We start from the raw sequence: 55,569 nt of genomic DNA, 5'->3' as shown, positions 1-55,569 counted from the left end.
TTTGCGCAGGCCTTGCTGGCCCATCAGGGTGATGTACATCCAGCTGATCGGCAGGATCGATGCGCTGCCAAACGTGGCGGCGCTGACCATCGCGCCGTTGCCGGTGCCCTGCGTGCGGATGCCGTCGTTGCCGAGCGCGCCCGGCAGGAACGGCGCCAGGTGCGAACGCACCGCGCACGGACCCACGCCGGGGCCACCACCGCCATGCGGAATGCAGAAGGTCTTGTGCAGGTTGAGGTGGCTGACGTCCGAGCCCCACTTGCCGGGCTTGGCCACGCCGACCAGCGCGTTCATGTTGGCGCCGTCGGTGTACACCTGACCGCCGTGCTGGTGGACGATGTCGCAGATCGCCACCACGTCTTCCTCGAACACGCCGTGGGTGGACGGGTAGGTGAGCATGATCGCGGCAAGGTTCGCCGAATGCTTTTCGGCCTGCACGCGGATGTCTTCCAGATCCACGTTGCCGTTGGCGTCGCACTTGGTGACGACCACCTTCATGCCGCACAGATTCGCGGAAGCCGGGTTGGTGCCGTGGGCGGATTCGGGGATCAGGCAGATGTCGCGATGGCCTTCGCCGCGCGACTGGTGCCAGGCGCGGATCGCCAGCAGGCCGGCGTATTCGCCTTGCGCGCCGGAATTCGGCTGCAGGCTGACCGCGTCGTAACCGGTGATTTCCACCAGCTGCGCTTCCAGCCCGGCGATGAGTTCCTGGTAGCCCTGCGTCTGCGCGGCCGGCGCGAACGGATGGATGTTGCCGAACTCGGGCCAGGTCACCGGTATCATCTCGGCGGTGGCGTTGAGTTTCATGGTGCACGAACCCAGCGGGATCATCGTGCGATCCATCGCCAGGTCCTTGTCGGCCAGCGCGCGCAGGTAGCGCAGCAGCTCGTGCTCGCTGTGGTGGGTGTTGAACACCGGATGGGTGAGGAACGACGAGGTGCGCTGCAGTTCCGGCGGGATCAGCGACGGCGCGCTGGCGTCCAGCGCGTCGATGCTTGGCAGGGTGGCATCATCACCGCCGAAGATGCGCCACAGCAGCTCGATGTCGGCGCGGGTGGTGGTCTCGTCCAGCGAGATGCACAGGTATTCGCCCCACGCCTTGCGCAGGTTGGCGCCCAGCGCCACCGCGCGGGCGGCGATGGCGTCGGTGCGATCGCCGGTCTTCAGGCTGATCGTGTCGAATGCGGTTTCATGGTGGCTGGCGGTGAAGCCGAGCTGCTGCAGGCCAGCCTTGAGGATGGCAGTGAGTCGCGCCACGCGCGAGGCGATGCGCGTCAGGCCCTGCGGGCCGTGGTAGACGGCGTACATCGAGGCCATCACGGCCAGCAGCACTTGGGCGGTGCAGATGTTGCTGGTGGCTTTCTCGCGGCGGATGTGCTGCTCGCGCGTCTGCAGGGTGAGGCGGTAGGCCTTGTTGCCCTCGGCGTCGATGGAGACGCCGATCAGGCGGCCCGGCATCGAGCGCTTGTAGGCATCGCGGCAGGCCATGAAGGCGGCATGCGGGCCGCCGAAGCCGAACGGCACGCCGAAACGCTGCGTATTGCCGATCACGATGTCCGCACCCATCTCGCCTGGCGACTTGAGCAGGGTCAGCGCCAGCAGGTCGCTGGCGAAGATGGCCAGCGCGTTCCTGGCGTGGATCTTGGCGACTTCGTCGCTCCAGTCCATCAGCCAGCCGCTGCTGGCCGGGTACTGGATCAATGCCGCGAAATAGTCGTCCGCGGCGATCGCGGCGTCCCATTCCTCGGCCGAGTTGGCCAGCTTGACCGTCAGGCCCAGCGGCTCGGCGCGCGTGCGCATGACCTCGATGGTTTGCGGATGCGCATCGCCGGACACCACGACCACGTTGCCCCTGGCCTTGGCCGAACGCTTGGCCAGGGTCATCGCCTCGGCCGCCGCGGTGGCTTCGTCCAGCAGCGAGGCGCTGGCGATCTCCATGCCGGTGAGGTCGGCGCACATGGTCTGGAAGTTGATCAGCGCTTCCATGCGGCCCTGCGAGATTTCCGCCTGGTACGGCGTGTAGGCCGTGTACCACGCCGGGTTTTCCAGGATGTTGCGCAAGATGACGTTCGGCGTATGGGTGCCGTAGTAGCCTTGGCCGATGAAGCTCTTGAACACCTGGTTCTTGTCCGCGATGGCGCGGATCTTGGCCAGTGCGTCCACTTCGGTCATGGCCGGCGCCAAGGCCAGCGGTGCCGGCGACTTGATCTTGCCGGGCACGATGGCGTCGGTCAGCGTTTCCAGCGAATCATGGCCGACGATGTGCAGCATCCGGGCGATCTCGGCATCGTCGGGGCCGATGTGGCGATCGATGAACGCGCCGTGGTTTTCCAGGTCGCGCAGCGAGGGGGGAGAGGTCTTCTGGCTCATGGCAAAGGGCATCCGAAAGCACGTGCATGCCGCACGCTAGGCGCCCCTCTGTCCTTTTGCCTGAGAGTTTGGAGGCGTGGATCGGTGTGACTGACCCATGCCTCGTGCACCTTCGGCGCCGGATTCAACCGGTCTCTCCAGAGTGTTTACGCGTGGTGGTGTGGGGCCTGAGCGATTACGGGCGTTACGTCTTCGGCAGCGTACGCGCCCCTCCGGGCTCGCGCGCTTCTCCCACCATGCATCTACCGGATTGATTATACAGGGGCACAGGCCGTGTTGCCGCCTGTCTGGACGTGGGCCGAAATGAGGGGCATAAGGCGCCTGGGCGGCCGTTGCGCCGCGCTATCCCTGGTGGCAGCCGTGATGAAGCCAGGCCAGGTTGAAGCGGGCGAAGCTGAGGTTGCCGGCACCGTCCTCATAGAAGATGCCGAAGCTGCCATCGGGCAACCGCGTCATGACCGAATACATGGCGTCACCGGCATCGAGTACGCGCCCGGCATCCCAGGTCCGGCCGTCGTTGCAGGACAGGCGCAGCGTGAGTCGGCGCCGCTCGTGCGGGTCGGCCGTATTGCTGAACAGCAGCCAGTGGGCCTTGGCCTGGCCGGGCGCGGCCAGCGGCGCAACGCGAATGATGTCGCCGTTGTTGTGCGGGTCGGGAAGCTGGGGCTCGGGGACGACCGGGCCGAAGTGGATGCCGCCGTCGTGCGAGCGGGCCCGCATGCGCGTGTGCACGCGGGGATCGGACGAGCGCATGTTTTCCATCACCGTGCCGTCGGCCAGTTCTACCGCCTTGCTCTCATCGAGGTTGTCGCCGATCGGCGCTCCGGTTTTCCAGCTGGTGCCATGGTCATCGCTGTAGATGTTGACAACGTGGTTGAGGTTGTCCGGGCCACGGAAGACATAGGGCTGGATCAGTCGTCCCCTGGCGCCCTGGTCGTTGAACAACTGGAGGCCGTGGCCGGAGGTGGCAAACATGCCTTTCCACGTGGGCGACTTGATGGTTGCGGTCAGGTCGCGCGGACCCTGCCAACTGGCGCCGTTGTCGTCCGACCACACGTAGCGGGGATGCAGCGTGATGCTGCTGTCAGTGGCATTGCCCGACTGCGACGTGGCAAAGCCGATGCCGCGCGGAGCGTAGGCATAGAAGAGGAAGATGCGGCCGGTGTCACGATCGACCAGCAGGCTGCTGTCGCCCGCGCCGATCCCGTCGCCGTAGTGGACCACGCGTTGCGGTGCGCTCCAGCTGCGGCCCATGTCGCGGCTGCGGCGCAGCATGACGTCGATGTTGCCGGGCAGGTCGTGTGCCGCGTCGATACGCGCGTCGTAGCTGGCCAGCAGGGTGCCGTCTTTCGCCACGGCCAGTGCGGGAATGCGATACGTGTGCACGCCAAGATCGCCGGGCCTGGCCAGGGTGATTCGCTGGAACAGCGGGGCGTGGGCTTGGCCCGGGGCCGCCTGCGAGGGTGCGGCAACAGCGATCATTCCGGCAATGGCCACGGTGGCGAGGCGAGGGTACAGCGGTGCGGATGGCATGGGCGTGGCAGGATGCGGTGGCAGGCGACAGATTCTAGCGGCAGGGTTCGGGCATCATTCGCTGGCACGTTATGCTCGTGCGGATGGATTCCCGGACACGAGGCATCACGAAATGATCCGCATCGGTGAAATCGACCACGTGGTCCTGCGCGCCATCGATATCGAGGCCATGCAGCGTTTCTATTGCGATGTGCTCGGTTGTCATGAAGAGCGACGGCAGGACGAGATCGGCCTGGTGCAATTGCGTGCCGGCGCCTCGCTGATCGACCTGGTCAGCATCGACGGCAAGCTGGGCCGCGCCGGCGGTAAGGCGCCGGGCCGGGAAGGGCACAACATGGATCACCTGTGCCTGCGCGTGGAGGATTACGACGAGGCGGCGATCCTTGCCCACCTGAAGGCGCACGCGGTGCGCATCGGCGAGCTGGGCATGCGTTATGGTGCGCGCGGCGAAGGTCCGTCGATCTACCTGTACGACCCGCAGGGCAACATAGTGGAACTGAAGGGGCCGGCGGTCGCCTGAGGTGGCTGTTTTGCCCCGGAATGGGGGCAAGTGATCGACGTGCCGCACGGTCGCAACTGAGTGCAGGCCAACTGTCGGAAAAAACGAAGGCCGCCTTGCGGCGGCCTTCGTTTACAATTGGTGCCCAGAAGAGGACTCGAACCTCCACGGAGTTGCCCCCGCTAGCACCTGAAGCTAGTGCGTCTACCAATTCCGCCACCTGGGCAAGTGGTTCACGCCGCCCGTTTCCGGTCTGCGTGAGCCGCGTAGAGTAGGCACCTCCCCGGGGGTTGTCAACCATAATCTTCAAACAATTTTCCCGGACATCGCGTCACACTGCATGCGGTGCCCCCTACAAGGTAATCAAGTGACCAGAAAAACCAGGCAAGGCAGCAACGGAGACGGCGCGCCGCAGGCGCCCGCGGACAAGACACCCGTGGCCAAGGCCAAGACATCCCGGGCCGCGTCCCCGAAGGCGCCGTCGCCCAAGCCGGCGCCGCGTGCGCGCAAAGGTGGCAAGGGCCATGGCGGCAACGCCGGCTCGCGCGACCCGCACGCCGATCGCGAGGCGCAGCGTTACGAGCGGCCGATTCCCAGTCGCGAGGCGATCCTCGCCTTGCTTGAGGAACGCGGCGAATTGCTGTCCGAGGCGCGCATTGCCGAAGCGCTGGACTTGCACGACGCCTACGACGTGGGCGCGTTGCACAAGCGCCTGGCGGCGATGGTGCGCGATGGCCAGTTGTTGCTGGGCCGGCGTGGCGGCTATGCCCCGGCGCAGAAGCTCGACCTGATTCCCGGCGTGGTGCTGGCGAATGCCGAGGGCTACGGTTTCCTGCGCCCCGACGAGGGCGGCGAGGACCTCTACCTGTCACCGCAGCAGATGCGCACGGTGCTGCATGGCGATCGCGTGCTGGCCAGCGTGGTCGGCGTGGACCGGCGCGGTCGCCGGCAAGGCGCCATCGTCGAAGTGCTGCAGCGGCGCTCGCCGCGGCTGGTCGGCCGCGTGGTGATCGAGAACGGCGTGACCCTGGTGACGCCGGACGATCGCCGCCTGCACCAGGACGTGATGATTCCGCCCGACCAGACCCAGGGCGCACGTTCGGGCCAGATCGTGGTGGTGGAGATCACCGATCCGCCGTCGCCGCATCGTGGTCCGCTCGGTGCGATTCGCGCGGTGCTGGGTGAACGGTTGCAGCCGTCGCTGCTGGTGGAAATGGCGATTGCCAGCCATGACCTGCCGCACGAGTGGCCGGCGGAAGTGCTGCGCGACGCGGCACAGGTGGAATCGCAGGTCACCGCCGCCGAGCGCGAGGGCCGCACGGATCTGCGCAAGCTGCCGCTGGTGACCATCGACGGCGCCGATGCGCGCGACTTCGACGACGCGGTGTATGCCGAGCCGAAGCGTGGCGGTGGCTGGCGGCTGATCGTGGCGATCGCCGACGTATCGCATTACGTGCCGGTCGGCAGCGCGCTGGACAAGGAAGCGTTCGAACGCAGCACCTCCACCTATTTCCCCGGTTTCGTGGTGCCGATGCTGCCCGAGACACTGTCCAACGGCATCTGTTCGCTCAACCCGAAGGTGGAGCGGCTGTGCATGGTTTGCGACATGCAGGTCGATGCCGAAGGCGCCGTGGTCAAGTCGAAGTTCTACGACGCCGTGATGCGTTCGCACGCACGCCTGACCTACGACAAGGTGTGGCAGGTGGTCGGCCTGAACGATGCCGATGCGCGCCACGAAGTGGCCGACGTGCTGCCGCAGTTGGAAAATCTGCATGCGCTGTACAAGGCGATGGCGGCGCAGCGCAAGCGCCGCGGCGCGATCGATTTCGAGACGCCGGAAGTGAAGTTCCGCCTTGATCAACGCGGCGAAGTCGAGGCGATGGGCGCCACCCAGCGCAACGACGCGCACAAGCTGATCGAGGAATGCATGATCGCTGCCAACGTGCAGGCGGCGCTGTTCCTGGAAAAGAAGAAGATCCCCGCGCTGTTCCGCGCGCATGAGCCGCCGCCTGCGGAAAAGTACGAAGACCTGCAGCAGTTCCTGCGCGAGTTCAAGTTGCGCATGCCGCCGGTGGACGAAGTCACGCCGGCCGATTTCTCCGACGTGCTGCGCATGGTGCAGGACCGTCCCGAGCGCGAGCTGATCCAGAGCGTGCTGTTGCGTGCGCAAAGCATGGCCGCCTACCAGCCAGACAACCGCGGCCACTTCGGTTTGGCGCTGTCGGCGTACGCGCATTTCACTTCGCCGATCCGCCGCTATCCAGACCTGTTGGTGCATCGCGCGCTGCGCTATGCGATCACCGGCGGCAAGCCGTCCGGTTACCAGTACACGCCGGCCGAAATGGCCGCGATGGCGGTGCATTGCTCGCAGCGCGAGCGCCGCGCCGAGGAAGCCGAGCGCGACGTGGACGAACGCTTCAAGTGCGCCTGGATGGCCAAGCACGTGGGCGAGGAGTTCGACGGCGTGGTCACCGGCGTCACCTCGTTCGGCCTGTTCGTGGAGCTGGAAGAATCGCGGGTGTCCGGCCTGGTGCACATCAGCCAGTTGAGCAACGACTACTACCACTTCGATCCGCAGCGACACTTGCTGAAGGGCGAGCGTACCGGCACCCAGTTCCGCCTGGGCGACCACGTGCGCGTGCAGGTGCTGCGCGCCAGCCTGGAGGATCGCAAGATCGATTTCCGGCTGGTGGCGCCGCGCTCGCATGCCAAGCCGCCGGCGAGCGGCGGCAAGGCCTACGATTACGCGGCGGCCGGCGAGCGTTACTCGTTGCCGAAGAAGCCCGCAGCGGCTGGAAAGGGGGCGGGCATGTTCGGCCGCGCCGCCAAGGCGATCGGTCGTGCCTTCGGTCGCAAGGATGACGCCGAGACCAGCGTGACCGTGCCGGCCCCACGCAAGGCTGCATCGGGTGATAATCCGCCGCGCGCATCCTCGCGTGGCAGCGAACGGCCGGCACGAGGCGCGGACGCGAAAGGCAACGCCGGCCGCACCGCACCGCGCAAGAGCGGTTCCGCCAAGCGTGCGCCCGCGTCAACCGCCGCACCCGCTGCGAAGAAACGCAGTGGGCGCAAACCGAACAAACCCAAAGGCAAGTCATGAGTGAAAGCTGGATCGTCGGGATCAACCCGGTCGAAGGTGCGCTGAGCAACGACGCGACGCGTGTGCGCGAAGTGCTGGTCGAGAACGGCCAGCGCAATCCGCGCGTGCACGAGCTGGCCGAACAGGCCAAGGCGCTGAACATCCCGGTGCATCATCGTCCGCGCGAGCAACTGGAAAAGCTGGCCGGTGCCGCACGGCACCAGGGTGTGGCGGCGTTGTACGAGGCGCCGCCGATGGGGCACGAGAATGATCTTGCGGCGCTGCTCGAACGCGATGGCAGCGCTACCCTGATTCTGGTGCTCGATGGCGTCACCGATCCACACAACCTGGGCGCCTGCCTGCGCAGTGCCGCGGCGGCCAAGGTCACCGCGGTGATCGTGCCGAAGGACCGCGCGGTGGGACTGACCCCGGTGGTGCGTCGGGCCTCGGCTGGTGGCGCGGATCGCGTGCCGTTGGTCGCGGTGACCAACCTCGCACGAACGTTGCGCGAGCTGAAGGAGGCCGGTGTGTGGATCACCGGTCTGGCCGGCGACACCGAGCAGTCGCTCTATGGTGTCGACCTGAAGGGACCGGTGGCGCTGGTGCTGGGCAGCGAAGGCGAGGGCATGCGCCGGTTGACCCGCGAGACCTGCGATTTCGTGGCAAAGATTCCCATGCCGGGTGCGATGGAAAGCCTCAATGTTTCCGTCGCGACGGGTGTCGTGTTGTTCGAGGCCTTGCGTCAGCGGAGTGCGGTGCGATGACTTTCTTCTGGTACGACTGGGCCGGTTACATCGGCGTGCTGCTGGTGTTGCTGGCATTCCTTCTGATGCAAGCCCACAAGTTGCATGGCAACGGACTGACGTACCAGCTGATGAACATCTTCGGCGCGGTGGGGGTGATGCTGTCGCTGCTGTTCGGCGGCTTCAACTGGTCGGCCTTTCTGATGCAGGTGGCGTGGCTGCTTATCGGCATCTTCGGCGTCGCGCGCAGTGTGCAGGTGCGTCGCATGGAGCGCGAGCGGCTGCCGTAGTCACATGCGGCAGGCTCATGCGTGCCATGTGCTTCGAGTGGCGGGACGACCCGCCACTTTTCCCGTTTCGTGGGGACGGCCCTGCGCGCGATGCGAAGGAGCTTCGTCATGGCATGGCTTTACCTGGTGCTCGCCGGCCTGTTCGAAATCGGTTGGGCCATCGGCCTGAAATACAGCGAGGGCTTTTCCCGGCTTTGGCCCGGCGTGGCGACGGTGGCGGCGATGGCCGTCAGCGTGGTGTTGCTGGCGTTGGCTGCAAAGACGCTGCCGATCGGCACGGCGTATGCGGTTTGGACCGGCATCGGTGCCATCGGCGCGGTGATCCTGGGGATCGTGCTGTTTGGCGACCCCGCTACGCCGTTGCGGCTGGCCTGCGTGGGACTGATCCTGCTGGGCGTGGTCGGGTTGAAACTGGTGGGCGGGGCGTCTTGAAAAGCACCGCTCCCCGGCCCTCTCTTGCGCAGCAAAGAGGGGAGCAAAACGTGCATCGATACCGGTTTTGCACCTCACCCTGCATGCAGGGTGAGGCTGGGAGAAGGTGACTTCTTACGTGCGCGGTTTGCCCGGTATCGGGGGCTGCGGCTCGGAGGTGAGGTCACGCTTGTTGCGTTGCTTGTCCAACTGTTCGCCGGTGACCTGGAACCACACGTTTTCGGCGATGTTGGTGGCGTGGTCGCCGATGCGCTCGATGTTCTTGGCCATGAACAGCAGATGCGTGCACGGCGTGATGTTGCGCGGATCTTCCATCATGTAGGTGAGCAGTTGGCGGAAGTAGCCGGTCCAGGCTTCGTCCAGCCGCGCATCGCTCTCCCACACCTGGCGGGCGTGCTCGGCATCGCGGTTGCGGTAGGCGCGCAACACTTCGCGGACTTCGTCCACGGCCAGTGCGGCAAGGGTGGCCAGGCCATTGGCGGGCGCCACCGGGGCCAGCATCGACAACGGGATCGCGCGCTTGGCCACGTTGGCTGCGTAGTCGCCGATGCGCTCGATGTCGGCGGCGATGCGCAGCGCGGCGAACACGTTGCGCAGGTCGCCAGCCATGGGTGCACGCAAGGCCAGCAAACGCACCACGTCGTGACTGATTTCCTGCTCAAGCTGGTCGATGGCGTCGTCGTTGTCCACCACACGGCGGGCGGCGCGTTCGTCGCGGCGTTCGACCACGTCGATGGCAGCCTCGAGCTGACGCACGGACAGTTCGCCCATGCGCACCAGTTCGCCTGTAAGGCGTTCCAGTTCGTCGTCGTAGCTCTTGATGATGTGGTCTTTGCTGGTGCTCATGGTGTGCCTCGTGGTTTTTCCTCACCTTCGGAGGAAGAGGGGAGGGCGGAACGATGCGTCGAGGGCGCCCGCCCCCTCACCCCAACCCTCTCCCCAGAGGGGAGAGGGAGCCGTTTTGTTCAGCCGAAGCGACCGGTGATGTAGTCCTCGGTCTGCTTTTTCGCCGGCTTGGTGAAGATTTTTTCGGTGGCGTCGAATTCGATCAGTTCGCCCATGTACATGAAGGCGGTGCGGTCGGAGACGCGTGCGGCCTGCTGCATGTTGTGGGTGACGATGACGATGGTGTAGTCGTGCTTGAGCTCTTCCACCAGCTGTTCGATGCGGCCGGTGGCGATCGGGTCCAGCGCGGAAGTGGGTTCGTCGAGCAGCAGCACCTCGGGGCGAAGCGCGATGCCGCGCGCGATGCACAGGCGCTGCTGCTGACCGCCGGAGAGGCCGAGCGCATCGCGCTTCAGCTTGTCCTTCACCTCGTCCCACAGCGCGGCGCTGCGCAGCGCCTGCTCCACGCGAACCTCCATGTCGGCCTTGCCCAGCTTCTCGTGGTGGCGGATGCCGTAGGCGACGTTCTCGAAGATGGTCATCGGGAACGGCACCGGCTTCTGGAACACCATGCCGACCTTGCTGCGCAGGCGATTCATCGAGTACGCGGGATCAAGGATGTTCTCGCCATCCAGCATCACTTCGCCGGTGGCATTCAGCTTCGGGTAAATCGCGTAGATGCGGTTGAACACGCGCAGCAAGGTGGATTTGCCGCAACCGGACGGACCGATGATGGCAGTGACCTGCTTCTCGGGGATGTCCATGCTGACGCCGTGCAGGGCGCGCGAGCCGTTGTAGAAAAAATCCAGTCCGCGCACCTCGATCTTGGTACGGGCGGGAGCAGCGGCCGTGGCGGTCATGCCGATGGCATCGTTGGCTGCGTGTTCGTTCATGGGGAACCTTTCTTGCGTGCAAACAGCAGGCGGGTCAACAGGCTCAATGCGAGCACGAACAGTGTGATCAGTAATGCGCCGGCCCAGGCAATGGCGTGCAGTGACGGGCTGGGATCGTTGGTGTACTGGTAGATGGCTACCGGCAGACTTTCCATCTTGTCCAGCGGGTTCACCGCCATGAAGTTGTTGCCGAAGGCGGTGAACAACAGTGGCGCGGTTTCGCCGGCCAGTCGTGCCAGTGCCAGCAGTACGCCGGTGGCGATGCCGGACGTGGCGGCCCGCATCAGCACCTGCACGGTCACTTTCCATTGCGGGATGCCCAGCGACAGGGCGGCCTCACGCAGCGTACCGGGGACCAGTTGCAGCATTTCGTCGGTGGTACGCACGATTACCGGCAAGCCGATCAAGGCCAGTGCCACCGCCCCGGCAATACCGGAGAACGATACCGCGCCGTGGGTGAAGTTCGACATCGGCACCACGATGATCACGTACACGAACAGGCCGAGCACGATGGAGGGGGCCGACAGCAGGATGTCGTTGAGGAAGCGGATGGTGGCACCCAGCTTCGAGCGGTTGGCGTATTCGGCCAGATAGGTGCCGGCCAGCACGCCGATCGGTGTGCAGATCAGCAGGGCGATCACGTCCATCATCAGGCTGCCGACGATGGCGTTGGAGAGACCGCCCTCATCGGCATAGGCGGTGATTTTGGTGAACAGGCGCGGGCTGAGCGCGCCGATGCCGTTCTTCAGCGTCACCCACAGGATCCACGCGAGGAAGATCAGCCCCAATGCGGTGGCACAGCCACTGAGGAGCATGGCCACGACGTTGATGATGCGTCGACGGGTATGGATCGAGGAGGCCATCAGCGACCCTCCTTGCGGGCCAGTTGGCGCAGCATCAGGCGGGCAATCAGCAGCACCACGAAGGTCACCACGAACAGCAGGAAGCCCAGTGCGATCAGCGCCGAGCGATGCACGCCCACGGCCTCGTTGAATTCATTGGCAATGGCCGACGAAATCGTGGTGCCCGGCATCAGCAGCGACGAGGTGATGTCGTACGAGTTGCCCAGCACGAAAGTCACCGCCATGGTCTCGCCCAGCGCGCGGCCAAGGCCGAGGAAGATGCCGCCGATCACCGCCGAGCGCGTGTACGGCAGCACGATGTCCCACACCACTTCCCAGGTGGTCGAGCCCAGCGCATAGGACGATTCCTTCAGGCGTGTCGGCACGGTGCGGAACACTTCGCGCATCACCGAGCAGATGAAGGGCAGGATCATCACCGCCAGCACGATGCCGGCGGTCAGCAGGCCCAGGCCCAGCGGCGGGCCCTGGAACAGTTTGCCGATCAGCGGGATGCGGCCGAGCGTGTCGCTCAGGGTCGGCTCGATCCGCGACATGAACGGCACGAACACGAACAGGCCCCACATGCCGTAGATGATCGACGGGATGCTGGCCAGCAATTCGATGGCGGTGGCTACCGGACCGCGCAGCCACGCGGGCGCGATCTCGGTGAGAAACAGGGCGATGCCGAAACTGGTCGGCACCGCGAGAATCAGGGCGATCAGGGATGTAACCAAGGTGCCGAACACCGGCGCCCATGCGCCGTAGTCGTCATTGACCGGATCCCATGCGGAACTGGTGAGAAAGTGCAGACCCTGCCCGAACAGAACCTCGCGCCCACCCCACAGCGTGGAGAGCGCGGCACCCAGCAGGGCAGCCAGGACCAGTAGCGCGCAACCTTTCAGCAGGCGGCGGAACAGCGCGTCATGGCGCGTGTCGGCGCGGCTGCGGTGTTCGGTGGATGGTTGGCGGGTGTCGATGGGATTTGCCTGCATGTCGAGTGAAGGTTGTGCCAGCGAATTCCGTTCACCCTGAGCGCAGGTCGCGTCCTTGGAACAAGGATGGGACCGAAGTCGAAGAGGTGTCGCCTCGACTCCGCTTGCTGTGCAAGCTGCGCTCAGCGCGAACGGTTACTCATGCCATGTTCAAAGCTTGAACTCGGCCTTCCAGTAACCTTCGATCTGCTTCACCAGCGGCGCGGGCAGCGGGACGTAGTCCAGAGCCTTGGCCTGCGGCTGGCCATGGGCGTAGGCCCACTTGAAGAAGTCGAGGGCAACCTTGGAGTTGGCCTCGTTCTTCGGCTGCTTGTACATGATCACCCACGAGGTGGCGGTGATCGGCCACGCCTCGGCGCCCGGGGCGTTGGTCATCAGCAGGTTGAAGTTCTTCGCGTGCGCCCAGTCGGCGGTAGCGGCAGCGGCCTGGAAGCTGGCGGTCTTGGGCTCCACCACCTTGCCGGCAGCGTTCTTCATCACCGCATAGCCGATATGGTTCTGCAGGGCATAGGCGTATTCCACATAGCCGATCGAGTTCGGGATCTGCTTGATGTAAGCCGATACGCCCTCGTTGCCCTTGCCGCCGATGCCCACCGGCCACTTCACGGCCGTGCCTTCACCGACCTTGGACTTCCAGGTGGCGCTGACCTTGGACAGGTAATCGCTGAAGTTGAAGGTGGTACCCGAACCATCCGAACGATGCACCACGGTGATCTTCGCGTCGGGCAGCTTCAGGCCCTTGTTGAGCGCGGCGATGGCCGGATCGTTCCACTTGGTGATCTCGCCCAGGTAGATGCGCGCCAGGGTGGGGCCGTCCAGCACCATCTTGCCGGCGGCGACGCCGGAGACGTTGAACGCCGGCACGATGCCGCCGATCACGTCGGGAAACTGGCCCAGGCCGAACTTGTCCAGGGTGGCCTCGTCAAGCGGCATGTCGGAAGCGCCGAAATCGACCGTGCCGGCCTTGATCTGCGCAATGCCGCCACCGGAACCAATGGACTGGTAGTTGACGTGGTTGCCGGTCTTTTCGGCGTAGCTGGCCGACCACTTGGAAATGACCGGATACACAAAGCTCGATCCGGCGCCGGTGATGTCGGTAGCCTGGGCGGTTCCGCCCAGCGCCATGGCGACAACAACGGCGATCAGGCCCATGCGCGGGGTGAAGCGGATTGATTTCGACACGTTGGCTCCTTGGAAGGGACGACGGGCGGTGTGCCCGGTACCGCTACTTCAAGCGTCGTGCATTGCAAGGATGTGAGACGAGTGTTTCATTACGATGACAGTCACGCAGAACTGTCATTGATCCGCACGGAGATCCGCACGAATTTCAGGGCGTTGTGGCGTGCTCGCGTGTTTCCAGCTGGCGCCAGCGGTTGACGATGCCGCAGAACAGCTCGGCGGTGCGTTCGGCGTCGTACACCGCCGAATGGGCTTCGCGCGTGTCGAATTCCAGGCCCGCGGCTTGCGCCGCCTTGCTCAACACGGTCTGGCCATAGGCGAGGCCGCCCAGCGTGGCGGTATCGAAGCAGCTGAAGGGGTGGAACGGATTGCGCTTGTGCGCGATGCGGCGCACCGCGGCGTTGACGAAGCCGAGGTCGAAGGCGGCGTTGTGGCCGACCAGAATCGCCCGCTGGCAACCGTATTCGCGCATCACCTGGCGCACCGCCTGGAAAATGCGCTCCATGGCCATGCGTTCGTTCATGGCGCCGCGCAACGGGTTGTACGGATCGATGCCGGTGACTTCCAGCGCGCGCGGGTCGAGGTTGGCGCCGGGGAAGGGCTCGACATGTGCCGATATCGCCGGCTGCGGATGCAGGAAGCCGTCCGGGTCCATGTCGAGCGTGACCGCTGCGATTTCCAGCAACGCGTCATGCTCGGCATCGAAACCGCCGGTTTCCACGTCCACCACCACGGGCAGGAAGCCGCGGAACCGCTCGACCATGCGGTTGGCCATGCTGTTGTTGTGTACGTCCATGGGCCAAGCATATCAGCCAGTCGGCGGCGTGAGCCGGGCACGGATATGACGACTGTCTTCATTTCGTAACGTGATTTGAATCGAATAGTCATCCAGACACGACATCCTGCTTGCCGTTCCTGACATGGCCGGCCAGCAAGATCGATTAGGGGGCGGTCGACGTGATTCCTACCATCAGTGGAGATTTCCATGCGTTCTAAGATTCTCGTGGCGGCGATTGCCGTCAGCCTGGGCGTGAGCAGCTTTGCGGCCACCGCCGCGCCGGCCCAGGTCCGTCATCACAAGTCGACCGCGCGGTCTTCGGCCAGCGCCAGCGAGTTGCAACAGATGAAGGCCGAGATCATGGCCTTGCAGCAGAAGGTGGATGAGCTGCAGTCGCAGTCCGCCAACCAGGCTCAGACCCAGCAACAGACCGCGCAGGCGGTGCAGCAGGTGCAGGCGCAACAGCAGACGATTGCGGCCGCGCCGGCGCCGGATGCCGAACTGAGCAAGCGCCTGGATCGCCTGGACAAGCTGGTCGACAACACCACGGTCGGCGGCAAGATGTACTTCGATTTCTCCAACATCAACCAGAAGAACAGCGACACCGGCAAGACCAACAACAGCGGTATCGGCCTGGATGTGAAGCGCTTCTACCTGAGCGTGACGCACAAGTTCGACGACATCTGGTCGGCCAACCTGACGACCGACTTCAACTACGTCAGCAATGATGGCGAAACCAACCTGTTCGTGAAGAAGGCTTACGTGCAGGGCACGTTCGACAAGGCGGCGATCCTGCGCATCGGTTCGGCCGACATGCCGTGGATTCCGTTCGTCGAGGATTACTACGGCTTCCGCTACGTGGAACCGACCGTGACCGATCGCAATCATTACGCGAACTCTGCGGATTGGGGCTTGCACATGTTCGGCAGCGTGGGCTCGAACGGCATGTTCAACTATGCCGTGTCCGCGGTGAACGGCAATGGCTACAAGAACCCGAGCCGCAGCAAGGGCGTGGATTTCGAAGGCCGCGTCGGCTTCTCGCCGATCGAGGGCATGGTCGTGGCGCTGGGTGGTTACACCGGCGATCGCGGCAAGGAAATGGAAAACACCAGCGTTGACCACACCGCCCAGCGTGGCGACCTGATGGTGGCCTACAAGAGCAAAGCGTTTCGCGTCGGCGCGGAATACTTCACCGCCAAGAACTGGAACAACGTGATGACGCCGCAGTCCGACAAGACGGACGGCTACTCGGCGTGGGGCAGCGTGGCACTGAACGACTACATGACCCTGTTCGCGCGCTACGACAAGATCAAGCCGAGCAAGACGCTGGCTCCGGAGAACAAGGACACCTACTACAACCTCGGCCTGCAGTATGCAGTGACCAGGGGCTTCCAGCTGGCAGCGGTGTGGAAGCACGAATCGGGCGACACCCAGGTATCTGCCCCGGTGCCGCCGCATGTGCAGAACCTGAAGACCAACGAGATCGGCGTGTACGGGCAGGTCGCGTTCTGACACACGGGTTCCCCCGAACCGTCACATACCCATGGCAGCATGGGCATGCGATTTATCGAAGGGAGTTCGACCCAGGGACGGAAAACGGCGGGCATCAGCCCGCCGTTTGCTTTTTTGGGTGGTCAGCTCTTCTCCCTCTCTCCTTCGGGGAGAGGGCCGGGGTGAGGGGCAACCTCGCAGCATGCCTCAACGGAACAGCTTGCATTTGTGGCCTTAGCGCGAGCACCCACCCCTCACCTCAGTCCTCTCCCCGGAGGGGAGAGGAAGCAAGGCCTGATGCCACTCAGGCGACGGTCTTGTCCTTGTAGCGGCACAGGTCACGGATCACGCAATGCGGGCAGTCCGGCTTGCGCGCCTTGCACACGTAGCGCCCGTGCAGGATCAGCCAGTGATGCGCGTCTTGCCGGAATTCCGCTGGTATCACCTTGACCAGTTTGTCCTCGACCACGCGCACGTCCTTGCCCGGCGCCAAGCCGGTACGGTTGCTGACGCGGAAGATGTGCGTGTCCACCGCCATGGTGGGTTCGCCGAAGGCCGTGTTGAGCACCACATTGGCGGTCTTGCGACCCACGCCGGGCAGCGCTTCCAGCGCCTCGCGCGTGCGTGGCACTTCACCTTCATGCTGCTCGACCAGGATTTGGCACAGTGCGATCACGTTCTTCGCCTTGGCGTTGAACAGGCCGATGGTGTTGATGTACTTCTTCAGCCCGTCCTCGCCCAGCGCGAGGATCGCCTGCGGCGTGTTCGCCAGTGGATAGAGCTTGCGCGTGGCCTTGTTCACGCCCACGTCGGTGGCCTGCGCGGACAGCACCACCGCCACCAGCAGCTCGAACGGCGTGTCGTATTCCAGTTCGGTGGTGGGATGCGGGTTCAGCTCGCGCAGGCGGGTGAAGATCTCGACCACGTCGGCGCGTTTCATGGGCATGGTGCATGCTGCGGAAAGTGCCCCGTCGTTCCAGCGAAAGCTGGAACCCGGTGGCTTTCGGATGTCCGGGGTGCCAAGGCGCTGGATGCCAGCGTCCGCTGGCATGACGTGGCGGGAGTGGTGCGGCAATTTGCGGTCACTGATCCTTGCCCTGCTGTTTCGCCCGGGCGCGCGCCAGCGCGGCCAGCACCGGATTGCTGGCAGCGGCGACATCCACCGCCGCCTTGCGCGCGGCCAGTTCTGCCTCGCGTTCGGCCGCTTCGCGTGCCAGCCGCGCTTCGCGTTTTCGGAAATGTTCGCGCGCCGCATCGGCATGCGCCTGGTCGAGCTGTTCCATGGGCATCGGCTCCAGCACGATGCAGTCCACCGGGCAGGCCGGCACGCACAGTTCGCAACCGGTGCAGTCGTCGACGATCACGGTATGCATCAACTTGGCCGCGCCGACGATGGCATCGACCGGGCAAGCCTGGATGCATTTGGTGCAGCCGATGCAATCCGCTTCGATGATGCGTGCCAGCATGCGCGGTTTTTCCACGCCATGTTCGCTGTTCAACGGCAGTGCGGGACGATCAAGCAACGCAGCCAGCTTCGCGATACCGTCGACGCCGCCTGGCGGGCATTGGTTGATCTCGGCTTCGCCGCGCGCGATCGCTTCCGCATACGGCCGGCAGCCGTGGTAACCGCACTGCTCGCACTGCGTCTGCGGCAGGATGGCATCGATGCGGTCGGCCAGAGTCGTCATGGGAACAGTCGGCGCCTAGCGCCGGGCTGCATTGGTCAGTGACTCGGTGACGAGCTGCTGCAGGATTCCGCTGGACGCCTTGCGCATATCCAGGGCAATCGCCTCATGTGTGGAGACAAGCTTGGATGTGTAGGGTGAGCGCGGGCCTTGGGCCAACAGCGAGCGAAGTTCTTCCGTGCTGAAATATCTGGCGTAGATCTCGGCCAGATTGTGGTCCCATTGCGCCTGATAGCCGGGGCGTGCCTTGGTAATTTCTTCGGCAACGATCTGCCGCGCGTTGTCGGTTCCGTGCGATCTTGCCAATCCGGCGAACGTCACCGTGCTGCCGGCCACCCGGTTGGCCAGTCGTTCCAGGTTGTGCGCGGTGTCGAGGCGTTGTACCAGCGCCATGGCCGGATCGGCGGATGGTGCCTTGGTTTGCGGAAGAGGGGTGGCATGGGCGCCGCCCGGCCATGCGAGTGTCGAGATCGATGCCGACGCAATCAGCACGAACGCAATCTTCCAGATTTTCACTGCAGCCTCCTTGGTGCCGCGGACACGGATATTCAGCGAACGGTGGCGCCCGGCGTTGCACCCTGGTCGGCGTCGAGCAGGAACAGGTCGCTGCCGCCGTTACCGGCGGACAGGATCATGCCTTCGGACAGGCCGAAGCGCATCTTGCGCGGGGCCAAGTTGGCGATGAACACCACGTTGCGGCCCACCAGCTTCGCAGGTTCCTCGTAGGCGGCGCGGATGCCGGAGAAGATCTGCCGCGTGCCCAGTGCACCGGCATCCAGCTCGAAGCGCAGCAGCTTGTCCGAGCCTTCCACGAATTCGCAGACGCTGACCTTGCCGATGCGCAGGTCGAGCTTGGCGAAGTCGTCGATGGAAATGGTAGTCGTGGTGTCAGCTGTTGCGGGCGGAGCGGAGGGCTTGGCGGTGTCGTTCATGGCTTTCTTCTTGGCAGGTGCGGGTGCGGCAGCGGGCGCACCGAGCGATTCTTTCGAGGCTTCGACCATCGCCTCGATGCGCTTGGGATCGATGCGGCCGAGCAGTGGCTCGAACGTGTTGACGGCATGGCCGAACAGTTCGCGGCGGGCATCGGCGAAATCGGCAATCGGTGCGGCCAGGAAGTGTTCGGCGGCGGCGACGGTAGCGGGCAGCACCGGCTTGAGCAGGCCGGCAAGCAGACGGAAGCCGTGCAGCGCCAGCGTGCAGACCTGCTGCAATTCGGCGCGGCGCGCTTCGTCCTTGGCCATCAGCCACGGGGCCTTGGCGGCGATGTAGCCGTTGACCAAGTCGGCGATGGCGACAAAACGACGCGTGGTTTCGGCAAATTCGCCCTCGGCATACAGCTGCTCGATGCCGTCGTAATGCGCCAGCAACTGCTGCCACAACGCGGCCTCTTCGGCCTCGAAATGGTCGGCCAGCTTGCCGTCGAAGAATTTCTGCACGAAGCCGGCAGTGCGGCTGGCGATGTTCACCCACTTGCCGATCAGGTGCGAGTTGACGCGTTCCTCGAAAGCCTTCAGGTCAAGGTCTACATCCACCGGCGCATCGTTGAGCATGGTGGCGAAGTAGTAGCGCAGGAATTCCGGATGGATGCCGGCGTCGAGATAGGTACGCGCCTGGATGAAGGTGCCGCGCGACTTGGACATCTTCGCGCCGTTCACCGTCAGGTAGCCGTTGACGTGCAAGGCCGTGGGCGTGCGGAACTGCGCGCCGTGCAACATCGCCGGCCAGAACAGACCGTGGAAGTTGATGATGTCCTTGCCGATGAAGTGGTGCAGCTCGGCCGTGCTGTCGGCGCCCAGGAAATCGTCGAAGTTCAGACCGGTCTTGTCGCACAGCGCCTTGAAGCTGGCCAGGTAGCCGACCGGCGCGTCCAGCCAGACGTAGAAGAACTTGCCCGGCGCGTCGGGGATGGGGAAGCCGAAGTAGGGCGCGTCGCGCGAGATGTCCCAGTCCTTCAGGCCGCCGTCCAGCCATTCGGCCAGCTTTGCCACCACGCCGCTGTTGGCCACCGGCTTGCCGCCAGTGAGCTTGCCGCCGAACCAGTCGCGCAGCAGTGATTCGAATTTGCCCAGCTCGAAGAAGTAGTGCTCCGAGTCGCGCAGCACCGGCGTGGCGCCGGACACCACCGAATACGGGTTGATCAGGTCGGTGGGCGCATAGGTGGCGCCGCAGTTCTCGCAGTTGTCGCCGTACTGGTCCGCGGTGCCGCACTTCGGGCAGGTGCCCTTGATGTAGCGGTCCGGCAGGAACATCTGTTTTTCCGGATCGAACAGCTGCTGGATGCTGCGTTTGGCGATATAACTCTGGTTTTCCGCGCTGCCGCGCCGGGCACCATCGCGCAGACGCGTGTAGATCAGCGTCGCCAGCTCGCGGTTCTCGTCCGAGTGGGTGGTGTGGTAGTGGTCGAACGCCACGCCGAAGGCGGCGAAGTCGGCCTCGTGGCCTTCGCGGATGCCGGCAATGAAAGCCTCGGGCGTCATGCCGGCTTTTTCGGCGGCGAGCATGATCGGCGTGCCGTGCGCATCGTCGGCGCAGACGTAGACCACCTCGTGACCGCTCATTCGTTGCGCGCGCACCCAGATGTCGGCCTGGATGTAGCCCAGCAGATGGCCCATGTGCAGCGGGCCATTGGCATAGGGCAGGGCGTTGGTAACGAGTAAGCGGCTCATGGTTCGCGGTCTTCAATGATGACTGCGCATTATGACATGGCCGTCCATCGGCTTTGCCGGACAGGCGGGAATTCGAGGGCGGCATCGCCAGGACGACGGGATCGGGTTCACGCCGGACACGGTGCCTGAGCGGGTGGGTCTATTGCATGTTCTTGCACGTTTATATACATTTTATCGCAGTGATTCCGTGGAGTCGGCCGTGCCTTCAAGCAACGTTGCGATGGCGGTGGGAGAGGGGCGACGCCTCGCGCCGGCGATACGTGCCACGCGCCTGATATTTCTCGCCGCGGGCATCGGCGTATCGGCGTGGGCGCCGATGGTGCCTTACGTCAAGACTCGCCTGGGTCTGGATGACGCCACGCTGGGCCTGGTGTTGCTGGCCTTCGGCGGCGGTTCGATGGTCTCGATGCCGCTGGTGGGCTTTCTTACCCACCATTTCGGCAGCCGCAAGGTGATCGTGGTCGGCGGCTTGCTGACCTGCGTGGCGTTGCCGTTGCTGACGCTGGCGCCGCATGCGCTGGCGTTGGCGTTGGCGCTGCTTTATTTCGGCGCGGCGTTGGGCGCGGTGGACGTGGCGATGAACGCGCACGCGGTAGAGGTGGAGCGCCGCGCGGCGCGGCCGCTGATGTCCGGGTTCCACGGCTTGTTCAGCATCGGCGGGCTGGGCGGTGCAGCGGGCATGAGCCTGTTGCTGGCGCTGGGCGCCTCGATGACGATGGCCGCTACGATTGTTTCCCTGTTGCTGCTTGCGGTGGTGCTGACGCAATGGTCCAGCCTGCTCGACGAGGTGGCCGGCGCGGCGCACCGGCCGGCTTTCAGCATGCCGCGCGGCGCGGTATTCCTGCTCGGTTTTCTGTGCTTCATCAGCTTCCTCGCCGAGGGCTCGATGCTGGACTGGAGTGCGGTACTGCTGCGTGATTCGCGTGGTTTTTCCGAGGCCTCGGCCGGCATCGGCTATGCGATGTTCTCGGTGGCGATGGCGCTGGGTCGCCTCAGTGGCGACCGTGCCGTGGCGCGCTTTGGCCCGGTCCTTACCGTGCGCTTCGGTGCGTGTGCCGCGGCGGCGGGCTTCCTGATGGCTACCCTGCTGGCGTGGCCATGGGCGTCGCTGGCGGGTTTCGTGCTGGTGGGGCTGGGCGCGGCGAATATCGTGCCGGTGATGTTCGGCGCCGCCGGACGGCTGCCGGGGACTTCTCCCGGCATCGCCATCGCCACCGTGACGACGTTGGGCTACGCCGGTTTGCTTTGCGGCCCGGCGCTGGTCGGCTTCGTGGCGCATGTCAGCAGCCTGCCGTTGGCACTGGCGGCGGTGGGCGCCATGTTGCTGCTGACCGCAGCCTCGGCCCGGGTGGTGAAGTCATGAGCGCGACGCGCTTCGATACCGTGGTGTTCGATCTCGGCGGCGTGCTGGTCGACTGGAATCCGCGCTACCTGTATCGCCAGTTGTTCGACGACGAGGCGGCGATGGAGCGCTTCCTGGCCGACGTCTGCACGTCGCGCTGGAACGAGCGGCAGGACGAGGGTCGTTCATGGGCCGAGGCGATCGCCGAGCTCAGTGCCGCCCATCCGCAACATGCCGGATTGATCGCAGCCTACCGCGAACGCTGGTACGACATGCTGAGCGGCCCGATCGCGCCGAGCGTGGCGATCCTCGACGAATTGCGCGAGCGCGGCGTGCCGCTATACGCGCTGACCAACTGGTCGCAGGAAACGTTTCCGATGGCACGCCAGCGCTTCACGTTCATGGATGCCTTCATCGACATCATGGTGTCGGGCGAGGAGCGGCTGATCAAACCCGACCCGGTCATTTTCCGGCGCATGTTGCAGCGTTTCGAACTTGATGCCAGGCGCACGATCTACATCGACGACGCGCCGCGCAACGTCGAGGCGGCGGCGCGGCTGGGCATGCATGCGCTGCAGTTTCGCGATGCCGCCACCTTGCGCGAAGAACTGTGCCGCGCCGGCATGCTGGATTCCGCCGATGGCTAGGCCTGCACCCGGCATCGAGATGTTGCCGCAGGAGCGCCAGCAACGCATCCTGCAGCGCTTGCGCAGCCATGGGCGCGTGCTGGCGGCCGAGCTGGCGGCGGAGTTCGGCGCATCGGAGGATTCGATCCGCCGTGACTTGCGCGAACTGGCCGCCAAGGGGCTGTGCAAGCGTGTCTATGGCGGCGCGTTGCCATTGCTGGCGCCGTTGGCGCCGTTGAAACAGCGGCATGCCGAACATGCCGGCCGCAAGCTGGCGCTGGCGCGCAAGGCGGTGGAACTGGTGCGCGAGGGCCAGGTGCTGCTGATCGATGCCGGTTCCACCAATGCCGCGATTGCCGCCGCGCTGCCCGAGCGGATGCGGCTGACCGTGGTCACCAATGCACCGGACATCGCACTGGCGCTGTACGACCGCGAGGGTTTCGAGATCCTGCTGCTGGGTGGTCGCATCCATCCGCGCGTCGGTGGCGCGGTCGGCGGACAGACCTTGCGCGAGCTGCAACGCATCCGTGCCGACCTGTGCTTTCCGGGCGCGTGTGCGATCGAGGCGGAAACCGGCTTGTGGGGATTCGACAGCGAGGAATCGCTGTTCAAGCGGGCGATGGTCGAGGCCAGCGGCGAAACCGTGGTGGTGGCTACCGACGACAAGCTGGGCACCCAGGCCACCCATCAGATTGTCAGCATGACCGATGTACAGCACCTGGTGGTGGAGCATGATGCGGGCCGCGTCGTGCGTGCAGCCTTCGTGGCGAAGGGCGCCAGCGTGCATCGCGCGGGCGTGGTGCGCGCCTGAGCCGGGTTTCGCCGGGGCTGGCGTTGCCGCTGTCAACCGGACATGTCATTCCCGAAACGACGATGCCCGGGCTGGAACCAACCCGGGCATCGTGCATGCAAAGCTTTCGGATCAGTCCTGGCGGGTCCAGGTCTGGCTGCGGCCGAACAGCGAGAAGCCGATGTAACCGTGCACGTCGAGCTTCTGGCCGCCGTCCTCAAGGGTCAGCTTCACCTTGTAGGTCTTGCCGCTCTTGGGGTCGAGGATGTGGCCGCCGTCCCACACGTCGCCGTCCTTGCTGACGCCCCACATGATGGTCATGCCTTCGATGGGCTGGTTGTGGCGGTCACCGTCGCACTTGGTGCAGCGGGGGTGTTCGCCGTCGCGCGCAATCTGCTCGGGCGTCATGTTCAGCACCTTGAGCACCTTGGCCTCGAGCTGGCCCTGGTTATCGGTGATCTGCAGGATCGAGGTGACTTTGCCGGAAACGTCGTCCACCTGTTTCCAGGTGCCGACCGGGGTGTCGCTGGCGGCAAAAGCGCTGCCGGCGGCAAGCAACAGGCTGGTAGCGATCGCGAATCGGAACATCGGCTTCATGGTGGGGGTCCTCCTCCCGTACGAAAGCGTATGGTTTGAGCCTGCCGGGACCTTGCGGGGCCGTCAAGCTGCAATGCGCCATCGAGTCATTTGGCCGGCTGACCTGCATCAGGACGGGGTGGTGGGGCGGGCTGGCATAATGCGCGGATTCCCCATGGTTCAAGGTTTGCAAGCACGATGACGCAGGTAGACGAAGCGCGGGTTCGCCGCGTGCTGGAAGGGCTGGCCGATCCACACACCGGTGCCCCGCTGGCCGAATCCGTGCGTGCGGTGGGCGTGGACGGCGCGAAGGTGTCGGTCGACCTGCTGCTGGGCTATCCCGCCGCCGGCGCGGTCGACGCGCTTGCCGCGCAAGCGAAGCAGGCGCTGGAAGCCGATCCGGCGATCGAGTCGGCCGCGGTGTCGATCACCAGCCGCGTCCACGTGCACAAGGTGCAGGGCACGCTGGGGCCGTTGCCGAACGTGAAGAACATCATCGCGGTGGCCTCGGGCAAGGGCGGCGTGGGCAAGTCCACGGTTGCGGTCAACCTGGCGCTGGCGTTGCAGGCCGAAGGCGCCCGGGTCGGCGTGCTCGATGCGGACATCTACGGGCCCAGCCAGCCGCGCATGCTCGGCATCAGCGGCAAGCCGGAATCGCCCGACGGCAAGAGCATCACGCCGATGCAGGCACATGGGCTGCAGGCGATGTCGATCGGCTTCCTGGTCGACGAGGAAACACCGATGATCTGGCGCGGCCCGATGGTCACCCAGGCCATGATGCAACTGCTGACCGACTCGCGCTGGGACATGCTCGATTACCTGGTGATCGACCTGCCGCCAGGCACCGGCGACATCCAGCTCACGCTGTCGCAGAAGGTGCCGGTGGCCGGTGCGGTGATCGTCACCACGCCGCAGGACATCGCCCTGCTGGACGCGCGCAAGGCGCTGAAGATGTTCGAGAAGGTCGAGGTCCCGGTGCTCGGCATCGTGGAAAACATGGCCACCCACATCTGTTCGAACTGCGGCCACGAGGAACACATCTTCGGCGAGGGCGGTGGTCTGCGCATGGCCGAGCAATACGGCGTGGCCTATCTGGGCTCGCTGCCGCTGGACATCCGCATCCGCGAGCAGGCCGATGGCGGTACCCCGACCGTGGTGGCGATGCCGGATTCCGAGCTGGCCGCGCGCTATCGGAATATCGCCCGCAATACCGCGGGACGCCTGTCGCGCCAGCCACGCAACAAGTCGCTGGGGCTGGGCAAGATCGTGGTGCAGGGCACTCCAGCCGGATGACGACGGCGACCCGGCGCGTGCTGTGCCTGTGCGGCAGCCTGCGTCGGGTTTCGTCCAATCGCGCGGCACTGGAGGCGGCGCGGCAGTTGGCGCCGCCATCGCTGGAACTGTTGCCGTACGACGGCCTTGCCGCGTTGCCGCTGTTCAACCCCGACGACGAACGCGACCCGTTGCCAACCGCCGTATTGGTACTGCGCGAGGTGGTGGGCCGGGCCGATGCGCTGCTGGTCGCCTGCCCCGAATACGCGCACGGCGTGCCCGGCGCCTTCAAGAACCTGCTGGACTGGCTGGTCGGCAGCCTGGAGTTTCCCGGCAAGCCGGTGCTGCTGCTGAACACGTCGGCGCGCGGCTCGACGCACGCGCAGGAGGCGCTGGCCGAGATTCTGCGCACCATGTCGGCGTGCTTGCTGGTCCCGGCACCCGTGCCCGTGGCGTTGCCCGGGGCCGGCTGCACGGTAGATCAGGTATTGGCCAGCACGGACCGCTGCGCGGAATTGCAGGCCGCGCTGGATGTCCTGGCCGACATTCCGCCCGAACGGTAGGAACCCGCTCGCGGGCGATGCACTATCTTGCGGAAATCGAAAAAGCATCGCCGTGAGCGGGCTCCTGCGGGCGATCGTGGCCCCTCGGCTGGCGTGGGGATGCCCCGACCATGTATTTTTGCTGCTTTGCGGCCGGCCTGTCCGGCGCACTGCTACCGACCGGAGCCCGCGTGAGCATCAAGTCCGACAAGTGGATTCGCCGCATGGCCGAGGGCCACGGCATGATCGAGCCGTTCGAGCCGGGCCAGATGAAGCGTCGCGATGACGGCAGTCGTGCCGTGTCCTGGGGCACGTCCAGCTATGGTTACGACGTGCGCTGTGCGCGCGAATTCAAGATTTTCACCAACATCAACTCCACCATTGTCGACCCGAAGGCGTTCGATCCGAACAGCTTCGTGGACGTGGAGTCGGACGTGTGCATCATCCCGCCCAACTCGTTCGCGCTGGCGCGTACGGTGGAGTATTTCCGCATCCCGCGCGACGTGCTGGTGGTGTGCCTGGGCAAAAGCACCTATGCGCGCTGCGGCATCATCGTCAATGTGACCCCGCTGGAGCCGGAGTGGGAAGGCCACGTGACGCTGGAGTTCTCCAACACCACGCCGCTGCCGGCCAAGATCTACGCCAACGAAGGCGTGGCGCAGATGCTGTTCTTCGAATCCGACGAGCCGTGCGAAACCAGTTACAAGGATCGCGCCGGCAAATACCAGGGCCAGCAGGGCGTCACCCTGCCGCGTACCTGAACGATTGTTGGCAGGCGTCGCCGTGACGTCCGCCACCCCACTGGCCCGGCGCTACACTCCGTCGGGCCATCGCTAGATGCAGGAGACCCGCATGACCCGTTTTTCCACGCTGCTGAGCCGCGCCACCGCTGCGCTGATGTTGGGCAGCCTGCTGGTTCTGGCCGGTTGCCATCGTGGCAGCACCAAGAGCCCGGCCGACATGGCGAAGGTCGAAAAGAAGTTCGATGTCACCGTGGAGGCCTACAAGAGCGGCCAGTTCATGCTGGATGGCGCGGTGCTCTCCTCGATCGACCTGGGCAGCCATTTCGCCTACGAGAAGGACATCGGCAAACTGCCGAAGACCGTGTTGCTGGTGCGCAGTGATGACTCGAAGATTCGCAAGCAGCACCTGCAGTACATGGCCCGCATGGTGCTCGACTACGGCTTTGCCGTGTACTACGACGACGGCGGTACGCTGAAGAAGATCAATCCGGTCGAGACCAAGGCGCGCGCGCTGCAGGAATACCATGCGCCGGTGAAGCAGGATGATGGCCAGAAGTGCAAGAGCGCGGCAGGTTGCGACAGCGTGGAGCAGGCCGGCCAGCGCGGCGGCTATTGAGGCCATGACCCGGTTCTGGCGCCTGGGCTGACGGCCCGGCGTCAACCGGGCGGAACAAGCAAACGCCTGCATGGTTCATGCAGGCGTTTTCATGTGCAGGGGCGTGATTCAGTGCGTGGCCGTCAACGCGGCACGCAGGTTTTCGATGTGGCCACGGCGCTCGGCGTCGTCATAAGGCAGCGCGTGCCCGCAGCCCCAGACCGGCCCGGGCCATGCCGCATCGCCATCGCATCGGGCGACGACATGCACATGCAACTGCCGCACGATATTGCCCAATGCACCGATGTTGAGCTTGTCGCATCGGGCCGTGGCACGCAGTGCCGCACCGGCCTTGTTCACTTCCTGCCACAAGCGGGCCTGGTCCGCTTCGGACAGATCGGCAATTTCCGACTTGCCAGCCTGGCGCGGCACCAGGATCAGCCATGGAAAGCGCGCGTCGTTCATCAACAATACGTTGCACAAGGGCAGCGAGATCACCGGACGGGTGTCGCCCTGCAGGCGCGGGTCGAGGGTGAAGGCGGTCTCGCTCATGCGTTGGCCAGGTGCTTGTCGAGGAAACCCAGCGTGCGCTCCCAGGCCAGCTTGGCACTGGCCTCGTGATAGTGCTTGTCGCCCGGCACGTCGCGGTTGAAGGCGTGGCCGGCACCGGGATAGGTGAAGATTTCCGCCGACTCGGGCAGCAGCTCGCGATGTTTGGCCACGGCCTCGGGTGGAATCGACTGGTCGTTCTCGCCGAAGTGGAACATCACGGGCGCCTTCGGATTCTTGCCCAGCAGTGACAGGTTGCGGGCGCCGTAATAACTCACCGACGGCAGGCCGAGTTTCATCGCGGCCAGCAACGCCACCGTGCCGCCCCAGCAAAAGCCCACCGTGCCGATCTTGCCGGACGAGGCGATGGCTTCGGCCGCACTGGCCACGTCCTCCAGTGGGTGATCCAGCCCCAGCTCGGCTACCAGGCCCTTGCCGCGCGCCGTGCCGACTTCGTCATAGTCCAGTTCCAGCCACGCTTCCAGATGATCGAAGAAGGCCGGCGCGATCGTCGTATAGCCGGCGGCGGCAAGGCGATCGGCCACGTCGCGGATATGTTGGGTGACGCCGTAGATTTCCTGGATCAGCACCACGCCGCCTTTCGGCTGGCCCTCGGCTTGCGCCAGATAACCGCCGATGCACCGGGTGCGAGAGGTCGGAATGTTGATGTGCTGGCCCATGGCGATGCTCCTGTGGGGGTAGGGTGATTCTAGGAGCGTGGGCGGCAGAAATCTTCCGGGCTGCAAAAGTGTCTGTGTGGTCCATATTTCCGTCGCTTCTTGGCCCATAGAACCACTATGGGCCGGCGAATCGTCGAAAATCTGTCCTCACGCAGCCACTTTTTCGCCTCGAAAGTTTCTACCGCCCACGCTCCTGGGAGCCTGGGCGGTGGAAATGGACCGCTGGTCGATTTTTTTCAGACCAGACGATGGGCTCCCGGGCAGTGGGGCACGGCGAATGGCGCAAGCGCTTGTCCGTGAAATCATCGGGTTTCGGCGATGGAACCGGCCCCGCAGACGTCGATTCCGTATAATTGCCTGTTCCCACTCGTTTTCACGGTAAAGCCCGCCCATGTCCCAGGCTTCGCAGAAGATCGGTTTCGTCAGCCTTGGCTGCCCCAAGGCCCTGGTGGATTCCGAGCGCATCCTCACCCAGCTCAAGGTCGAGGGCTACCAGATCGTGCCGAGCTACAACGAGGCCGACGCGGTGGTGGTGAACACCTGCGGTTTCATCGACGCAGCGGTGCAGGAGTCGCTGGATTCGATCGGCACCGCACTCAACGAGAACGGCAAGGTGATCGTCACCGGTTGCCTGGGCAAGCGCGCGGACCTGATTCGCGAAGCCTATCCCGACGTGCTGTCGATCAGTGGGCCGCAGGATTACGCCAGCGTGATGCACGCGGTACACGACGTGCTGCCGCCGAAGCGCAACAAGTTCCTGGACATCGTGCCGGACACGGGCGTCAAGCTCACCCCGAAGCACTACGCCTACCTGAAGATTTCCGAAGGCTGCAATCACCGCTGCAGTTTCTGCATCATCCCGTCGATGCGCGGCAACCTGGTCTCGCGCCCGGTCGACGAGGTGCTGGTCGAGGCCGAAAAGCTGGTCAAGGGTGGCGTGAAGGAACTGCTGGTGATCTCGCAGGACACCAGCGCCTACGGCGTCGACGTGAAGTACGCCGAGCACGAATGGCACGGCAAGTCGTACCGCACGCGCATGACCGAACTGTGCGAAGGCTTGTCGGAGCTGGGCGTGTGGGTGCGCCTGCACTACGTCTACCCGTACCCGCACGTGGACGAACTGATGCCGCTGATGGCCGCCGGCAAGATCCTGCCGTACCTGGACATCCCGTTCCAGCACGCCAGCCCGCGCATCCTGAAACTGATGAAACGCCCCGGCAACATCGACAAGACGCTGGAGCGCATCCGCAACTGGCGCAAGCAGGTTCCGAACCTCACCATCCGCAGCACCTTCATCGTCGGCTTCCCTGGCGAGACCGACGCCGAATTCGAGGAACTGCTCGACTTCCTGCGCGAAGCCGAACTCGATCGCGTGGGCGCGTTCGCCTATTCGCCGGTGGACGGCGCCAAGGCCAACGAACTGCCCGGCGCCGTCTCCGAAGAGCTGAAGGAAGACCGCCTCGAACGCTTCATGGAAGTGCAGGCGGAAATCTCCGCGGCGAAACTGCAGCGCAAGATCGGCAGCACGATGACCGTACTGGTCGACGAGGCGAATGCCGATGGCGCGGTTGCGCGTTCGGCTGCCGACGCACCCGAGATCGACGGCAGCGTGCTGATCGCCGACGGCCACGCACTGAAGCCCGGTCAGTTCGTCGACGTCGTGATCGAAGCGGCCAGCGAGCACGACCTGCACGCGCGGTTGGCGCATCCCAAGCTCAAGATCGTGTAAGACCGTGCGCTATGTCGCGCCGGCCCGTGGCACGGTCGACCCGCAAGTGTTCGACCGGCTGCCGCTGGCGGCATGGCGGGACCATGCCGGTCTGTTGCAAGGGCAGGCGTGGCCCACGATCGAAGCACTCAACACGCTGTGGCCGGCCACGACGTCTACTCGCTTCGCGGCACAGGATGCTGATCTGCTCGCCGATGGCCTGCATTACGAGCAGCGCATCGCCGAGCACGGCCGGATCGCCACCCGCAAGGACAACTGGCACGACCTGCTCAACGCGCTGGTGTGGCTGCGATATCCGGCGCTGAAGCAGGCATTGAATCTGCGCCAGATGGCCGAGATCGTGCGCATGGGGCCAAAGCAGCGCTCGCGCGCCCAATACGCGATGACCCACTTCGACGAAGGCGGCGTCATCGTGGTCGTGCGCGATCCGGCACTGCTGCGCTTGTGGGACGCTCACGACTGGTACGCCTTGTTCTGGCAGCATCGGCAGGCGTGGCTGGATGGCTCGATCCGCTGCGAGCTGTTCGGGCATGCACTGCTGGAACTTGCGTTGAATCCGGACAAGCTGCTGGTAGGGAAAGCCGTGACGTTCCTGTCCACCGGCGACGCGGACATCCGGCACGCCGACATGCACTGCGCCGGGCTGATCGCCACCGGCGCGCTGCTGCACGACCCGCTGGAACTGCGCCCGCTTCCGCTGTCCGGTATCCCCGGCTGGCATCCCGCGAATGCCGACGAAGCCTTCCATCGCAGCACCATCTGCTATCAGCCGAAGCGTGCCGGGAGACGCTATCCGCCCGCGTCGGTGCTGTGACCGAAGCAATGACGCGGGCGATTTCTCCCGTTTGATGTCCTGGTGCGAGGCATGGCGGCCGACGGAATACCGGGAGGAGATGACTGGTGGCAGGTATGCCGGAGATGTTTTCGCGCGATAGTGGAAACGCCTCGCCGCCGGTGCGGATCAACCTGCCGGCGCGTGTCACCAACTGGAGATGCAACGATGATCCGGTTTCTTCTGGTGATGCTGCTGGTGTGCTTGTGGACACCTGCCAGCGCCTCGACACCGCGCCAATCGTTCGACCTGCAGGTGCCTTGGGCACCGATGGCGGTGATGGTCGATGGGCACCGACAACTGGTCTACGAACTGCACGTGACGAACTATGCCGGCGTCAGCCTGCTGCCGTCGGCACTGGACGTGCTGGATGCGGATGCGACGGAAAAGCCGCTGGCTTCCTGGGCCGGCCCCGCGCTGGTGGCCCGCATGGCGATCGCCGGTACCGACAAGTCGCCGGGTGCCGAAGGCCTGGCGGCCGGCATGCAGGCGGTGATCTACGTGGAGGTGGTGCTGCCCGCTGATGCGCGGGTGCCGCGTAGGCTGATCCACCGATTGGCGTATCGGACCATCTCGCACGAGGGGGAACCTGGCGAGGTCACGGGTGGCGCGTTTGCGGTCGATCGGCGCGCGCCGGTGAGCCTTGCACCGCCTCTGCGCGGCGGGCCGTGGGTCGCCATCTACGACGCGTCCGTGCCACGTGGACATCGCCGGGTGATGTTCGCATTGGATGGACGGGCGCGAATCCCCGCGCGTTTCGCGATCGACTGGTTCAAGTTGGACAGGCGTGGGCATCACGCGCGCGCTAACGCGCAGGTGGCAAGGAATTGGCTCGGTTATGGCGAGGACGTGCTGGCGGTGGCCGATGCCACGGTGGTCGCCACGCGCAATGACTATCCCGAGAGCAAAACGCTGAAGAACCCGCGGCATCCGCTGGACGAGGGCAGTGGCAATTTCGTGTCGCTCGCGCTGGGCGATGGCCGCTATGCGCATTACGAGCACCTGCAACCGGGCAGCGTTCGCGTGCATGTCGGCGAGCACGTGCATCGCGGCGAGGTCATCGGCGCGCTCGGTTTCAGCGGTGACTCGACCGGGCCCCATCTTCACTTTCACGTCAGCGACGGCGCTGCTCCGCTGGCCGGCGAAGGGCTGCCATTCGTCATCGCCAGCTATGAAACGCTTGGCGATTACCCGGATCTGGATGATTTCGACGCAGGCAAGACGTGGCGCGCCTTGCCCGCGCAAACCGAGCATGGTCGAGATGGGGAAATGCCCGCACCAGGCGCCGTCGTGGATTTTCCGGAATCTTAGACGAGTGATGCCCGGCTGATCGATCAGTCGTAGTCCACCGCAAAACAGGGCCAGGTTCACTTGCATCCGTTTGATCGTGCCGGGAATGAACCTGCCCCGTTCCTGGGTGCCCGCGCTTGAGCATTCCACGGATGAACATATCGGGCGCGCTTCGCAAGCGGGCTGCGGGGAAGACGGCTGACGCGACATCGTGCGTGGACGAGTTGCTCCCATCGGTGGTGACGTCGCCGGCCAGCTGCTTTTCGAGGCGCTCACATGACCGGCGTTACGATGGCACGGCTTCGTCATTGCAGGTAAACTCGCATGTCACACGCTTCGTCATCCGTTTCAAGAAAAAGCCGCATCCAGGGCGCCCTGATGGGTGCCTTCATCGGCGACGCATTGGCGCTTGGTCCGCACTGGTACTACGACCTGGACGCGCTGTGTCGCGACTACGGCGAGTGGATCACTGACTACACGGCGCCAAAGCCTGGGCGCTACCACGAGGGTCTGCCCGCAGGCGCATCGTCGCAGGCGGGCTTCATCCTTGCGCTGACAACACGCTCGCTGGTGGAGCGCGGTGGTTACGACGAGGCTGATTTCTGCGCACGGATGGATCAGGAACTGTTTCCGCTGCTGGACGGCACGCCGATGGCGGGGCCGGGTGGCTACACCAGCCAGTCGATTCGTGAGGCGTGGGGCAAGCGCCGGGCGGGCTTGCCCTGGGGGCAGGTGGCGGGACTGGCGGACAACACCGAGGCAGCGGAGCGGGTGTTGGCGATTGCGCTGCGTCATGCCGGCGACCCGGCACAGCTGGCACGTCACGTGAGTACCAACGTGGCGTTGACCCAGCGCGACCCCACGGTGGGCGCGATGACGCTGGCTTTCGCCGCCGTGCTGGGACAGCTGGTGAATGGGGTGGCGCTGGATGCGGACCTGTCCGGCCGCTTGATGGGCATGGTGAAGTCCGGCGAGCTGCCGTTCCACGCCGTGACCAGCGGAGAGTTGGACGTGCCGCAAGGCGCGGAGGCGCCGCTCAAGGCGGGGCAGTTCGCTTCGCCCGATGCCTTGCTCACGGTCTCCTCGATCGCCCGTGCTGCGCACGATCCGGGTGTTTCCATCGAGCCGGCGTCGAAAGTGGGCCTGGTCTATGGCCTGCCATGCGCGGTGTACCACCAGTTTCCCGCGGCCTATTACCTCGCGGCACGCTTCCAGGGCGACGTGGAACAGGGCGTGCTGAACGCGGTGAACGCAGGCGGGCAGAATCAGGCGCGCGCCATGCTCACCGGTGCGCTGTGCGGTGCCATCGGCGGGCTGGAGGCAATTCCTGCGCGTTTCATCGCGGGACTGCAGCAAAGTGAGGAATACCTGGCGCTGGCGGAGGCGTTGGCGGAACAGGCCGGGTAAAGACGATTACGCCGCGTAGCGCACATCCACGATCAGGAAGCGCGTGCGCCCGCCGGGCAGTTCGGCTTCGAACTCGTCGTCGACGCGCTTCTTCAGCACGGCCCGCGCCAGCGGCGAGTCGATGCTGATCCAGCCCAGCCTGGCGTCGGTCTCGTCGGGACCGACGATGCGGTAGCGGACTTCCTCGCCGCTGGCGAGGTTTTCCAGCGTGATGGCGGCGCCGAAAAATACCGCGTCGCGGTCGGCCGGTGCGCCCTCGGCCACCTTCAGTGCGGGGATGCGCTTGCTGAGGTAGCGTGCGCGACGATCGATCTCGCCGAGCTGCTTCTTGCGGTAGGTGTATTCGGCGTTTTCCGAGCGGTCGCCCTCGGCGGCGGCGGCGGCAAGTGCCTTCACCACCTCCGGGCGCAACACGTGCCAGAGATGATCGAGTTCGGCCTTCAGTCGCTCGAAACCCTCGCGGGTGATGATCGCGGTGGAACCGGGAGAAGGTGGGCGCCAGCGACTCATGCCTGTCCTTCGGCGGGAGCTTGCCCACGGTCTTTCGGGCCCCGCACGGGGCGATGTAGGAGCGCACCTTGTGCGCGAAAAGCTCTTGTCGGGTACCGCGAAAACCCTTCGCGCACAGGGTGCGCTCCTACATGAGGTCGCCTGTCGCGGCGAGGTCGCGGGCAGGCGTTCAACGCTTGCCGCCGAAGATGCCGCCCAGCACGCCGCGCAGGATCTGCCGGCCGAGCTGGCTGCCCATGGTGCGCACTACTTGCTTGCCCATGGTTTCGATCATGCCCTGGCGGCGCTTGGTGCCGAACAGGGCGTCGTGCACGGCGCCGCTCCAGGCCGGGCCGGTTTCGCCGCTGGCTGCGGCCTTGGTCGGCGCGTCGGCAGCGACGGCATTCGCATCGGCGGCCTTGTCGTCGGCGCGCTTGGCCAGCATTTCCGCTGCCGATTCACGATTCACGGCGGTGTCGTATTTGCCGCCCACTGGTGAGCGGCTGCGGATGGTGTTGCGCTCGTCGGCGGTGATGGCGCCGATGCGGCAGCACGGTGTGCTCACCAGTACCTGTTCCACCGGGGCGGGCACGCCGCCTTTGCCCAAGGTGGAAGCCAATGCCTCGCCCACGCCGAGTTTGCCGATGGCTTCGGTGACGTCGAGTTTCGGATTGGCCACGAAGGTTTCGGCGGCGGCCTTCACCGCTTTCTGGTCGCGCGGGGTGAAGGCGCGCAGCGCGTGCTGGATGCGGTTGCCCATCTGGCCGAGGATTTCGCCGGGTACGTCGTCCGGGTTCTGCGAGCAGAAATACACGCCCACACCCTTGGAGCGGATCAGCCGTACCACCTGTTCCACCCGTTGTTGCAGGGCTGCGGGGCAATCATCGAACAGCAAGTGTGCCTCGTCGAAGAAGAACACCAGCTTGGGCTGGTCGAGGTCGCCGACTTCGGGCAGTTGCTCGAACAGCTCGGACAGCAGCCACAGCAGGAAGGTGGAGTACAGGCGCGGCTTCAGGATCAGCTGATCGGCGGCCAGCACGTTGATGACGCCGCGGCCGCTCATGTCCTGGCGCATCAGGTCGGCCAGTTCCAGCGCGGGCTCGCCGAAGAATTGATCGGCGCCATCCTGTTCCAGTTGCAGCAGGGCGCGCTGCACCGCGGCCAGGCTCTGTTTGCTGATCAGACCGTAGTGAGTGGAGATGTCCTTGCTGTTGTCCACCGCGAAGTTGAGCATCGCGCGCAGGTCGGCCAGGTCCAGCAGCAGCCAGCCGTTGTCGTCGGCCACCTTGAAGACCACTTCCAGCACGCCTTGCTGGGTGTCGTTGAGGTCGAGCACACGGCCGAGCAGGGTCGGGCCCATCTCGCTGATGGTGGCGCGCACCGGATGGCCGAGCTTGCCGTACAGGTCCCAGAACACCACCGGGTTGGCCTGCGGCTTCCAGTCGCTCAGCTTGAGCTTGTCCAGCCGTGCCTTGAGCTTGTCGCCCGGCGCGCCGGCGGCCATCGCCAATCCGGCCAGATCGCCCTTCACGTCCGCCAGGAAGCAGGGTACGCCCAGCTTCGAGAAACCTTCGGCCAGCACCATCAACGAGACCGATTTGCCGGTGCCGGTGGCGCCGGCAATCATGCCGTGGCGGTTGCCGAAGTGCGGGTCGAGGCTGACGCTGGTGCTGTTGTTGCGGCCGATGAGGATGTCAGTCATGGCATTCCGTCCAATGGGGTTGCAGGGATTGTAGCCAACCGTGGCGATTTGCCGTCGGCGCACTCGCACCGCGCGTGGATAGCTGTCGACGCACATTGAGTCCACCTGCATTGCCCGTTATCGTGGGCGTTTCCCGCGGTCAGATGTTCCTCATGTCGTACTTCCCTGTTGCACGTTCCCTGCGTCTCGCTCCCCTGGCCGCGGCGCTGGGCCTGCTCGCTGCCTGCGCCACGGGCGGCAGCAAACCGGCGGCTCCGGCCTCCGTGAAGGCGCTGTACGCCCAGCTCGACCAGGCCAGCCAGGGCTACGAAACCGCGTTGCAGCAGGCGCGCGACAACGACACGGATGCGTCGGAAAAGACCTTGAAACAATCGCTGGATCAGCTGCGTGATGCCGCCGCGCATTGCGAGAACACCGAGGGCTGCGACCCGCAGCGCTTCTTCTCGGTATTCGATCATCTGCTGCGCCTGAAGGATGGCAGCTTCATCGGCGACGAATCACCCGATGACAAGGACAACGAATCCCCCAGCGGCCAGGTCGCCGGCCTGAATGGCGCGGCCAGTCTGCCGCAGGCGCAGCGCAGCGTGATCCTGCTGCACGGGCAGAAGCTGTCCGAGCTGATTGCGATGAATGGCCCGGTGAAGGCGGCGCTGGAAATGTGGTTGACCCAGTGGCGCCCGAACCTGATGGATGCCTACGTCAACTACGAGTACCTGCGTCACGAGATGTGGCCGCAATACCAGAAGGCAGACCTGCCCGAGGCCTTGCTGTTCGGCATCATGGCGAAGGAATCCGGCGGCAAGGTGCATGCGGTGTCGCGTTCGGGCGCGGCCGGGCCGCTGCAGTTCATGTATGCCACCGGCTTGCGCTTCGGGCTGGGCAACGTCAACGGCTTCGACACGCGTTTCGATCCCGCCGATGCCGCGCGTGCCAATGCTGCGTACATCAATGAGCAGCTCAAGGCCTTCAACGACAACCTCGAACTGACCCTGGGCGCCTACAACGGCGGCGAGGGACGCATGCGCCGACTGGTGGGCAGCGACACCTCGGTGAGCTTCTACGACCCGCGCATCTACGACCAGCTCTCGCAGGAAACCCGCGATTACGTGCCTTCCGTGCTGGCGGCGGCATGGTTGTTCCTGCATCCGAACAGCTACAACCTGCGTTTCCCGAAGATCGACGGCGTTCCGGGGCACATCACGCTGAAGCGCGCGGCCTCGATTTCGGAGCTTACCGTCTGCCTCGGCGAAGCCGGTGGCATGCAGGACGGCTGGTTCCGTACCTTGCGCAACCTCAATCCGCGACTCGATCCGCAGCAGGAGCAGCCGGTGGGTGCCGTGCTGCAATTGCCCAAGCCGCTGGAAAAGGCGTACGCCTCGCGCTGCGTGGATGGGCCGTGGCCGATCCTGGCCAGTGATTTGCACAACGCCGTGGTGCCGGTGGTGCCGGTGCGCCACGATCCGCCGCCGGTTTCGAAGGCCCGGCGCTACACGGTGCGTCGTGGCGACACCATCAGCAGCATCGCGCGTCGCCAGGGCTGTTCCAGTGTGCACGAGATCGAACACCTGAACGGTATTCGCCACCACAGCATTCGAGTCGGCCAGGTGCTGAAGCTGCCTGCCTGCCGGCGCTGATGCGTCAACGCCCGGCATGTGCCGGGCGCTGGAAAGGTGTTGCGTCGAGTGATGAGTGTGGCAGGTTCGTCCTGCCCTCGGACCTGGCGGCTTCAGGCCGCAGCGCTGGAATTCATCCACTGCTCGGCGATGTCGCCGTCACGATGGTGTACTTCCTTCAGTTCGCGCAACACGCGCAATAGCTGGCGGTGCTGCGGCTGCACGCTGGCGTGGGGCGACTCCTTGGTTTCGTGGTAAGCCACCGCCAGCCACAGCGCGATGCCGCGCAAGGCCACTTCGGCATTGTCCGATTGCGCACGGGTGAAACCGATCGCCGTGCCCTGGCCCCACGGCTGGTAGCGATCCTCGGGCGGTGTGCCATAGAGATGGGGGAAGTCGCACTGCGAAGCCTGCCCGATCTCGCGCAGGGTCAGTGTGCCCAGGCGCGCGCGGCTGCGGCCGGGCAGTGCATGGATGCTTCGTTCGATCTCTTGGAACTGGCGCTGCAGCTGCCTGGCGCGGTTCATCGCGATGAGTCGGGTGACGATATGCATGCAGTCCTCGATCTGGCTGGCGGCGCAAGCGCCGGGCAAGCGAGGAGCATAACGATTGTGAAGACGCCGTATGCCCAGAGCGTCACAAAATGACGGAATGTGTCACGTTTCGGGTGTGCAACTGGGTCAGAGTGCCGCTTTTCCCAGTCGCTGCCCCACCTGGATCGGCTGCTGCGGCTGCAAGGCGTCGAGCTCGGCCGTGCCCTCGGGCAGCAGCATGATCACGGTGGAACCCATGTTGAAGCGTGCCATTTCGGCGAAGCGTTCCAGTGTGATGCCCTGGCCTTCGAACGACTTGCGGCGGATGGATGAGGCGTAGGGCGGGATCACCAGGCCATCCCACACCGTGGCCACCGACGACACCAGGATGGCGCCCACCATCACCACCACGAACGGGCCGTGTTCGCCTTCGAAGTGGCAGACCAGCCGCTCGTTGCGCGCGAACAGGCGCGGAATCGCCTCCACCGCGAACGGCGCTACGCTGAAGATGCGGCCGGGCACGTGCACGGTTTCCTTCAGCGTGCCTTTCAGTGGCATGTGCACGCGATGGTAGTCGCGCGGCGACAGGTAGACGGTGACGAAGCGGCCATTGCGGTACGGCGCGGCCTCGGCTTCGCTGCCGCCGAGCAGTTCGGCAGCGGTGTAATCCTGCCCCTTGGCCTGGAAGATCCGCCCGTCGACGATCGTGCCGGCCTGGCTGATGCGGCCATCGGCCGGGGAGATCAGTGCGGCCGGATCGGCGTCGGCCTGGCGCGCACCGGCTTTCAACTTGCGCGTGAAGAAGGCATTGAAGTGCTGGTAGGCCAGCGCATCGGGCTGCACGGCCTCGGTCATGTCCACGTGGTAATTGCGCACGATGGTGCCGATCAGCCAGTTCTTCCACGGCGCGAAGGTCCAGCGCGTGGCCCAGTAGACCAGACGCGACAGGAAGCGGTGTGGCAGGGCGTATTGGAGGAATACTTTGAAAGTCATCCGGCGAAGTATAGGGGGCAGCAGTGAGGGAAGAGGAGCGGGAAGTGAGTGGAGAGGAGTGAGAAGTGAGAGAAAGGCATGAGTTCCCGGCAAGCTGCCTTCTCTCACTTCTCACTCCTCTTCCCTCACTCCTCCCTCGCTATACTTGCCGGTCTTTATCGTTTCAGGTGTCGCCGTGACCGCCGAACTTGCCACCATCATCGATTTCATCCGCTACGGTGCCAGCCGTTTTTCGGCGGCCGGGCTGACCTTCGGCCACAGCCACGACAACCCCATCGACGAGGCCACGCACCTGGTGCTGGCCTGCCTGCACCTGCCGCCGGACATTCCGCCGGCCTATGGCGCCGGTCGGCTCACCACGGCCGAGCGCGAGCAGGTGCTGGCACTGATCGAGCGCCGCGTCAGCGAGCGCCTGCCGGTGGCCTACCTGGTCGGCGAAACCTGGTTCGCCGGGCTGAAGTTCAAAAGCGACCATCGTGCACTGGTGCCGCGTTCGCCGATCGCCGAGCTGATCGAGTCGGGCTTTGCGCCGTGGCTGGATGGCCGCCAGATCGGACGCGCGCTGGACCTGTGCACCGGCTCCGGCTGCATCGGCATCGCGATGGCCGAGTACAACCCGGACTGGCAGGTGGACATCGTCGATATCAGCGATGACGCGCTGGCGCTGGCCCGCGAGAACATCGCGTTCCAGCATGTCGAGGGCCGCGTCGAAGCGGTGAAGTCCGACCTGTTCGCGGGCGTGAAGGGGCGCAAGTACGACCTGATCGTGTCCAATCCGCCCTATGTCACCGAGGACGAGTACGCCGCCTTGCCGGGCGAGTACGCGCACGAGCCGAAGCTGGGTCTCACTTCGGGCGAGGACGGGCTGGATATCTGCCTGCGCATCCTCGATGAAGCGGCCGACCTGCTCAGCGACGACGGCCTGCTGATCGTTGAAGTGGGCGAAAGCGAGCACGCGCTGGCGGCCTTGCTGCCCGAGGTGCCGTTCGTGTGGATCGAGTTCAAGGTCGGACCGATGGGCGTGTTTGCGCTGGAGCGGCGCGACCTGGTCGAGTATGCGGCGGTAATTCATGCCGCCGCTGTCGCGCGCCGGCCTGGCTGATCGATGGAACTGGCCACGGCGCGATTGCGGCTGGATGCACTTCATCCAGGCGATGCCGCGACGCTGTTCGCCTACCGTGCCGACCCGCGGGTCAGCCGTTACCAGGGATGGCGCCCGGGATCGGTCGAGGCGGCGCGGGAGTTCATCGAGCGCCAGCAGGGCGTGGTGTTTGACACGCCGGACAGCTGGTTCCAGTTCGCCATCCGCTGGCGCGATTCCGCTGAACTGGCGGGGGACCTCGGCCTGCATTTCGTGGGCAGGGATACCGTGGAACTGGGCATCAGCCTCGCTCCATCGTGGCAGGGCAAAGGGCTGGCTACCGAGGCGCTGGCGGCGATGCTTGACCTCGCTTTCGGCGAGCTGGGGCGGCATCGGGTGTTCGCTTCGGTCGATCCGCGCAATACGCCGTGCGTACGGTTGCTGGCAGGGCTCGGCATGCGCCAGGAGGCGCATTTTCGCGAAAGTTTTCGTGATGGCGACGCATGGGCCGACGACGCGATCTACGCGCTGCTTGCCCGCGAGTGGCGTGCGCGGGCCGCTGGTTGAGGTTTCTTGTGCGCCGCGACATGCGGCGCAAACCCGGGTAAGCTTGGACGGCTCTCATCGGATGGACGTCCAAACCCCGTGTCCAGCAATTCCTTCGGCAAACTCTTCACCGTCACCACCTTTGGCGAAAGCCACGGGCCGGCGATTGGCTGCGTGATCGACGGTTGTCCGCCGGGGCTGCCGATCGATGCCGGCGAATTTCGTCACGATCTCGATCGTCGCGCCACCGGCAAGAGCCGGCATACCTCGCAACGCCGTGAAGCCGACGAGGTGGAGATTCTTTCCGGCGTGTACGAGGGACGCACCACCGGCACGCCGATCGCGCTGCTGATCCGCAATACCGACCAGCGCAGCAAGGATTACGGCGACATCGCGCAAACCTTCCGCCCCGGTCACGCCGATTACAGCTACTGGCAGAAGTACGGTATCCGTGACCCGCGGGGCGGCGGTCGTTCATCGGCACGCGAGACCACCATGCGCGTGGCCGCCGCAGTAGTCGCCAAGAAGTGGCTGGCCGAGCGCCACGGCGTGCGCGTGCGCGGTTACCTGTCGCAGTTGGGCGACGCAAAGCCTCGCGGTTTCGACTGGAATGCGGTCGAGCAGAATCCGTTCTTCTGGCCCTGCGCGGAACAGGTGCCGGAGCTGGAAAAGGCCATGGATGCGCTGCGCAAATCCGGCGATTCGGTCGGTGCGCGCGTTACCGTGGTGGCCGATGGCGTGCCGCCGGGCTGGGGCGAGCCGATCTACGGCAAGCTGGATGGCGACCTGGCGTCGGCTTTGATGTCGATCAATGCGGTGAAGGGTGTGGAAATCGGCGACGGTTTCGCGGCCGTCGAACAACACGGCAGCCAGCATCGCGATGAAATGCGTTTGGACGGCTTTACGTCCAATCATGCCGGTGGCATCCTTGGGGGCATCAGTACGGGGCAGGCGGTGGTTGCCTCGATCGCGCTGAAGCCCACTTCAAGCATCCTGATTCCCGGCCGCAGCGTGAACCTGGCCGGCGAGCCGGTGGAAGTGGTCACCAAGGGCCGTCACGACCCCTGCGTCGGCATTCGTGCCACGCCTATCGCCGAGGCGATGATGGCGCTGGTGCTGATGGATCATGCACTGCGTCACCGCGCCCAATGCGGCGATGTGGGCGTGGTGCAACCGCGCATCCCGTGACGGGTCGTTCGCAGTATTGGAACCAGGACAGATGACCGACAAGCCCAGCGTATGGGTCTCGCGCCCCACCTTTCCCGACGTGATCGCGCGGTTGCAACCGCATTTTCGCGTGGTGGAAGAGTCGGTGGAGCGGACCTTGGGCCCGGCTGATCTGGTGGCGAAACTGGCTTCCCACGATGCAGCCATCGTCGGCATGAAAGAGCGCATTGGTGCGGCGGAAGTGGTGGGTGCAAAGCACCTGCGCATCGTGGCCAACCTGGCCGTGGGGTACGACAACCTCGATGTGGCCGCGCTCACTGCCGCCGGCATCGCTGCCTCGAACACGGCCGACGTGCTCAACGAGAGCGTGGCCGACCATGCCTGGGCGCTGTTGCTGGGCGCGGCGCGGCGCCTGGGCGCCGCCGAACGCTGGCTGCGAGCGGGCCAGTGGCATGCCACCGAATTCAAGGGTTGGCTGGGCACCGATGTGCGCGGTGGCACCTTGGGTATTCTCGGCATGGGGCGTATCGGCCAGGCCGTGGCGCGTCGCGCTTCGGGATTCGGCATGCCGGTGATCTACCACAACCGTTCACGCCTGCCCGAGGCCACCGAGCATGAATGCCATGCCCGTTACGTGGACAAGGCGGAATTGCTGCGCGAAGCGGATTTCCTTGTGCTCGTGTTGCCGCTGACGCCTGATACCCGTCACGCGATCGGCGCCGCCGAACTGGCGCAGATGAAACCGACTGCGGTGCTGGTGAACGTGGCGCGCGGCGGCATCGTGGACGATGTGGCGCTGGCCGCCGCCTTGCGTGAAGGGCGGCTGGCCGCGGCCGGACTCGACGTGTTCGAGGGCGAGCCGCGCGTGCATTCCGACCTGCTGGCGCTCGACAACGCGCTGCTCAGCCCGCATATCGCCAGCGCCACGACCGGTACCCGTCGCGCGATGACCGCAGTGGCCGTGGACAATGTATTGGCACTGTTCGGCCATGGCCCGCATGCCGGGCATCCACCCAACCTGCTGAACCCCGAAGCGCTGGCCGTGGCCCGCGCGCCTCTTTCACCACCCCGACAAGAATCTATCCGATGAGCAAGAAGAGCAGTTACAAGGTTGCGATGGTTGGCGCCACTGGCGCCGTGGGCGAGACCCTGCTCGCCATCCTCGCCGAGCGCGATTTCCCGGTCAGCGAGCTGGTGCCGCTGGCCAGCGAGCGTTCTGCTGGCGGCAAGGTGGAGTTCGCTGGCAAGCACGTGACGGTGAAAAACCTGGCCGATTACGACTTCGAGGGCGTGGATATCGCGTTCTTCTCGGCTGGTGGCTCGGTCAGCAAGGTGCATGCACCGCGTGCGGCCGCGGCTGGTGCGGTGGTGATCGACAACACCTCCGAGTTTCGCTACCAGGACGACATCCCGCTGGTGGTGAGCGAGGTGAATCCGCACGCCATCGCGCAGTACACCACGCACGGCATCATCGCCAATCCGAACTGCTCGACCATGCAATTGCTGGTGGTGCTGGCGCCGATTCACCGGGCGGTGGGCATCGACAAGATCAACATCGCGACCTATCAGTCGGTGTCGGGGGCAGGGCGCTCGGGCATGGAAGAACTGGGCAAGCAGACCGCGGCGCTGCTCAATTTCCAGGACGTGGAAAGCAAGAAATTCCCGAAGCAGATCGCGTTCAACGTGATCCCGCACATCGACGATTTCCAGCCCAACGGCTACACCAAGGAAGAAATGAAACTGGTGTGGGAGACGCACAAGATCCTGGAAGACCCGTCGATCGAGGTGAACCCCACCGCGGTGCGCGTGCCGGTGTTCTACGGCCACGCCGAGGCGGTGCATATCGAGACGCGCGACAAGATCACGGCCGAACAGGCCCGGGAACTGCTGGAACAGGCCGATGGCGTGGTGGTTCAGGACGAGCGCAAGGCGGGCGGTTATCCTACGCCGGTGGGTGATGCGGCCGGCAAGGACCCGGTATTCGTGGGCCGCATCCGCGAGGGCCTGGCTGGCGAACACGGGCTCAACCTGTGGGTCGTCGCCGACAATATCCGCAAAGGCGCGGCCCTGAATGCCGTGCAGATTGCCGAACTGCTGATCGAGAACTATCTGTGACGTATCGCTTGCCGTTTTCGTGTGTGCCCGTCCTGCTGACGCTGGGCTTGTTGTCGCTGCCGGCCCTGGCGGCGGGTACGCAGGCGGCGGCCCCGCGCGTCGCCGCCGCCCCGGCCGCATCCAGCCCGCTTCAACAGCAGCTGAGCCGCGACAAAAGCCGGGTGGCGCGGCTGAAGCAGGGCGTGGCAGAACAGGAGTCGCGCAGCCGGCAGGCGGCAGCCCGGCTGCAGCAACAAGACAGCACCATCGCCGAGCTGAAGAAACAGCTGCAGGCGGTGCAATCCGGCCAGAAGCCATCCCCCGCGGGGCAGTGATCGGTACGGGCCGGGGGGGGGGCCGCCAAGCCTGGTGGGTCAGGCTGCAAATGTGCTGTGTAGTCCATCTTTCCGCCGACTCTCGCCCTATGGAGCCATCAGGGGGCGGCGAATCGTCGAAAACCTGTCCCCACACCGCCAGGCTTGACCAGCTTCGCTGTTGTGAGGCTCTTCGCTTCGATCCCCGAGCCCGACAGCCTTCAAGGCGCGATGCACTGCCCATTTCCCTCCCCCGGCTATTGTTGATTGGCGGCTATCTAACTAAAGTGACGCCTCAATTCGTAAAGTTGCCGTCATTCCGCGGTGACGAAAGCAACTGGCGGTATTCGGGTAGTTGGGGGAGCAGGCATGAATCGTTCGTTGAAGTTGTCGGTGCTGGCAGCGCTCGCGCTGGGCAGTAGTCAGGCACTGGCACTCAATCTGGGTCAGATCCAGGTCAAATCCGCACTGGGCCAGCCCTTGCGGGTGGAAATTCCGGTGAATCCGGCCAGTCCGGCGGAATTGCAGAACCTGAGCGCGCGCCTCGCCTCGAGCGATGCCTTCACCCGCGCCGGTATCACCGATGGCCGTCCCTCCGTGCCGCTGCAGTTCAAGGTGGCCGATGAGCACGGCCACAAGGTGATCCTGGTTACCAGCAGCGTGCCGGTCAACAACCCCTATATCGACCTGCTCATCGAGGTCAGCAGCGCCGCCGGCACCAGCGTGCACGAATATCCGGTACTGCTTGATCCGCCGGCCGGCAAACTGGCCGCCGCGACCTCCGGCAACCGCCACGCGGGCCACCATGCCGCCGCCAGCCATGCGGCGCCGGCAAGCCCCCGGCCGTCGGCCACGGCCCGCCAGGCGCCCGCTGCCGGAGTGAAAAATGGCGAGTACGGTCCGGTGCAGCGTGGCCAGACGTTGTCGGCCGTCGCTCGCAACGTGGCGCCGGACGGGGTCAACGTCGACCAGATGATGCTGGCGTTGAAGCAGGCCAACCCGGATGCCTTCTACCGCGACAACATCAATGCACTGAAGGCCGGTGCGGTGCTGCGCGTGCCTTCGCGCGATGACGCGCTGGCGATGAAGGTGGCCGAGGCCGCCGCCGCCGTGCGCCGCCAGAACAGTGACTGGAGTGGCGGTGCCGCACGCAGGCCGACCTCCGTGGCGGCCGCTGCCACCCGTGCCAATGCGTCCACCTCGCCGACGAGTCATGCCAGTACGGGCGATCGGTTGGCGCTGGTGCCGGCTGGCGACAGCGGGCAGGGCGCCGGCTCCGGCGGTGGCAAGCACGGCTCGGTCGCCAGCTTGCGCCAGGATCTGCAGCGCAGCCAGGAAACGCTGTCCAGCCTGCAGCAGCAGAGCGCGGATCTTAATTCGCGCCTGAAGGATCTGAAGGACATCAACAGCAAGAACCAGCGCCTGCTGTCGCTGAAAGACAACGAGATTGCCGCGCTGCAGGCCAAGCTGGCCGCCGCGCGCAAGGCCGCCGGATTGCCGCCGCCGAAGCCGTTGCCGGCAACACCGGCGCCAGCCGAGGCCGCGTCCAGCAACGCCACGGCACCGCTGGTGGCGGCCGTGACGGCGCATGAAGCACCCAAGACAGCAGTCGCCCCGGCCCATGCGGGCACGGCGTCGACCGCGACCACACCTGCCGTGGCCAGCAGTACAGCTGCCACGGCTCCAGTCGTCGCCGCGCCCAAGCCGGCGGTGAAGAAGCCGGTGGTGCACCCGCGCCCGGCGGTGCATCCCGCGCCGCCGCCCGAGCAGCCCTGGTACATGCAGACCTGGGCGATGATCGCCGGTGCCGCGATCGTGGTGCTGGGCCTGCTCATGCTGCTCGCCTCGCGCGGTCGTCGCGGCAAGGCGGCCACGCCGGGGCGTCCGACCCCGCCGTCGTCGCTGGCCGATCGTTTCGGCGACGCGCCGATCCCGTCGGCTGCCGGCGGTGCCGATCCCGACCAGGACGAACTGCTCGACCAGTTGGCCGAGCATCCGGATGACGTGGGCCTGCACCTGGAACTGGTCAGCCTGTACTACAGCCGTCGCGACGTCGAGCATTTCGAGGCCGCGGCCGAAGCCATGTACGCGCATGTCGCCAGCCCGCAGCAGGACGAATGGCAGGACGTGGTGCACATGGGCGAGGACCTCACCCCCGGGCACCCGTTGTTCGCCCATGCCGACGAAAGCCCGGCGCACCCCGACACGGACCTTCACGACGAGGTCGTGCCGCCACGCACCGAGGATGAGATCCAGGCGTTGAACGAGTTCGACCTGGACAGCTATGCCAACGAGGCGCCAGCCGGGGCCTCGTCGAGCCCGACCCCGCCGCCGCTGCGCGCGAACCAGAAGGTCAGCGAGTACCACTTCGACTTCAACCTGACACCGCAACAGGCTCGCGCCCAGGCTGCCGCCGAGGAAGCGGAAGCGGCTGCGGCTCCGGTCAAGCCGGTCGAGCCAGTGGTTGCGCCGAAGGACGAAGCCGTGTCGAGCTGGAACTTCGACGAGCCGGCCACGACATCGCATGCGGAGCCGGCCGGCGACGAGTTCGGCGATTTCGGCGAGCTCAATGACGACCCGGTCGATACCAAGCTCGACCTGGCCCGCGCCTACCTCGACATGGGCGATCCCGATGGCGCCCGCGCGATGCTCGAAGAGGTCTTGCAGGAAGGCACTCAGATGCAGAAGGACGTGGCGAAGGGCTTGCTGGAAAAGCTAGCCTGACGTTCTTGCATCACGATTGATGGTTTCCGACAACGGGCCGGCTTTGCTGGCCCGTTGTCGTTGCGGCCCTGCTACGCTTTGCTCTTCATGTGTTCTGCGGTTTCTTCATGCGCATCGCTCTTGGCATCGAATACGACGGCACCGGCTTTCTCGGCTGGCAACGGCTGAGCCACGGCGCGACCGTGCAGGGCGCGTTGGAGCAGGCGCTGTCGTCGGTGGCGGCCCACCCGGTGGATGTCACCTGTGCCGGTCGCACCGATGCCGGCGTGCACGGCGTTTGCCAGGTGGTGCATTTCGACACCGAGGCCCGACGCGACCTGCGCGGCTGGACACTTGGCGCTTGCTCCAACCTGCCCACGGGCGTGGCGGTGCTCTGGGCGCATGCGGTGCCGGAAGACTTTCATGCGCGTTTTTCCGCGCGTAGCCGGCGTTATCGATACACCCTTCTCAATCGCCCGATACGGGCGGCCTTGCGTGCGCGCTACGTGACCTGGGAGCGCTTGCCGCTGGATGCCGGGCGCATGCATGCCGCGGCGCAGGCCCTGCTGGGCGAGCATGATTTCAGCGCCTTCCGCGCGGCGTCGTGCCAGGCTGCGCATGCCAATCGCTGCGTGCTGGCGGTGAGCGTGCATCGCAGCGGCGAGGAGGTGGTGGTGGAGATCGAGGCGAATGCCTTCCTGCACCACATGGTGCGCAATATCGTCGGATCGCTGCTGCCGATCGGTCGTGGCGAACAGCCGGTCGAGTGGATGGCCGAACTGCTGGCCGGGCGCAATCGTGACGTGGCCGGTCCCACCGCGTTGCCCAACGGGCTGGCCTTCATGGGGCCACGCTACGAGGCACATTGGGGCCTGCCGCCGGAGGTGAGCCAATGACGCGGATCAAGTGTTGCGGCATGACCCGGACCGAGGATGCGCTGCTGGCGGCGCAACTGGGGGCGGATGCGATCGGCCTGGTGTTCACCGCCCGCAGCCGGCGGCAGGTGGACATCGCACGGGCCCGGGCGATCCGCCGCGCGCTGCCCCCGTTCGTGACCTGCGTTGCGCTGTTCATGGACGACGAGGCATCTCTGGTCGAGGAGGTGCTGGCAACGGTGCGGCCCGACCTGCTGCAATTCCACGGCGAGGAAAGCAACGACTGGTGCGCGCAATTCGGCGTGCCATGGTTGAAGGCCGTGGCGATGGGCGAGGGGGCCGCCGCATTGCCGAGGTTGCGCGCTTATCCCGATGCCATGGGCTTGCTGCTCGATGGGCATGGTCTCGGAGAGGCCGGCGGCAGCGGCAAGGCATTCGACTGGTCGCTGATGCCGCACGACCTGGCACAACCGCTGCTGCTGGCCGGCGGCCTGCATGCCGGCAACGTGGGCGTGGCGATTCGGGCGGCGCGACCGTGGGCCGTGGACGTGGCCAGCGGCGTGGAGTCCGCGCCAGGCATCAAGGACCCGGCCAGGCTGGCGGCTTTCATTGCGGCCGTGCGCGCCGCGGACAAGACGGAAGAAGCGTCATGAGCGAACTTTCCCGCGCGACCCCTGCGCCCGCCGCCATCGAGGAATACCAGGCCGGCGGTGATCGCCCGTTCGGACTCGACGACGTGCTGGGCCGCGAGCGTCCGCTGGTGATCCGTGGCCTGGTGCGTGACTGGCCGATCGTGAAGCTGGCGCGACAGTCGGACACGGCCTTCGCGCAGCGGTTGGCGGAGCTGGACAACGGTGCCGACGTGAGCACCTTGATGATCGAGCCGGACGCCGATGGCATCATCGGCTACACGGCGGACATGAGCGATCTCAGCTACCAGCACTTCAAGGTGCCGGTGACCCTGGGTCTGCAGCGGCTGGCAAAGTACAGCCGGCGCGAAGATGCGCCGGGGCTGGTGATCCAGAGTGCGCCGATTCGCGATTGCCTGCCCGGATTCCTCGCCGATCATGCGCTGCCTTTCCTTGACCCCGGCGTGGAGCCGCGCCTGTGGATGGGCAACCGGGTCACCACGCCCACGCATTTCGATTCGCAGCACAACATCGCCTGCGTGGTGTGCGGCACGCGCCGCTTCACGCTGTTCCCGCCGGAGCAGCTGCCGAATCTCTACATCGGCCCGCTGGATTTCGCACCCACCGGTGCCGCGATCAGCATGGCGCGGCTGGACCGGCCGGACGACCCGCGCTATCCGCGCCTGAAGCGCGCACTGGCGGCGGCGCAGGTGGCTGAGTTGCATCCGGGCGATGCGATCTACATGCCGCCCTTGTGGTGGCACAACGTCGAATCGCTGGAGCGGCTCAACGCGCTGGTGAACTATTGGTGGAACCCGGTCGATATCCCGGGCTACCACACCGGGCATGCGCGGGCGGCGCTGTACCACTGCCTGCTCGCCTTCCGTGCGCTGCCGTCCGCCGAGCGCGACAGTTGGCGGAACCTGCTGGATCACTACGTATTCGGTGACGAAGAAGCCATTGCGCATATCCCCGAGCATCGCAGGGGCGTGCTCGGTCCACTCACGCCCGAGACCATCGAACAACTGAAGCAGGGTGCGCGCCAGCACCTTTGACGCTTCATTCAAGGCTGCATCAGTTCCCGCTGCAACCAGTTCGACAGTGCGGTCACGCGTGCATCGCCAGCGCGCTTTGGCGCGCACAGGGCCCAGCTCGCCCGGGTTGGACGAAACCCCCACGGCGCAAGCAGGCGGCCGGCAGCCAGGTCGTCGGCCACCAGTTGCTGCGGAGCGATGGCCACGCCGAGGCCGGCTACTGCCGCTTCCAGCAGATAGTAAAGATGCTCGAACGACTGGCCGTAATGCAGGCGGCTGGCGGCGATGCGTTGCGTGCGCGCCCATGCCGGCCACGCTTGCGGGCGCGAGGCGGTGTGCAGCAGGGCTTCCTTGCACAAGGCGGTGGCGCTGGCCTTGCGCAGGGCGGCCTGATGCGGGTGACGCGGACTGAATACGGGGCCGATCCGTTCCGGGGCGAGTTCGTGCACCTGCCATTCCGTCGGCCAGGGCGGTTCGGCCAGCAGTAGCGCGGCGTCCAGGCCGGGCAGCGCGGCGGCCGGCATGCCTTCGGCGGCGGACAGGTGCAGTTTCAGTTCCGGCAAGTCGCGGCCCAGCCGGTCCATGCGTGGAATGATCCAGCGCGCCAGCACGCTGCCGGAGCAGCCGAGCACGAACGGTGCGTGGCTTGCGCCGTGGCGCAGTTCCTCGCAGGTCTTGCGCAGTTGCGTGAATGCCCCGGCGACACTGTCGCGCAGGCGCAGGCCCGCGGCCGTCAGTGCCAAGCCGCGTCCTTCGCGGCTGAACAGCGCTACGCCAAGCTCGGCTTCCAGGGCACGGATCTGTCGGCTTACCGCGCCGTGGGTCACGTGCAGTTCGAGACCGGCGCGACTCACGCTTTCCAGCCGCGCCGCCGCCTCGAAGGCACGCAAGGCATTCAGCGAGGGCAGTTCGCGGGACATGGCATCTGTGAGTTTTCCTGACAGGTTGTGGCGATCTTATCGCTTTTTCCCGATGCGCCGCTGCGCTAGGGTAAACGCCTTGTCGCAATGCTCTGGCGTTACGACGATTTCCCTCATGCGAGTAACGGCGATGTCCACGATTGACGACTTCCATGCCTGGCCCGATGCGCAAGGCCGTTTTGGCAATTACGGCGGCAGCTATGTGGCCGAGACACTGATCGCGCCGTTGGCCGAGCTGACCGAGGCCTACCTGCGCTTGCGCAAGGATCCCGCTTTCATCGCCGAGCTGGATCGCGACCTGACGAATTACGTGGGGCGGCCCAGCCCGATCTATTTCGCCGAGCGGTTGACGAAGCACGTGGGCGGCGCGCGCATCCTGCTCAAGCGCGAGGACCTGAACCACACCGGTGCGCACAAGATCAACAACACCGTGGGCCAGGCGCTGGTGGCGCGGCACATGGGCAAGACCCGCATCATCGCCGAGACCGGTGCCGGCCAGCACGGCGTGGCCAGCGCCACGGTCGCCACGCGGCTGGGCCTGGAGTGCGTGGTCTACATGGGTGCGGTGGACATCGAGCGGCAGAAGGCGAATGTCTATCGGATGAAGCTGCTGGGCGCTGAGGTGGTGCCGGTTACGTCCGGCTCGAAGACGTTGAAGGACGCACTGAACGAGGCCATGCGCGACTGGGTCACCAATGTCGCCGACACCTTCTACATCATCGGCACGGTGGCCGGGCCGCATCCGTATCCGCTGATGGTGCGCGACTTCAATGCCATCGTGGGCCGCGAGGCGCGCGCGCAGATGCTGGAACAGTACGGCCGTTTGCCCGACGTGCTGACGGCATGCGTGGGCGGTGGCTCCAACGCGATCGGCCTGTTTCATGCCTTCCTCAACGACCGCGACGTGCGCATCGTCGGCGCCGAGGCGGCCGGCGAGGGCATTGCCACCGGTCATCACGCCGCGTCGCTGGCGGCGGGGCGGCCGGGTGTGCTGCACGGCAATCGCACCTATGTGTTGTGCGACGACAATGGCCAGATCACCGAAACGCATTCGGTCTCGGCAGGCCTCGACTATCCCGGCGTCGGCCCGGAGCATGCTTTCCTCAAGGATGCCGGTCGCGCCGATTACGTCGGTGTCACCGACGACGAAGCGCTGGAGGCCTTCCACCTGCTGGCGCGCAGCGAAGGCATTCTTGCCGCGCTGGAATCCAGTCATGCGGTGGCGCAGGCGATCAAGCTGGCGCGCGAATATCCGAAGGACGGCATCGTGCTGTGCAACCTGTCCGGCCGTGGCGACAAGGATGTGCATACGATCGCCGAACGCGAAGGAGTCGAAGTCTAGGAGTGAGTGGAGAGGAGTGAGGAGTGAGAGAAAAGCTTCGCACTCCGACACCTCTCGCACTTGCCTCGGCTCTCTCTCACTTCTCACTACTCTTGGCTCACTTCTGCCTTATGAATCGCATCGACGCTCGTTTTGCCCAACTCAAGGCTGCGCATCGCACCGGCCTGATCCCGTTTGTCACCGCGGGCGATCCGTCGCCCGAACATGTGGTGGCGTTGATGCACGCGCTGGTCGAGGCCGGTGCCGACCTGATCGAGCTGGGCGTGCCGTTTTCCGACCCGATGGCCGACGGTCCGGTGATCCAGCACGCCAGCGAGCGCGCGATTGCGAAGGGCGTCGGTCTGGCCGATGTGCTGGGCTGGGTCGCCGAGTTCCGCCAGCGCGATGCAGACACGCCGGTGGTGCTGATGGGCTATCTCAACCCGGTCGAGATCCACGGTTATGCGCGCTTTGCCCGGGAAGCCGTGCAGGCGGGAGTCGATGGCGTGCTGCTGGTCGATTGCCCACTGGAGGAATCCGCGGTGCTGGCATCGTTGCGCGAGGCCGGCTTGCGGCAGATCCTGCTGGCGGCGCCAACCACCGCACCCGCGCGTATGGCAGCGTTGTGCGAGTCGGCCGAGGGCTTCCTGTATTATGTGTCGTTCGCCGGGATTACCGGCGCGGGGCGCCTGAGCACCTCGGACATCGCCGCTCGCGTGGCGGATATCCGGGCCCATGCCAGGACGCCGGTGGCGGTGGGCTTCGGCGTGCGCGATGCGCAGAGTGCGAAAGCCATTGCCGCTTTCGCCGATGCAGTCGTGATCGGCAGCGCGCTGGTGGAACGGTTGGCAGGTGCGGATGAAGAAGGCGAGGTCGCCGCGCGTGCGCGGGCGTTCCTTGAACCGATCCGCACGGCGCTTGATGCACCTTGAAACGGCTGACCTGGCCGCTTCGAGGCCAGGAACGTTCGAGGTGTTGCGATGAATTGGCTGCAGAAAATCATGACTCCGCGTGTTCGCACGCAAGGCTCCGCCGCTGCTGCCGGCAAGGGCAAGGTGCCGGAAGGCGTGTGGGAGAAGTGCGGCGGTTGCGGCACGGTGCTGTACAAGCCGGAGCTGGAGCGCAACCTGATGGTGTGCCCCAAGTGCGGCCATCATCACGCCATCCGTGCCCGTGCGCGCCTGCAGTCCCTGTTCGACGAAGGTTCGACCAGGGAATGGTGGTCGAGCATGGAAGCCAACGACCCGCTGAAATTCCGCGACTCGAAGAAGTATCGCGACCGCATCGTCGCCGCGCAGAAGTCCAGCGGCGAGAAGGACGCGATGATCGCGATGAGCGGCAAGCTCAAGGGGCGCTCGCTGATGGCGGTGTCCTTCGACTTCGCCTACATGGGCGGCTCGATGGGCTCGGTGGTGGGCGAGAAGTTCACCCGCGCGGCCGAGAAGGCATTGGCCGAAAAGAGCGCACTGGTGTGTTTCTCCGCCACCGGCGGCGCGCGCATGCAGGAATCGCTGTTCTCGCTGATGCAGATGGCCAAGACCTCGGCGGCGCTGGCGCGGCTGCGCGGTGCCGGCGTGCCGTACATCAGCGTGCTGACCAACCCGACCACCGGCGGCGTGTCCGCCAGCCTGGCCCTGCTGGGCGACATCAATATCGGCGAGCCGAAGGCGCTGATCGGTTTCGCCGGCCCGCGCGTGATCGAGCAGACCGTGCGCGAGACGTTGCCGGAAGGTTTCCAGCGTTCGGAATTCCTGGTCGAGCATGGCGCCATCGACCTGATCGTCGACCGCCGCGAAATGCGCGACAAACTGGCCGACCTGCTGGGCCTGATGACCAAGGCGCCGCGCGCCGCGTGAGCATCAGTACATGATTGCAACGACGATGCCGCCTTCGGGCGGCATCGTCGTTTCTGCCCTGGAGGTTTTCCACAGCTTGTGTGGATGGTTGTCGAACAAAGCTGTGGACAAGCCGATTTCATGGCTTTGCCGACAAGCACTTGGCACGCGTTGATGAAAATTTGCGCAGCGTGCTTCAGCTTTTCCACAGTGACTGTGGAGCTGGCTGGGTAAAGCCTGTGGATAGATGACCTATCTGCTTGATTGTGCAACGTGCCGCGACATGCTGGGCAACATTTGCTCAGGCGAACGGGATCGCCCCGGGAACCAGCCACAGCGAAAGCGCACCGAGCCCGCTGCCGATCACCAGCGCTGCAAGCACGTCACTGGGGTAATGCAGCCCGAGGATCACCCTCGAAGCCGCGACCAGCGCGGTGAACGGCAGCAGTAGCGGCGCCAGCGCGGGATACCACGCCAGCGCCACGATGGTGAAGCCGACGGCCTGCAGCGTGTGGCCGGAAGGGAAGCTGAATTCGTCCAGTGGCGGCAGGTGCGCGATTACGCCGGGACAGGTACGAAACGGACGCGGGCGTCGCGTATAGCGCTTGAGCACGCGATAGAGCAGCAGCGCAACCAGGCCGGTCGCGGCCATGTGCAAGGCCGCATGAAGGCCGCGCAAGCCATGCAGCAAAACCAGGGCGAGCATCACGGCGTACCAGAACACGCCATCGCCCAGGCGGCTGATGGCGGCGAAGAAAGTGCCGACCGTGTGGCGGGCACCCCAGCGGTTGGCCAGCATGCAGAGGCGTGCATCCATGGCAAGCCGCGGTGTGTCAGGTGCGGGTGGGGAGTGCGTGGCGTGCATGGGCTTGCTCCCTGGTCAGGTCGGTCAACAAAGCTTCGAATTCGCGAACCACGGTTTCCGGCGACAGCCGTTCCACATCCTCGCGCGCGGCGCGGCCCATGCGGCGGATCTGCCCGGAGTGCTCGGCCAGAAGACTGGTGGCGGCGATGAAAGCGCCAGCATCGCCGGGCTTGATGCAGTAGCCGTTGACGCCGTCGCGCAGGTGTTCGTGCGCGGCGCCCACGTCATAGGCCACCACCGGCAACGCGGAGGCCATCGCTTCGAGGATGACGTTGCCGAAGGTTTCGCTGAGGCTGGGGAACGGAAACAGGTCCGCGCTGGCGTAGTGTCGGGCCAGTGCTTCGCCGCGCTGCATGCCGACGAAGATGAAATCCGGATGCGCCGCTTGAAGCGCCGCGCGTGCGGGGCCGTCGCCCACCCACACGTAGCGTGCTGCCGGTGCCTGCTGTCGCACGGCCTCGAAGGCTTGCACGGCCAGTTCCAGGTTCTTCTCCGGCGCCATGCGCCCCACGTAGATTGCCACCGGGACGTCGTCGGTCACGCCCCATTGCGCGCGCAGTGCGAGATCGCGCTTGTCCGGATGGAACATGCAGGTATCGACTGCTCGGCGCAGCAGACACGCATTGTCGACGCCCAGTGTTTCCAGCTCGCGGGCCAGGGCTTCGGTCGGAACCAGGGTGCTGGCGGCGCGGCGATGGAAGCGACGCAGATACATGCGTACCAGTGGCGTCGTCCAAGCCATGCCGTAATGGCGGGCGTAATGATCGAAGCGGGTGTGGAATCCGGTGGCGATCGGAATGCCCATGCTGCGGGCGACGCGCAGGGCAGACCAGCCCAACGGGCCTTCGGTCGCGATATAGACGACATCGGGACGCTGACGACCCCAGCGATCACGCAGCGCGCGGCCGGCGGGCAGGCCCGCGCGTACACCGGGGTAGCGGGGCACGTTGATGCCGCGGGTGTGCAATTCCTCGATGCCGGCTTCCGGCGCTCCCGGCTGTGCCTGGTCGGGACGCACCAGGTCGATGCGGTGGCCATGTGCGGCCAGGCCGGTGGCCAGGCCATGCACGGTAAGTGAAACCCCGTTGATTTCCGGTGGCCATGTCTCGCTGACAATGCCAATGCGCATGGCGACAATCCCCGAACCCGTTGTGCACAGCATCGTCGTGCGGGGTTGCGCCTGCATGGCTGTTGCATGACGTCGCGATGACGTTGCCACAGCCGTTTCGCCAGGGCGCTTTCCGATGCTTGCGAGTGCAATGCGCGAGCCGGGTGGAGATTCCCTGCAGCCTCGATAGACTGGTCGCTCTTTCACGATGGAGATGCGTCGATGAAACGCTTGATGATCGCGTTCGCCCTGACGGTTTTGTCCGGTGCCACGTTCACCGCCGCCACGCAGGGATTGCCGGTGACCAAGGCGCCTGCCGGAGCCTCGGTCTACATCATTTCACCCCGGGACGGCGCCACCGTGCCGCAGAGTTTCACTGTGCGCTTCGGCCTCAAGGGCATGGGTGTGGCGCCGGCC

54 protein-coding genes, 1 tRNA gene and 1 riboswitch (2 of these 56 only partly in view) are annotated in these 55,569 nt (G+C 65.5%); of the genes, 32 read left to right on the top strand and 23 right to left on the bottom strand.

Annotated elements, in window-relative coordinates:
* Positions 1-2,370, bottom strand: the 5' portion of a protein-coding gene (gene gcvP, locus AB7849_RS06555; RefSeq protein ID WP_439822709.1) for an aminomethyl-transferring glycine dehydrogenase. Its footprint begins 558 nt before the window's first position; 2,370 of the gene's 2,928 nt are visible here — the first part of the coding sequence; its start codon is at positions 2,368-2,370; the stop codon falls past the left edge of the window.
* Positions 2,371-2,408: 38 nt separating this feature from the next.
* Positions 2,409-2,521, bottom strand: a riboswitch (glycine riboswitch).
* 191 nt (positions 2,522-2,712) lie between these two features.
* The gene (locus tag AB7849_RS06550) at positions 2,713-3,903 is read right to left on the bottom strand and encodes a sialidase family protein (RefSeq protein ID WP_008215010.1); all 1,191 of its coding nucleotides are present in this window, start codon (positions 3,901-3,903) and stop codon (positions 2,713-2,715) included.
* A 112-nt stretch (positions 3,904-4,015) separates the two neighbouring features.
* On the opposite strand from AB7849_RS06550, the gene AB7849_RS06545 reads away from it, so the two are divergent.
* Positions 4,016-4,423, top strand: a complete 408-nt coding sequence (locus tag AB7849_RS06545; protein ID WP_008215018.1) for a VOC family protein — start codon at positions 4,016-4,018, stop codon at positions 4,421-4,423.
* 118 nt (positions 4,424-4,541) lie between these two features.
* Here the strand turns inward: AB7849_RS06545 and AB7849_RS06540 are convergent.
* Positions 4,542-4,628, bottom strand: a tRNA-Leu gene (locus AB7849_RS06540).
* A 114-nt stretch (positions 4,629-4,742) separates the two neighbouring features.
* Here AB7849_RS06540 and rnr point away from each other — a divergent pair.
* From rnr to sugE, 4 genes are all read left to right on the top strand, one after another.
* Entirely contained in the window at positions 4,743-7,502 is a 2,760-nt protein-coding gene (gene rnr / locus AB7849_RS06535) for a ribonuclease R (RefSeq protein WP_439822708.1), read from the top strand.
* The gene (rlmB, locus tag AB7849_RS06530) at positions 7,499-8,245 is read left to right on the top strand and encodes a 23S rRNA (guanosine(2251)-2'-O)-methyltransferase RlmB (protein ID WP_008212305.1); all 747 of its coding nucleotides are present in this window, start codon (positions 7,499-7,501) and stop codon (positions 8,243-8,245) included. The genes rnr and rlmB overlap by 4 nt, the downstream gene beginning before the upstream one ends.
* The gene (locus AB7849_RS06525) at positions 8,242-8,514 is read left to right on the top strand and encodes a CBU_0592 family membrane protein (RefSeq protein WP_008212304.1); all 273 of its coding nucleotides are present in this window, start codon (positions 8,242-8,244) and stop codon (positions 8,512-8,514) included. Before rlmB ends, AB7849_RS06525 begins: the two co-directional genes overlap by 4 nt.
* A 108-nt stretch (positions 8,515-8,622) precedes the next feature.
* Positions 8,623-8,946 (top strand): quaternary ammonium compound efflux SMR transporter SugE, encoded by a 324-nt coding sequence (gene sugE, locus AB7849_RS06520; protein ID WP_008212303.1) that lies wholly within the window; start codon positions 8,623-8,625, stop codon positions 8,944-8,946.
* Between the two features lie 114 nt (positions 8,947-9,060).
* Here the strand turns inward: sugE and phoU are convergent, their stop codons facing one another.
* The 6 genes from phoU to rnt all read right to left on the bottom strand — a co-directional run bounded on the left by phoU (position 9,061) and on the right by rnt (position 14,533).
* A complete protein-coding gene (gene phoU / locus AB7849_RS06515) occupies positions 9,061-9,792 on the bottom strand; it encodes a phosphate signaling complex protein PhoU (RefSeq protein ID WP_008212302.1) in 732 nt (243 codons plus the stop codon).
* Between the two features lie 119 nt (positions 9,793-9,911).
* Positions 9,912-10,724, bottom strand: a complete 813-nt coding sequence (pstB, locus tag AB7849_RS06510) for a phosphate ABC transporter ATP-binding protein PstB (protein WP_037100175.1) — start codon at positions 10,722-10,724, stop codon at positions 9,912-9,914.
* Entirely contained in the window at positions 10,721-11,587 is an 867-nt protein-coding gene (pstA, locus tag AB7849_RS06505; RefSeq protein ID WP_008212300.1) for a phosphate ABC transporter permease PstA, read from the bottom strand. The genes pstB and pstA overlap by 4 nt, the downstream gene beginning before the upstream one ends.
* Positions 11,587-12,558 (bottom strand): phosphate ABC transporter permease subunit PstC, encoded by a 972-nt coding sequence (gene pstC, locus AB7849_RS06500; protein WP_008212298.1) that lies wholly within the window; start codon positions 12,556-12,558, stop codon positions 11,587-11,589. Before pstC ends, pstA begins: the two co-directional genes overlap by 1 nt.
* Positions 12,559-12,708: 150 nt before the next feature.
* Positions 12,709-13,710 (bottom strand): phosphate ABC transporter substrate-binding protein PstS, encoded by a 1,002-nt coding sequence (pstS, locus tag AB7849_RS06495; RefSeq protein WP_369500735.1) that lies wholly within the window; start codon positions 13,708-13,710, stop codon positions 12,709-12,711.
* A gap of 175 nt (positions 13,711-13,885) precedes the next feature.
* Entirely contained in the window at positions 13,886-14,533 is a 648-nt protein-coding gene (gene rnt / locus AB7849_RS06490; RefSeq protein WP_008212295.1) for a ribonuclease T, read from the bottom strand.
* 189 nt (positions 14,534-14,722) lie between these two features.
* On the opposite strand from rnt, the gene AB7849_RS06485 reads away from it, so the two are divergent.
* Complete coding sequence (locus tag AB7849_RS06485; protein ID WP_008212294.1) at positions 14,723-16,027, top strand: porin; 1,305 nt, start codon at positions 14,723-14,725, stop codon at positions 16,025-16,027.
* A gap of 283 nt (positions 16,028-16,310) precedes the next feature.
* Here the strand turns inward: AB7849_RS06485 and nth are convergent, their stop codons facing one another.
* The 4 genes from nth to metG form a co-directional block, all read right to left on the bottom strand.
* Entirely contained in the window at positions 16,311-16,946 is a 636-nt protein-coding gene (gene nth / locus AB7849_RS06480) for an endonuclease III (protein WP_008212292.1), read from the bottom strand.
* Between the two features lie 142 nt (positions 16,947-17,088).
* On the bottom strand, positions 17,089-17,694 hold the full coding sequence (gene rsxB, locus AB7849_RS06475) for an electron transport complex subunit RsxB (RefSeq protein ID WP_369500726.1): 606 nt from the start codon (positions 17,692-17,694) through the stop codon (positions 17,089-17,091).
* A 15-nt stretch (positions 17,695-17,709) separates the two neighbouring features.
* On the bottom strand, positions 17,710-18,183 hold the full coding sequence (locus AB7849_RS06470) for a hypothetical protein (protein WP_369500725.1): 474 nt from the start codon (positions 18,181-18,183) through the stop codon (positions 17,710-17,712).
* A gap of 56 nt (positions 18,184-18,239) precedes the next feature.
* Positions 18,240-20,357, bottom strand: coding sequence for a methionine--tRNA ligase (gene metG, locus AB7849_RS06465; RefSeq protein WP_369500724.1), 2,118 nt, complete (start codon positions 20,355-20,357; stop codon positions 18,240-18,242).
* A gap of 220 nt (positions 20,358-20,577) precedes the next feature.
* Here metG and AB7849_RS06460 point away from each other — a divergent pair, with 220 nt between their 5' ends.
* The 3 genes from AB7849_RS06460 to AB7849_RS06450 are packed head-to-tail and all read left to right on the top strand — an operon-like array spanning position 20,578 to position 23,136.
* Positions 20,578-21,720 (top strand): MFS transporter, encoded by a 1,143-nt coding sequence (locus tag AB7849_RS06460; RefSeq protein WP_008212287.1) that lies wholly within the window; start codon positions 20,578-20,580, stop codon positions 21,718-21,720.
* On the top strand, positions 21,717-22,346 hold the full coding sequence (locus AB7849_RS06455; protein ID WP_008212285.1) for an HAD family hydrolase: 630 nt from the start codon (positions 21,717-21,719) through the stop codon (positions 22,344-22,346). Before AB7849_RS06460 ends, AB7849_RS06455 begins: the two co-directional genes overlap by 4 nt.
* Positions 22,339-23,136 (top strand): DeoR/GlpR family DNA-binding transcription regulator, encoded by a 798-nt coding sequence (locus tag AB7849_RS06450; protein ID WP_008212283.1) that lies wholly within the window; start codon positions 22,339-22,341, stop codon positions 23,134-23,136. Before AB7849_RS06455 ends, AB7849_RS06450 begins: the two co-directional genes overlap by 8 nt.
* A gap of 111 nt (positions 23,137-23,247) precedes the next feature.
* Here AB7849_RS06450 and AB7849_RS06445 read toward each other — a convergent pair whose 3' ends face one another.
* Positions 23,248-23,712 (bottom strand): DUF2147 domain-containing protein, encoded by a 465-nt coding sequence (locus AB7849_RS06445; RefSeq protein ID WP_008212281.1) that lies wholly within the window; start codon positions 23,710-23,712, stop codon positions 23,248-23,250.
* A gap of 177 nt (positions 23,713-23,889) precedes the next feature.
* On the opposite strand from AB7849_RS06445, the gene apbC reads away from it, so the two are divergent.
* The 4 genes from apbC to AB7849_RS06425 all read left to right on the top strand — a co-directional run bounded on the left by apbC (position 23,890) and on the right by AB7849_RS06425 (position 26,864).
* Positions 23,890-24,984, top strand: coding sequence for an iron-sulfur cluster carrier protein ApbC (gene apbC / locus AB7849_RS06440; RefSeq protein ID WP_008212279.1), 1,095 nt, complete (start codon positions 23,890-23,892; stop codon positions 24,982-24,984).
* The gene (locus tag AB7849_RS06435; protein WP_008212278.1) at positions 24,981-25,526 is read left to right on the top strand and encodes an NADPH-dependent FMN reductase; all 546 of its coding nucleotides are present in this window, start codon (positions 24,981-24,983) and stop codon (positions 25,524-25,526) included. The genes apbC and AB7849_RS06435 overlap by 4 nt, the downstream gene beginning before the upstream one ends.
* A gap of 170 nt (positions 25,527-25,696) precedes the next feature.
* Positions 25,697-26,266, top strand: coding sequence for a dCTP deaminase (gene dcd / locus AB7849_RS06430; RefSeq protein ID WP_008212276.1), 570 nt, complete (start codon positions 25,697-25,699; stop codon positions 26,264-26,266).
* A 91-nt stretch (positions 26,267-26,357) separates the two neighbouring features.
* The gene (locus tag AB7849_RS06425; RefSeq protein WP_008212275.1) at positions 26,358-26,864 is read left to right on the top strand and encodes a hypothetical protein; all 507 of its coding nucleotides are present in this window, start codon (positions 26,358-26,360) and stop codon (positions 26,862-26,864) included.
* A gap of 108 nt (positions 26,865-26,972) precedes the next feature.
* Here the strand turns inward: AB7849_RS06425 and AB7849_RS06420 are convergent, their stop codons facing one another.
* Both AB7849_RS06420 and AB7849_RS06415 read right to left on the bottom strand, forming a co-directional pair.
* Positions 26,973-27,395: an HIT domain-containing protein gene (locus AB7849_RS06420; RefSeq protein WP_008212274.1), complete on the bottom strand. Its 423-nt coding sequence runs from the start codon at positions 27,393-27,395 to the stop codon at positions 26,973-26,975.
* A complete protein-coding gene (locus AB7849_RS06415; RefSeq protein ID WP_008212273.1) occupies positions 27,392-28,072 on the bottom strand; it encodes a dienelactone hydrolase family protein in 681 nt (226 codons plus the stop codon). Before AB7849_RS06415 ends, AB7849_RS06420 begins: the two co-directional genes overlap by 4 nt.
* Positions 28,073-28,463: 391 nt before the next feature.
* Here AB7849_RS06415 and rimO point away from each other — a divergent pair, with 391 nt between their 5' ends.
* From rimO to AB7849_RS06395, 4 genes are all read left to right on the top strand, one after another.
* On the top strand, positions 28,464-29,801 hold the full coding sequence (gene rimO, locus AB7849_RS06410; protein WP_008215693.1) for a 30S ribosomal protein S12 methylthiotransferase RimO: 1,338 nt from the start codon (positions 28,464-28,466) through the stop codon (positions 29,799-29,801).
* Between the two features lie 4 nt (positions 29,802-29,805).
* The gene (locus tag AB7849_RS06405; RefSeq protein WP_008215695.1) at positions 29,806-30,615 is read left to right on the top strand and encodes a DUF3025 domain-containing protein; all 810 of its coding nucleotides are present in this window, start codon (positions 29,806-29,808) and stop codon (positions 30,613-30,615) included.
* Between the two features lie 186 nt (positions 30,616-30,801).
* On the top strand, positions 30,802-31,944 hold the full coding sequence (locus AB7849_RS06400; protein WP_369500723.1) for a M23 family metallopeptidase: 1,143 nt from the start codon (positions 30,802-30,804) through the stop codon (positions 31,942-31,944).
* A gap of 303 nt (positions 31,945-32,247) precedes the next feature.
* A complete protein-coding gene (locus AB7849_RS06395; protein WP_369500722.1) occupies positions 32,248-33,330 on the top strand; it encodes an ADP-ribosylglycohydrolase family protein in 1,083 nt (360 codons plus the stop codon).
* Positions 33,331-33,336: 6 nt separating this feature from the next.
* Here AB7849_RS06395 and greB read toward each other — a convergent pair whose 3' ends face one another.
* Together greB and AB7849_RS06385 are read right to left on the bottom strand one after the other, a co-directional pair.
* Positions 33,337-33,840, bottom strand: coding sequence for a transcription elongation factor GreB (gene greB, locus AB7849_RS06390; protein ID WP_008215700.1), 504 nt, complete (start codon positions 33,838-33,840; stop codon positions 33,337-33,339).
* Between the two features lie 169 nt (positions 33,841-34,009).
* Positions 34,010-35,521, bottom strand: coding sequence for a helicase HerA-like domain-containing protein (locus tag AB7849_RS06385; RefSeq protein WP_008215703.1), 1,512 nt, complete (start codon positions 35,519-35,521; stop codon positions 34,010-34,012).
* A gap of 143 nt (positions 35,522-35,664) precedes the next feature.
* Between AB7849_RS06385 and AB7849_RS06380 the strand changes: the two genes are divergently transcribed.
* Positions 35,665-37,155: a transglycosylase SLT domain-containing protein gene (locus AB7849_RS06380; protein WP_008215705.1), complete on the top strand. Its 1,491-nt coding sequence runs from the start codon at positions 35,665-35,667 to the stop codon at positions 37,153-37,155.
* A gap of 92 nt (positions 37,156-37,247) precedes the next feature.
* Here AB7849_RS06380 and AB7849_RS06375 read toward each other — a convergent pair whose 3' ends face one another.
* Both AB7849_RS06375 and asd read right to left on the bottom strand, forming a co-directional pair.
* Positions 37,248-37,688, bottom strand: a complete 441-nt coding sequence (locus tag AB7849_RS06375) for a hypothetical protein (protein ID WP_008215708.1) — start codon at positions 37,686-37,688, stop codon at positions 37,248-37,250.
* Between the two features lie 126 nt (positions 37,689-37,814).
* Positions 37,815-38,660, bottom strand: a complete 846-nt coding sequence (asd, locus tag AB7849_RS06370; RefSeq protein WP_008215709.1) for an archaetidylserine decarboxylase — start codon at positions 38,658-38,660, stop codon at positions 37,815-37,817.
* Positions 38,661-38,835: 175 nt separating this feature from the next.
* Between asd and prmB the strand changes: the two genes are divergently transcribed.
* The 10 genes from prmB (at position 38,836) to AB7849_RS06320 (ending at position 49,124) form a co-directional block, all read left to right on the top strand.
* Complete coding sequence (prmB, locus tag AB7849_RS06365; RefSeq protein ID WP_008215710.1) at positions 38,836-39,762, top strand: 50S ribosomal protein L3 N(5)-glutamine methyltransferase; 927 nt, start codon at positions 38,836-38,838, stop codon at positions 39,760-39,762.
* A 3-nt stretch (positions 39,763-39,765) separates the two neighbouring features.
* A complete protein-coding gene (locus AB7849_RS06360; protein ID WP_008215712.1) occupies positions 39,766-40,308 on the top strand; it encodes a GNAT family N-acetyltransferase in 543 nt (180 codons plus the stop codon).
* Between the two features lie 78 nt (positions 40,309-40,386).
* Positions 40,387-41,475 (top strand): chorismate synthase, encoded by a 1,089-nt coding sequence (gene aroC / locus AB7849_RS06355; protein ID WP_008215713.1) that lies wholly within the window; start codon positions 40,387-40,389, stop codon positions 41,473-41,475.
* A gap of 31 nt (positions 41,476-41,506) precedes the next feature.
* Complete coding sequence (locus AB7849_RS06350; RefSeq protein ID WP_008215715.1) at positions 41,507-42,544, top strand: 2-hydroxyacid dehydrogenase; 1,038 nt, start codon at positions 41,507-41,509, stop codon at positions 42,542-42,544.
* Positions 42,541-43,569 (top strand): aspartate-semialdehyde dehydrogenase, encoded by a 1,029-nt coding sequence (locus AB7849_RS06345; RefSeq protein WP_008215716.1) that lies wholly within the window; start codon positions 42,541-42,543, stop codon positions 43,567-43,569. Before AB7849_RS06350 ends, AB7849_RS06345 begins: the two co-directional genes overlap by 4 nt.
* On the top strand, positions 43,566-43,883 hold the full coding sequence (locus AB7849_RS06340) for a hypothetical protein (RefSeq protein ID WP_369500719.1): 318 nt from the start codon (positions 43,566-43,568) through the stop codon (positions 43,881-43,883). Before AB7849_RS06345 ends, AB7849_RS06340 begins: the two co-directional genes overlap by 4 nt.
* Before the next feature lie 348 nt (positions 43,884-44,231).
* Positions 44,232-46,586, top strand: a complete 2,355-nt coding sequence (locus AB7849_RS06335; protein WP_369500718.1) for a FimV/HubP family polar landmark protein — start codon at positions 44,232-44,234, stop codon at positions 46,584-46,586.
* Positions 46,587-46,693: 107 nt separating this feature from the next.
* Positions 46,694-47,461, top strand: coding sequence for a tRNA pseudouridine(38-40) synthase TruA (gene truA, locus AB7849_RS06330; RefSeq protein WP_008207705.1), 768 nt, complete (start codon positions 46,694-46,696; stop codon positions 47,459-47,461).
* Positions 47,458-48,093, top strand: a complete 636-nt coding sequence (locus tag AB7849_RS06325) for a phosphoribosylanthranilate isomerase (protein WP_008207708.1) — start codon at positions 47,458-47,460, stop codon at positions 48,091-48,093. The genes truA and AB7849_RS06325 overlap by 4 nt, the downstream gene beginning before the upstream one ends.
* Entirely contained in the window at positions 48,090-49,124 is a 1,035-nt protein-coding gene (locus AB7849_RS06320; RefSeq protein ID WP_369500717.1) for a cupin-like domain-containing protein, read from the top strand. The genes AB7849_RS06325 and AB7849_RS06320 overlap by 4 nt, the downstream gene beginning before the upstream one ends.
* Before the next feature lie 8 nt (positions 49,125-49,132).
* Here AB7849_RS06320 and AB7849_RS06315 read toward each other — a convergent pair whose 3' ends face one another.
* A complete protein-coding gene (locus AB7849_RS06315) occupies positions 49,133-50,023 on the bottom strand; it encodes a LysR family transcriptional regulator (protein WP_008207715.1) in 891 nt (296 codons plus the stop codon).
* A gap of 130 nt (positions 50,024-50,153) precedes the next feature.
* On the opposite strand from AB7849_RS06315, the gene trpB reads away from it, so the two are divergent.
* The 3 genes from trpB (at position 50,154) to accD (ending at position 53,200) form a co-directional block, all read left to right on the top strand.
* The gene (trpB, locus tag AB7849_RS06310) at positions 50,154-51,365 is read left to right on the top strand and encodes a tryptophan synthase subunit beta (protein ID WP_008207717.1); all 1,212 of its coding nucleotides are present in this window, start codon (positions 50,154-50,156) and stop codon (positions 51,363-51,365) included.
* 110 nt (positions 51,366-51,475) lie between these two features.
* Positions 51,476-52,276 carry a tryptophan synthase subunit alpha gene (gene trpA / locus AB7849_RS06305; protein ID WP_008207719.1) on the top strand — a complete coding sequence of 267 codons (801 nt, stop codon included), beginning with the start codon at positions 51,476-51,478 and terminating at the stop codon, positions 52,274-52,276.
* A gap of 48 nt (positions 52,277-52,324) precedes the next feature.
* Positions 52,325-53,200 (top strand): acetyl-CoA carboxylase, carboxyltransferase subunit beta, encoded by an 876-nt coding sequence (gene accD / locus AB7849_RS06300; RefSeq protein ID WP_008207721.1) that lies wholly within the window; start codon positions 52,325-52,327, stop codon positions 53,198-53,200.
* Positions 53,201-53,480: 280 nt separating this feature from the next.
* Here the strand turns inward: accD and AB7849_RS06295 are convergent, their stop codons facing one another.
* Together AB7849_RS06295 and AB7849_RS06290 are read right to left on the bottom strand one after the other, a co-directional pair.
* Entirely contained in the window at positions 53,481-53,996 is a 516-nt protein-coding gene (locus AB7849_RS06295) for a phosphatase PAP2 family protein (protein ID WP_237711736.1), read from the bottom strand.
* 16 nt (positions 53,997-54,012) lie between these two features.
* On the bottom strand, positions 54,013-55,173 hold the full coding sequence (locus AB7849_RS06290) for a glycosyltransferase family 4 protein (RefSeq protein WP_008207724.1): 1,161 nt from the start codon (positions 55,171-55,173) through the stop codon (positions 54,013-54,015).
* Between the two features lie 201 nt (positions 55,174-55,374).
* Here AB7849_RS06290 and AB7849_RS06285 point away from each other — a divergent pair, with 201 nt between their 5' ends.
* Positions 55,375-55,569: the beginning of a DUF4399 domain-containing protein gene (locus tag AB7849_RS06285; RefSeq protein WP_008207726.1), read on the top strand. The gene runs 240 nt beyond the window's last position; only the first 195 of its 435 coding nucleotides appear in the window; it begins with the start codon at positions 55,375-55,377; its stop codon lies beyond the right edge, outside the window.

It is taken from the genome of Rhodanobacter sp. FW021-MT20 (genome assembly GCF_041107475.1).
Lineage (GTDB): Bacteria > Pseudomonadota > Gammaproteobacteria > Xanthomonadales > Rhodanobacteraceae > Rhodanobacter_A > Rhodanobacter_A glycinis.
This window is presented reverse-complemented; position numbering and strand designations above follow the sequence as displayed.

Excerpts from the sequence above, each read along its gene's own strand:
- AB7849_RS06550 (WP_008215010.1), bottom strand. The coding sequence starts at position 3,903 with ATGCCATCCGCACCGCTGTACCCTCGCCTCGCCACCGTGGCCATTGCC.
- AB7849_RS06545 (WP_008215018.1), top strand. The coding sequence starts at position 4,016 with ATGATCCGCATCGGTGAAATCGACCACGTGGTCCTGCGCGCCATCGAT.
- rnr (WP_439822708.1), top strand. The coding sequence starts at position 4,743 with ATGCGGTGCCCCCTACAAGGTAATCAAGTGACCAGAAAAACCAGGCAA.
- rlmB (WP_008212305.1), top strand. The coding sequence starts at position 7,499 with ATGAGTGAAAGCTGGATCGTCGGGATCAACCCGGTCGAAGGTGCGCTG.
- AB7849_RS06525 (WP_008212304.1), top strand. The coding sequence starts at position 8,242 with ATGACTTTCTTCTGGTACGACTGGGCCGGTTACATCGGCGTGCTGCTG.
- sugE (WP_008212303.1), top strand. The coding sequence starts at position 8,623 with ATGGCATGGCTTTACCTGGTGCTCGCCGGCCTGTTCGAAATCGGTTGG.
- phoU (WP_008212302.1), bottom strand. The coding sequence starts at position 9,792 with ATGAGCACCAGCAAAGACCACATCATCAAGAGCTACGACGACGAACTG.
- pstB (WP_037100175.1), bottom strand. The coding sequence starts at position 10,724 with ATGAACGAACACGCAGCCAACGATGCCATCGGCATGACCGCCACGGCC.
- pstA (WP_008212300.1), bottom strand. The coding sequence starts at position 11,587 with ATGGCCTCCTCGATCCATACCCGTCGACGCATCATCAACGTCGTGGCC.
- pstC (WP_008212298.1), bottom strand. The coding sequence starts at position 12,558 with ATGCAGGCAAATCCCATCGACACCCGCCAACCATCCACCGAACACCGC.
- pstS (WP_369500735.1), bottom strand. The coding sequence starts at position 13,710 with ATGGGCCTGATCGCCGTTGTTGTCGCCATGGCGCTGGGCGGAACCGCC.
- rnt (WP_008212295.1), bottom strand. The coding sequence starts at position 14,533 with ATGGACGTACACAACAACAGCATGGCCAACCGCATGGTCGAGCGGTTC.
- AB7849_RS06485 (WP_008212294.1), top strand. The coding sequence starts at position 14,723 with ATGCGTTCTAAGATTCTCGTGGCGGCGATTGCCGTCAGCCTGGGCGTG.
- nth (WP_008212292.1), bottom strand. The coding sequence starts at position 16,946 with ATGAAACGCGCCGACGTGGTCGAGATCTTCACCCGCCTGCGCGAGCTG.
- rsxB (WP_369500726.1), bottom strand. The coding sequence starts at position 17,694 with ATGACGACTCTGGCCGACCGCATCGATGCCATCCTGCCGCAGACGCAG.
- metG (WP_369500724.1), bottom strand. The coding sequence starts at position 20,357 with ATGAGCCGCTTACTCGTTACCAACGCCCTGCCCTATGCCAATGGCCCG.
- AB7849_RS06460 (WP_008212287.1), top strand. The coding sequence starts at position 20,578 with ATGGCGGTGGGAGAGGGGCGACGCCTCGCGCCGGCGATACGTGCCACG.
- AB7849_RS06455 (WP_008212285.1), top strand. The coding sequence starts at position 21,717 with ATGAGCGCGACGCGCTTCGATACCGTGGTGTTCGATCTCGGCGGCGTG.
- AB7849_RS06450 (WP_008212283.1), top strand. The coding sequence starts at position 22,339 with ATGGCTAGGCCTGCACCCGGCATCGAGATGTTGCCGCAGGAGCGCCAG.
- AB7849_RS06445 (WP_008212281.1), bottom strand. The coding sequence starts at position 23,712 with ATGAAGCCGATGTTCCGATTCGCGATCGCTACCAGCCTGTTGCTTGCC.
- apbC (WP_008212279.1), top strand. The coding sequence starts at position 23,890 with ATGACGCAGGTAGACGAAGCGCGGGTTCGCCGCGTGCTGGAAGGGCTG.
- AB7849_RS06435 (WP_008212278.1), top strand. The coding sequence starts at position 24,981 with ATGACGACGGCGACCCGGCGCGTGCTGTGCCTGTGCGGCAGCCTGCGT.
- AB7849_RS06425 (WP_008212275.1), top strand. The coding sequence starts at position 26,358 with ATGACCCGTTTTTCCACGCTGCTGAGCCGCGCCACCGCTGCGCTGATG.
- AB7849_RS06420 (WP_008212274.1), bottom strand. The coding sequence starts at position 27,395 with ATGAGCGAGACCGCCTTCACCCTCGACCCGCGCCTGCAGGGCGACACC.
- AB7849_RS06415 (WP_008212273.1), bottom strand. The coding sequence starts at position 28,072 with ATGGGCCAGCACATCAACATTCCGACCTCTCGCACCCGGTGCATCGGC.
- rimO (WP_008215693.1), top strand. The coding sequence starts at position 28,464 with ATGTCCCAGGCTTCGCAGAAGATCGGTTTCGTCAGCCTTGGCTGCCCC.
- AB7849_RS06400 (WP_369500723.1), top strand. The coding sequence starts at position 30,802 with ATGATCCGGTTTCTTCTGGTGATGCTGCTGGTGTGCTTGTGGACACCT.
- AB7849_RS06395 (WP_369500722.1), top strand. The coding sequence starts at position 32,248 with ATGTCACACGCTTCGTCATCCGTTTCAAGAAAAAGCCGCATCCAGGGC.
- greB (WP_008215700.1), bottom strand. The coding sequence starts at position 33,840 with ATGAGTCGCTGGCGCCCACCTTCTCCCGGTTCCACCGCGATCATCACC.
- AB7849_RS06385 (WP_008215703.1), bottom strand. The coding sequence starts at position 35,521 with ATGACTGACATCCTCATCGGCCGCAACAACAGCACCAGCGTCAGCCTC.
- AB7849_RS06380 (WP_008215705.1), top strand. The coding sequence starts at position 35,665 with ATGTTCCTCATGTCGTACTTCCCTGTTGCACGTTCCCTGCGTCTCGCT.
- AB7849_RS06375 (WP_008215708.1), bottom strand. The coding sequence starts at position 37,688 with ATGCATATCGTCACCCGACTCATCGCGATGAACCGCGCCAGGCAGCTG.
- asd (WP_008215709.1), bottom strand. The coding sequence starts at position 38,660 with ATGACTTTCAAAGTATTCCTCCAATACGCCCTGCCACACCGCTTCCTG.
- AB7849_RS06360 (WP_008215712.1), top strand. The coding sequence starts at position 39,766 with ATGGAACTGGCCACGGCGCGATTGCGGCTGGATGCACTTCATCCAGGC.
- AB7849_RS06350 (WP_008215715.1), top strand. The coding sequence starts at position 41,507 with ATGACCGACAAGCCCAGCGTATGGGTCTCGCGCCCCACCTTTCCCGAC.
- AB7849_RS06345 (WP_008215716.1), top strand. The coding sequence starts at position 42,541 with ATGAGCAAGAAGAGCAGTTACAAGGTTGCGATGGTTGGCGCCACTGGC.
- AB7849_RS06335 (WP_369500718.1), top strand. The coding sequence starts at position 44,232 with ATGAATCGTTCGTTGAAGTTGTCGGTGCTGGCAGCGCTCGCGCTGGGC.
- truA (WP_008207705.1), top strand. The coding sequence starts at position 46,694 with ATGCGCATCGCTCTTGGCATCGAATACGACGGCACCGGCTTTCTCGGC.
- AB7849_RS06325 (WP_008207708.1), top strand. The coding sequence starts at position 47,458 with ATGACGCGGATCAAGTGTTGCGGCATGACCCGGACCGAGGATGCGCTG.
- AB7849_RS06320 (WP_369500717.1), top strand. The coding sequence starts at position 48,090 with ATGAGCGAACTTTCCCGCGCGACCCCTGCGCCCGCCGCCATCGAGGAA.
- AB7849_RS06315 (WP_008207715.1), bottom strand. The coding sequence starts at position 50,023 with ATGTCCCGCGAACTGCCCTCGCTGAATGCCTTGCGTGCCTTCGAGGCG.
- trpB (WP_008207717.1), top strand. The coding sequence starts at position 50,154 with ATGTCCACGATTGACGACTTCCATGCCTGGCCCGATGCGCAAGGCCGT.
- trpA (WP_008207719.1), top strand. The coding sequence starts at position 51,476 with ATGAATCGCATCGACGCTCGTTTTGCCCAACTCAAGGCTGCGCATCGC.
- accD (WP_008207721.1), top strand. The coding sequence starts at position 52,325 with ATGAATTGGCTGCAGAAAATCATGACTCCGCGTGTTCGCACGCAAGGC.
- AB7849_RS06295 (WP_237711736.1), bottom strand. The coding sequence starts at position 53,996 with ATGGATGCACGCCTCTGCATGCTGGCCAACCGCTGGGGTGCCCGCCAC.
- AB7849_RS06290 (WP_008207724.1), bottom strand. The coding sequence starts at position 55,173 with ATGCGCATTGGCATTGTCAGCGAGACATGGCCACCGGAAATCAACGGG.